This window comes from Ensifer adhaerens, assembly GCF_028993555.1.
Lineage (GTDB): Bacteria > Pseudomonadota > Alphaproteobacteria > Rhizobiales > Rhizobiaceae > Ensifer > Ensifer adhaerens_I.
Genome location: NZ_CP118611.1, coordinates 2,554,867 through 2,610,439, shown reverse-complemented (window position 1 = coordinate 2,610,439; position 55,573 = coordinate 2,554,867). Strand labels below are relative to the sequence as shown.

The following is a 55,573-nucleotide window of genomic DNA, read 5'->3' as shown; positions in this document are numbered from 1 at the left end:
GCCGACGACGCTAGTGATGGACGCACCGATCGCGCTTGCCGATGGTGCGGGGCGGACTTGGAAGCCGAAGAACTATGACGGCCGTTTCAGCGGCCCATCCACCTTGCGGGTCGGGCTGGAGAACAGCCGCAACTTGATGACCGTGCGCCTCGCCCGCCATCTCGGCATGGATCTCGTCGCCGACTACGGCAAGCGCTTCGGCATCTATGACGAACTCAAGCCCTATCTGCCCATGTCGCTCGGCGCCGGCGAAACCACACTCTTGCGGCTGGTCGCCGCCTACGCAGTCATTGCCAATGGCGGCAAGGCGGTGACGCCTTCGATGATCGACCGCATCCAGGACCGCTACGGCCGCACCATCTTCCGCCATGACCAGCGCGGTTGCGACGATTGCAATGCGTCCGAATGGAGCGGGCAGGAAGAGCCGGTTCCTACCGACAATCGCGACTATGTGCTCGATCCGATGACCGCCTATCAGGTCACCTCGATGCTGCGCGGCGTCGTCGAGCGCGGAACCGCACGGAATGTCGGCTCGCTTGGCGTGCCGATTGCCGGCAAGACCGGCACCACCAATGACGAGAAGGACGTGTGGTTCGTCGGTTTCACGCCGAACATCGTCACCGGCGTGTTCCTCGGCTACGACACGCCAAAGCCAATGGGCAATGGCGAAACCGGCGGCGGCCTGGCGGCACCCGTTTTCATCGACTTCATGAAGACAGCCCTTCAGGGACGCCCAGCGGCGGACTTCCATGCGCCATCGGGCATGACGGTCGAGGCGATCGACAGGAAGAGCGGTCAGCCGGTGCCGGAGGGCACGCCGGGGGCCATTCTCGAAGCCTTCAAGCCGGGAACGGCGCCGTGCGCTGCCGGTTGCCCCGTCATCGACGGCTTCGAGACGGCGAGCACATCGGCCACCGCTGACGCCGAGCTTTCGCCGGAACTGCGCGAAAAGCTTCTCACCAACGGCAACGGGCTCTATTGACATGGCACGCCAGGTTCAGTCCCGGCCGGATCCTCGCGGCCGCCTTCTCCTCGTCATTGGCGCCTTTGCGCTCGTCTTCGGGCTTATGCTCGCGCGCCTCGTCCAGCTTGGCGTCGACGACTATGAGCGGACCGGCTACATCCCGCCACCGCCGAGCCTCGGTCGTCCGTCGATCCTTGACCGAAACGGCAACCTGCTGGCGATCGACGTACCGAGTTCCGGGCTATATGCCGAACCACGGCTGATCGTCGACGTCGATGAAGCCGTCGAGAAACTGACCGCGATCTTTCCAGAACTCGATGGGCGTGACCTCCACCGGCGGCTGAAGAGTGGTGCTGCCTTTGCCTGGATCAAGCGCCAGGTGACGCCGGCGGAGGAGCAGGCCGTCTGGAACGCCGGCATTCCCGCCATAGGTTTTCAGCGCGAGAAGCAGCGCTTCTATCCGAACGGCGCGCTTGCCGCCCATGTGCTCGGCACCGTCGACATCGACAATATCGGCATTGCCGGCATCGAGAGATGGATCGAGGGGCAGGGGCTGGAAGTCCTGCGCCAAAGCGGCATGGATCTCTCCCACCGCAATCTCGAGCCGGTCAGCGTCACCCTCGACATCCGCATCCAGCATGCGCTCGAGACCGAGCTTCGCAAAGCGATCGCCAAGTTCAACGCCAAGGCGGGCGCCGGCCTGGTGCTCGATGTCACCAATGGCGAGATCCTGGCGCTGGTTTCCTATCCCGATTTCGACCCGAATCTTCCGGTCGACGCATCGAAGCCCGATCGCATCAACCGCATCGCGGCTGCCACCTTCGAGATGGGATCGACCTTCAAGGCATTGACGACGGCGATGGCGCTCGACTCCGGGCAATTCACCCTTCGCTCCGTCATCGACGCCAGCAGACCGCTCGCCTTCGGCCGCTTCCGCATCAACGACTATCGCGGCCAGTACCGGCCGCTGACCGTGCCCGAGGCCTTCATCTATTCCTCCAACATATCGATGGCGAAGATGGCGATCGCCGTAGGCCCGGAAAACCTCAAGGCCTTCCTTGGACGCTTCGGGCAGATGTCGCGGCTGACGACGGAACTGCCGGAAAGCGCTCACCCACAATTGCCGCGGCGGTGGGGCGAGATCGATACGGCGACCGCTTCCTATGGCCACGGCATCGCCGTGACGCCGCTGCAGGCGAGCATCGCGGTGGCAGCGCTCGTCAACGGCGGTCGGCTCATCCGGCCGACCCTGATCAAGGGCGCGCCGCTGGAGGATCGCATCATTGCGCGCGATCTGATCAAGCCGGAGACCGGCGAGGCACTTCGTTATCTCCTGCGCCTCAACGCCAAGACAGGATCGGCGAAACGGGCTGAGGTCAAAGGCTACTTCATCGGCGGCAAGACCGGCACGGCAGAGAAGGTTGTCGGCGGACGCTATTCCAAGGAGCTCAACATCACGTCCTTCATGGGCGTCGTTCCCGTGGACAATCCGCGCTACCTGCTGCTCACCCTGCTCGACGAACCCAAGGGCTTGCCGGAGACCTACGGCTTCCGAACGTCCGGCTGGAATGCGGCGCCGCTCGGCGGCGCAGTCTTCGAGCGTATCCTGCCGATGCTCCAGCTGATGCCCGATTTCGAGATCGCCGATGTCAGCTTCCCCGAGATCAGCGATCAGGGCGCCTTCGGCTCGCAGCTTTTTCCGTCCTCGACGAGCAAAGGCGAGCGCAACAGGGCCGCAATCAACGGCGCACTTTGATGCCGCCTGTCCCAAATGCGGCAACGCCCCCGTGTCTCCGCGGGGGCGTGCGCAAGTGCGACAAAAGGTTAGCTCAAGCTTACCTTTCGATCATGCGGTTCCAGCGCTTGTTCCATTCCTGGCGGTTCTGGTTGATCGCATCCCAATCGAGGACCTTGGCGGTCTGCATGTTGGTCTTGAACGTCGAAAGCTTCGCGTTCGCGGCATCCGTGCCGGCCTTGGCATTGACGTTCGACGGGATGATGTTGCCGTTGTCGAGCGCCAGGCTCTGTGCCTCGGCCGAAAGCAGGTAGTGGGCGAGCTTCTGGCTGAGTTCCGGTTCGCTGTTGTTGGCAATCACGCATTCGGTGACGGCAAGTACGACGGAACCTTCCTTCGGCTGGGCGTATTCGACCGGGATACCCTTGTCCTTCAGGTTGTTGACGGCCGTTGGGGTCAGCGGGAAGATCGCGGCCTCGCCGGTCTGCACCATCTCCGAGATCTTGGCTGAGCTCGGGATGAACTCGATGACGTTCTTGCCGATCGTGTCAGAGAACTTTTCGAAGCCCGGCTCGACATTGGTCTCGCTGCCGCCCTGAATGCGGTTGAACATCAGGAAGGCGTGCAGACCGAAGCTGGAGGCGGAAGCGGACTGGAAGACGACAGCGTTTTCGAACTTCGGATCGGCCATATCCATCCACGAGGTCGGCGCCGGCCAGCCCTTCTCGTCGAAGAGCTTCTTGTTATAGGCAAGGCCAGTCATACCCATGTCGACGCCGATTGCCATGTCGTCCTTCAGGCGGGCCGCCGGCTGGATCTGGTCAAGCACCGGATCGGCAGCGATCTTCTGGCAGAGGCCACCACCGATGGCGCGGACCATCACGCCATCATCGAGCAGCATGACATGCATCTGCGGATTGTCCTTGGCCGCGGTTGCCTTGGCGAGGATATCGGCCGAGGTGCCGGGCACGACGACGACCTTGACGTCGTTCGCCTTCTCGAAGGGCGGCAGCACGTGCTCGGTATAGGCCCGCTCGAAGTTGCCGCCGTTCATGCCGATATAGAGCGTCTTGGTTTCCGCCGACGCAGCATTCTGCTGCAGGACGAAGGTCAGCACTGCAAGGGCCGTGGTTTTCGTAAGCCGTTGGTCGATCATGGTATTCCCCTTTCTGTTTACAACGAGGCTGCAGTTTCGACCGCCACCTTGCGGAAGCGGCCAATGGAAAAGGCTTGAATGGGTGTGGTCGTGCGCCCGTCGGTGACGAGCTCCGACAGCACCTCGCCGACGGCGGGTGCGGTCTGAAAGCCGGCACCGCAGAAGCCGAAGGCATGGAAAAGCCCTGATGTCGTTTCGCTTGGGCCAATCACCGGGTTGCCATCGGGCATCTCCGCCTCGGTGCCGGACCAGAAGCGGATGACCTGGGCATCCGCCAGATGCGGAAAGAGCGCGATCGCACGCTGCATGACCGAGGAGGCAGCTGTCACCGACGGGCGCGAGTAGTCCGCGTTGGTAAGCGGCAGGCCGCGACCGCCACCCATGACATAGTTTCCGCGCGCCACCTGCCGGCCGTAGAAGCTGCCGCCTTGCTCGCCCATGCTGACCGGCAGGCGCAGTGGCAACGGTTCAGTGACGACCATCGACGGATAGATCCGTGTCAGCGGGACCGCCTCTCCAAACTGGGCGGCGAAGCGATCGGACCAGGCACCGGCAGAATTGACCAGTTGTCGACAGCGGATCTCGATACCGTCACCGGCGAGGATGGCAAAACCGTTGCCGGTTGCCGTGACCTCGCGCACCGGTGTCTGCTCCAGCACGGTAACACCGGCACGCTCGGCCGCTCTTGCGAATGCAGGTGCCACGAGGCGCGGATTGGCATGGCCGTCATCGGGGCAGAGCGAAGCGCCGACCGCCTTCGCCGAAAGCCAGGGAAACCGATCGGCCAACGCCGATCCGGCGACGAGTTCGAGCCCGAGACCATAATCTCTCACGGCCTCGGCATAGGCCTCGAGCTTGGCAAAATCCTTCTCGGTGCGGGCGAGCTTCAAATGGCCGGAGCGGACATATTCGGCATCGATGCCGATCATCGCCTTCAGCTGCGGCCAGAGCCGATGCGCCCTTTGTGACAGCGGCAGTTGCTCCGGCGATCGGCCTTGCCGGCGCACGCCGCCATAGTTCACGCCGCTCGCCTGCGCGCCGCAATAGCCCTTGTCCAGCAGAACAACCGAAAGTCCGGCCTTGCGCATGGCGAGTGCTGCGGAGCTGCCGACCAGCCCGCCGCCGATGATCGCGACGTCGACGGAGATGCGCCGGCTCATGAACGGACCTCCGCCTCGACACGTCCGCCAAAGCCGAGCGGGATCGGCTTCACCGGCGCCTGGGCACGCAGGCGGCCGACCTCACCCGCAGACGTAGCGCATGCGCCACTCAGCAGTTCGGTCGCGGCAGCAGAGCACATCCGTCCCTGACAGCGCCCCATGCCGACACGGCTCAGCGCCTTCAGGCGGTTGATTTCGGTGATCGATCCTGACGCAATGGCCCGACGCCCCTCAGCGATGGTGATTTCTTCGCAACGGCAAAGCGTCGTTTCGTCCGGAACTGTCTCGAACCAGTCATCCGGGAAGGGGAAGGCCTGTTCGAGGATGTCGCGCTGGCGCAGAATCGCCTCGCGTGCCGCCACCAGTCCCGCGGCATCCGCCAGTGCTCGCCCCGTATCCTCAAGCAGAGCCGCGGCTGCGAGTTCGCCCGAGATTTCCGCGGCATCCGCACCGGCAATACCGCTGCCATCACCGGCAACATAAACGTCCGATCGGCTCGTGCGTCCCAGGGCGTCGCGCTCCGGCAACCAGACACGGTCGCGCGCGTCGAAGCGGAACCGGCAGCCGGCAAGATCGGCAAGCTGTGTTTCCGGGCGAAGGGCAAAGCCATAGGCGAGCGCATCACAGGCAATCGACTCGACAGCTTCGCCTGTGAGCGTGCGTCGACGATAGCGAAGACCTTCGACCTGCGACGTGCCCAGGACCGCCTCGGGCCTCACGCCGTAGCGGATTTTTACACCGGCAAGCTGAAGCTGCAGCCCGTAGAACAGGCCAAGCGCGACGATCCGCGGCGCATGCGCGGCAAGCGACAGCAGGTACCGCTTCGATGTGACGGGTGCTGTGTCGAGCACCGCCTCCACGCGCGCGCCGGCTTTCATGTATTGCCAGGCGACGAGATAGAGCAGCGGCCCGGAGCCCATGAAAACGACGCGGTCGCCGATCGTGCAGCCTTGCGCCTTGAGTGCTGTCTGCGAGGCGCCAAGCGTATAGACGCCTGGCGTCGTCCATCCCGGGAACGGCAGGACACGATCGGTCGCGCCGGTGCACAGGATCAATTGCGAAAAGCCGATCTGCCTGTGAACACCTGATGAGAGAATGTCGAGCTGGTTGCCACGTTCGGGTGCCGAAATGTTCCAGACGAGCGTTTCTGGTCGGTAGTCGATGTCTGGCAACAGCGCCTCGAAGGCCTGGTGCAACCTTTGTGCCTTGCCCGCTTCCGAACCATAGCGGCTCCGGTAGGATCGTCCGTCCTCGATCAGCGGCCGGCGATAGATCTGGCCGCCAGCGCGTTGGCCTTCGTCGAGCACGATCGGTCTGAGACCGGCGCGGACGACGCGCTCGGCGGCGCGAATGCCCGCGGGTCCGGCGCCGACGATGACCGGCTGCAGAGGCTTACTCATGGATCGCCTCCGCCATCGCGCCGAGATCGGTGATGAAGGCCATGCCCGGCTCAAGCGCCGTGCTGCAGGCCCTGATGCGACTGCCGTTCGCCAACATCACGTAACAATCCTGGCAGGCGCCGATCAGGCAGAAGCCGGCGCGGTCCTCGCCAGTGAATTCGGTTTGCCGGAGGCGGCCGCTGACCGACAGGATCGCCGTCAGCACCGTATCGCCGCGGCGACCGGTTTCGGCCATGCCGTTCAGCGTGAAGGGCACGGGTGTCTCGTCCAGCCGGTAGCGCCGGCGAAATTGTGCATGCATCGTCATCGGACCTCAGCCCTTGCCCACCAGGAGCCGGTCGAGACCGAACAGGCGATCGAGAATGATCATGGTGACGGTTGCGAGCGCGATCATCAGCGTCGAAACGGCGGCCATCATCGGATCGATGGATTCGCTGGCATACATGTACATGCGCACTGGCAGGGTGACCGTCGACGGCGAGGTCACGAAGATCGACATGGTCAGTTCGTCGAAGCTGTTGATGAAGGCGAGCAGCCAGCCGCCGCTGATGCCCGGCAACATGAGCGGCATGGTGATCCGGCGAAACACCGTCCATTCGGCCGCTCCGAGCGTGCGCGCTGCATTCTCGGCGTTACGGTCCATGCTGGTGAGCGACGCAAGGATCAGCCGCAGCGTATAGGGGGTGACGACGATCGCATGGGTGGCGACCAACCAGCCGAAGGATCCGCCCATACCCATCAGCGAGAACAGCCGCAGGAAGGCAACGCCGAGAACCAGGTGCGGGATGATCAACGGCGACAGGAACAGGGCATTCAGCGCTTCGCGGCCGCGGAACTCGTAGCGGGTGATCGCCAGCGCCGCCGGCACCGCAAACACGGTGGAGATCGTCGCCGAAAGCAGCGCCAGCCGGACGCTGTTGCCGAAGGACGACATGAAGTCGGCGTGGTGGAAGACCGCCTCGAACCAGCGCAGCGAAAACCCGTTCCAGGGCATCGCCAGCGTGTTTTCCGGCGTGAAGGCAACGAGGCAGACGACGACCATCGGCGCCAGCATGAAGACGACGACGAGGCTGTGGAAGGCGAGAGCAATGGGTCCGTTTCTCTGCATGGCTTCAGCCCAGCTTGCGCTTTGCCTGCCGCTCGATGAGGCGGTTATAGGCAAGCATGATCACGAGATTGGCGACGAGGACGATGATCGCGATGGTGGCGCCAAGCGGCCAGTTCAGCTCGATCAGGAACTCGTCGTAGACGAGCGTTGCCGCCATTTTCAGCCGCCGGCCGCCGAGCAGCCCGGGGATGGCAAAGGAACTTGCCGAAAGCGCAAAGACGATCAAGCTGCCGGAGAGAATGCCGAGGGAAGCCTGCGGGAAGACGATGCGGCGTAGCGCCGTGAAGCGCGAGGCGCCAAGCGTGAGGGCTGCCGCCTCGACCGTCGGGTCGAGCTTCTGCAGCACGGTCCAGACCGGGATTACCATGAACGGCAGCATGATGTGCACGAGGCCGATGACGATCGCCGTCTCGGTGTAGAGAAGCTGCACCGGGTCGAGGCCGACAATGGCAAGTGCACTGTTCACGAAGCCGTTCTTGCCGAGCAGCATGCTCCAGCCGAAGGTTCGCACCACCACGGACACCAGCAGCGGGCCGATGATCACCAACAGGAAGATCGACCGCCAGGGCTTGCGCATGTTCGAGAGGACGTAGGCCTCCGGCACGCCGATCAGCACGGTAATGACCGTCGTCAGAAGCGCCAGACGCAGCGTGCGCCAGAAGGTCGAGAGATAGTATTCGTCCTGCAGCACCGTCAGGTAGTTGGCGAAGGTGAAATCGCCCTGGATGCCGGCCGTATAGTCATAACTGTTGAAGGACAGGATGACCGTCAGCAGCAGCGGCAACAGGACGAGACCGATGAAGAACAGGGTCGTCGGCCCGGAGAGGGCCAGGGGCGCGAGCAGTCGCGGCTTGATGGCGGAGGTCGCGGCGTCCATTACTTGGCCGCTCCCGCGAGAACACGACAATCGGCGCTTTGCCAGGCGAGGCCAACGGTTTCGCCCTCGACCGGCGGCGGCGCGCCGAGGTTGGGAACCGCAACGGCAAGAACGCCCGCCGGCGTCTCGGCGCTGACCAGCCACTGGCTGCCCATGAAATAGCGCGTCGTCACCTTGCCCTGGATCTGGCCTTCGGCCGGCGCCGTCAAACGCAGCTTCTCCGGACGGATGAAGACCGAGACCTTGCCATCCGGCTCGCGGTGATCGGTATTGAAGCGGATCTGTGTGTTGTCGATGCTGATTGACGCGCCCTTGCCGTTGAAAGCCGCGGTCGCGCGCAGGAAATTGGACTTGCCGACGAAGGACGAGATGAAGTCGTTGCGCGGATGCTCGTAGAGCTCGTAGGGCGTATCGACCTGGGTGATGCGCCCCTTTTCCATGACGACGACGCGATCGCTGATCGACAGCGCTTCGGCCTGATCATGGGTCACCATGATCGTGGTGATGCCGACGGTCTGCTGGATGCGGCGCAGCTCGAACTGCATCTCCTCGCGAAGCTGCGCATCGAGGTTCGACAGCGGCTCGTCGAGGAGCAGCACCGGCGGATTGATGACCAGCGCACGGGCAATCGCCACGCGCTGGCGCTGCCCGCCCGACATCTCGCGCGGGTATCGATCGGCAAGCGCCGAGAGATGGACGAGCGCAAGGATTTCCTTGATGCGCCTGTCGCGCTCCGCCTTTGGGATCTTGCGCATCTCCAAACCAAAGGAGACGTTCTGCGCAACGGTCATGTGTGGGAAAAGTGCGTAGCTCTGGAACACGACGCCGAGTTCCCGCTGCGGCGGCGGCAGGTGGGTGATGTCGCGCCCGCCCATGGTGATCGTACCGGCGGAGGGACGCACGAGCCCGGTGATCATCTGCAGGGTCGTCGTCTTGCCGCAACCGGACGGGCCGAGCAGCGAGATGAACTCGCCCTTTTCGACCGCCAGATCGAAATCATGAACGGCCGCAACCGACCCATAGAACTTGGAGACCTTCTCGAGGTTCAGGAAACTCATGCTCACTCTCCCGTGGGTCGCTACCCAGGGATCGCCTGCCCCGTTTTTCTTGTCGGCGATCCCGGCGGCTGCGACACGTCGTCAACCATTAAACCTTGTCTCGGGTGATGCGATTTCTACCGGCGCAACCGCGACGACAAAGGCGCGATTTTGCGATCGGGATAGCCGCCCGGCTACCCACGTTTTGGCGCATCCACCCTCAAGAAAGGCTTGTGAATTAACTCCAGGAAATTGACGAAAAACACAAACGCAATTTTCTATTTCGGAATTTTTTGTTAGAAAAGTCCGATATACGGAATCTTGTCATGTGAATTTTGAGAGATTTGCGCACATGTCGGAATTAGAGAATGCAGGAAGCTCCAGCCTCGGGAAGGCAATCCATATCCTGAAAGACCTCGCGGAGAACGCGACGGAGGGTGTGCGGGTGATCGATCTCGCGCGCAGGCTGAATCTCACCCAGCCGTCGGCGCACCGGCTGCTGAAGAGCCTGATCGCCGAAGGGCTGGTCGAGCAGATGCCGGACAGCAAATCCTATAGGCTGTCGCTGGAGTTCTTCTCGATCGCGTCGCAGGCGCGACGGCGCGACGGCATTCTCGACATCGCCCGGCCATCGCTTCTCAGGCTCTCGGCCACCTTCAACGACACCGTCTTCCTGCTGGTGCGCAGCAATTTCGATGCGATCTGCCTCGACCGCGTCGAAGGCCCCTTCCCGATCCGCTCCTTTACCGGTGACATCGGCGGCAAGGTGCCGCTCGGCATTGGCCAGGGCAGCATTGCCATCCTCGCCCATCTCCCCGAAGAAGAGCGTGAGGCGATCATCAAGTTCAACATGCCGCGCATCATGGATCGCGCCGCGATCGACGAGGTGGACCTGCGCATCAAGATCGAGGAGGTCAGGCGCATCGGCGCCGCGCAGATGAACTTCGAGATGATCGAGGGCATGGCCGGTCTCGGCGTGCCGGTGCTCGACCGCAACGGCATCGCAGTCGCCTCGTTGAGCATCGGCACGCTAGCGTCGCGGCTCACCGAAAACCGAAGCGGCACCATCACCGACCTCCTGAAGGCCGAGGCGCAGGCGATCAGCAGCAAGCTCAATCCCTTCGACCCGACACTGCGCTACCCGGCATCCGCCCTGCGTGCCGCCCAGAAGAGTTGAGAGGCACATTCGTCGCAGCTCAATGACAGCACACATCTCGATGAAGGCGCGGGCGAAGCACGGCCCGTCACCTCGATCGATCCATCGGGTAACTTCAGAGAACGCTTCATGGCGACACCGACGGCTCGCATCCAGCCGTCGGGCATCCGCCGGTGCTCCGTCGATGTCGTCGGCCTCGTGACGTTTGCAGGGCGTTGTAAATCACCTCGGCGGCGCTCAGTACCAGCGTCTGACGCCTTCGGCCGAAGCGTCGAAGCGGACCTCGAAGCCTGCTGCCGCGAGGATGGCCTGAAGATGGAGCGTCTCGCTGCCGCTATTGGTGAAGCCGTGGCGGCGGAGCGGCGGCACAACGAGAGACTGGCCGGGCAAGACGATCATGCGCTCCTCCTCGATCCACATCTCGGCTTTGCCGGCGATCACCGTCAGGACCTCCTCAACGGGATGATGATGCGTCGGAGCACCCGCGCCGGGCGCAACCCATTGCTCGAACAGGCACAATTGCGAGGCGCCGCTCGCTGCGGAGATCAACATCCGCGTTTCGACGCCGGGCCGCCATAGTTCAACCGGCCAATCCTTATGCACGATCGCTTTCATGCCGGCCTCCCCACGCCGAAGATTCCCGCCGCGTTTGCCGCTGCGATCTTATCAGCTCTGCCACTCCGCTACGATCGATGACTCTGAACGACCGCACCGATGGATCGGCATCACAGGTCCGCCCGCATTCGAGGGCCAGCGCGGCGGAGCCATGGCAGTCGGGCGGCAAGCAACAAAAGGGGCGGCGCTTGAACGCCGCCCCTCAGAGGAGAGAGCCCTGGGTCAGTTGATGACCTGAACCACCGTTCTCGACTGCGGCTCCACGATCACGCGCTGGTCGTTGACGACCGCGTATGCATAGCGCGGGTTGTCCGGGACAGGCGTCAGAACGACGGCTGTCGGGATCGGCTTGCCGACCACGACCCGCTCCTGGACGACGACAGACGCCGGAGCCGGCTGCTGCTCGACATAGGTGACCACTTCCGGCGGCGGAGGCGTCAGCGCTCCACCGAGCGCACCACCCACCACGGCGCCGACACCGGCACCGATCGGGCCGCCGACGACAGCACCCGCTGCCGCACCGCCGGCCATGCCTGCGGCCGTACCGGCTTCCTTGTTGGCGTCCTGAGCAAAGGCGGAGCCTGCCAGTAGAGCAGCAACTGCCGCCGTGATTACAAGCTTATTCATGATCTCATCCTTTCGTTCGATCGCAAACTCAACGAAAGGGATAATCATTTGTTCCGATATTTCCTTCCTGTTTTCGGATCACGCTTGATATATTCCGTTAATATTGGCCTACGTATTCGAGATGAACACCGAATATGCCTTACATGTTTCAGCAAATAACGATTGGATACTTTACGTTCCGCGACAATATTCCGAAGGATTGACCACTGAATCTTGAAATTGTCGGCTGATCTGCAAACTGTAGGCTTCCACCCGAGGCACACGATCACCACGCTAGTCGCGGGGCAACTTGCCAAGCAGCAGTTTGTTCCCCTCCCTGTTTCCGCAACGCGAACATTTGAGTGTTCGGTCGATCGAATTGAGGTGGATATCCCACCCGCGGGCGCTGGCTATCGCCCGACGGTCAATTCGCCCTTGATGCCGGCACAGCCCGCACTTCGCCACGAGCACATACCATTCCGGCAGCAGTTCCAGGGTCGCGCCGTAGCCGGCAGCATCTTCGCGCGGCATCAGATCGATGCTTCGACGATGCCTCATAGTCAGTCCTCTCGAAGCTTCGTCTCGACCCGCCCATCATCGCGCGCGGGCAGCCGCTGCTTCCGGGTGGATTGCAAAATCGGTGCCGCGCCAGGCGCCCCCGCAGCGGCACGCCGGTCCCGCTGTCGTCGTTACTTTATCACCGTGCTGAACCGTCGAGCCGAAGCGAAAGCTGCACGCCGCCGCGTTTCAGTCGCGGCAGCGGCGGCGTCATGTCGATGCGTCCGAAGGTCCGCTTACGCCATTCCGCTTCGTGTTCGCGTTTCTTCCGGGCGGCTGCAACGGCAGCCATGGCGCGTTCGATCACTTCTTCCGTATGGGTCATGGTTTCTCTCCGGTTCATGGGAAACCTCCATTTGTTCTTGTTATGTTCTTATTTTAGCACTCCAATGTCAACTCCCTTCGCGAGGCCCGGCGAATCGCATGCAACGGGATCGAAGAATCATCCTCTCGCCAGAGGGCAGCAGACGGTCAAATCCGCCGGCGCGACGGCAACAGTGGCCAAAAGATCGGTTTGGTCCGGCAACCAGATTCGCCTTGTTTTTCAGTGCCGGAAGACCAGCCGCGGGACCCGCCTCATTAACCTTCGCACTGCTGAATTAACCATTTGTTAACCATTTCCTCGATACACCGAGGCAACGGAAAATTTACCAAGATGAACGATGTGTTAACCGAATCCCGGCCGATCCGCCTCAAGGGGCGATCCTTCCTTGCGCTAGCGCTGACCCCCGAGCTTCCCCTCGAGGATTGGCTCACCCGGCTCGACGATCTGGCGTCCCGCTCCGCCGGCTTCTTTCTCCGGCGCCCCGTCGTGCTCGACGTCGATGGCCTCGAAATCGATCGTTCGCAACTGCGCGATCTCGTGGACCAGCTCGGCAAACGCAATGTCCGGATCATGGGCATTGAAGGCGCTCGCCAGTCGCTGCTCGGAGCCGACTTGCCGCCGGCCATGAACGACGGGCGTCCGGCAGCCGACTACGAAGCGAAGATGGCAGAGCAGGCCGAGAAGGCGGAGCCCCTGGAAGTCGCAGCGGAAACCGTCCTCACGGCCGAGCCGGCTGCTGCCAAGGCAACACCTTCGATGGTCGTGACCCAACCGGTGCGTTCCGGCCAGTCGCTGTTCTTCCCCGAGGGCGACGTGACGATCATCGGCTCGGTCGCTTCCGGTGCCGAAGTCGTCGCCGGCGGATCGATCCACATCTACGGCGCACTGCGCGGCCGGGCGATGGCCGGCACCACCGGCAATGCTTCGGCGCGGATCTTCTGCCGCAAGCTCGAAGCGGAACTGATTGCGATCGACGGCTTCTACAAGACCGCCGACGACATGGAGCAGAACCTGCGCGGCAAGGCCGTGCAGATCTGGCTCGACGGCGAAGCGCTCAAGGCGGGAACGCTCGGCTAGGGCGAGGCAAGGAAGAGTGCGGATGATTGCCGTCCGCACCGGATGATTCGGGTCGATTCGGCCGGGATCATGAGGATGTAGGCGAAGGCGAATTCTTAGATACTTGGAGAGACGTATGGGCAAGGTAGTCGTAGTTACATCGGGCAAGGGCGGCGTCGGCAAGACGACGTCCAGCGCCGCACTGGGCGCCGCACTCGCTCAGAATGGCGAGAAGGTCGTCGTCGTGGACTTTGACGTCGGTCTTCGCAATCTCGATCTCGTCATGGGCGCGGAACGCCGCGTCGTCTATGACCTGGTCAATGTGATCCAGGGTGAAGCCAAGCTGTCGCAGGCGCTGATCCGCGACAAGCGCCTGGAAACGCTCTACCTGCTGCCGGCCTCGCAGACCCGCGACAAGGACAACCTGACGCCGGAAGGTGTCGAGAAGGTCATCGCCGCCCTTCAGAACGCCTTCGACTGGGTCATCTGCGATAGCCCTGCCGGCATCGAGCGCGGCGCGACGCTGGCCATGCGCCACGCGGATATCGCTATCGTCGTGACCAACCCGGAAGTCTCGTCCGTGCGCGACTCCGACCGCATCATCGGCCTGCTCGATTCCAAGACGCTGAAGGCCGAAAACGGCGAGCGCATGGAAAAGCACCTGCTGCTCACCCGCTACGACCCGGTTCGCGCCGAGCGCGGCGACATGCTGAAGGTCGATGACGTGCTCGAGATCCTGTCGATCCCGCTGATGGGCATCATCCCGGAAAGCGCCGACGTGCTGCGCGCTTCCAACGTCGGCTCGCCGGTGACGCTCGCCGACAACCGCTCGGCCCCGGCGCTCGCCTATTTCGAGGCCGCCCGCCGGCTGAAGGGCGAAGCCCTGCCGATCACCATCCCGGGCGAGAAGCGCAGCTTCCTCGGCAAGATATTCGGAAGGAAAGCTGCATGAACCTGTTCCGTTTGTTCTCCCGCACCCAGTCAGCTCCGGCCGCCCGCGAACGGCTGCAGGTGCTGCTGGCCCATGAGCGCGCATCTGCCGGCGATTCTGATCTCGTCACCAAGCTGCGCGACGAAATCCTACAGGCGATCTCCAAGCACATGCAGATCGACGACGACAAGGTCCGCGTAACGATGGAGCGCGGCCCCCAGGTCTCGACGCTCGCCGTCGACATCGAGATTCCCTTCGACGCAAAAAAGGCGGCCTGACGGCCGCCAATTCGTTCCGGTCGACCTCAAAATCGTCTCCGGATGCCCTTAGCCGGACAACATCGACAGATGTTGTCCGGCTTTTTCGTATGAGGTCAGAACTCCGGCGCAACGCCGAAAGCCAACTCCACCTTCTCACCCGTCATGTTGAAATACTGGTGATCGAAACCCGCCGGAATGTAGAAGCCGTCACGCGGATTGAGCTCGAACCAGACCTGGCCTTCGGCGTCCGGCACCTGCGAAATGCGCGGGCGATCGGCGCCCCACGATAGGGCGCCGCGCTGACGCTCAGGCCGCCTGTTGCGGCAGCGGCCCGACATAGAGCGAACGCGGCCGGATAAGACGACCTTCCAGCGCCTGCTCGCGCGCGTGGGCGACCCAGCCGACCGTCCGGCCAATCGCGAACACGCCGGTAAAGGCGTCGCGCGGGAACTTCAGAGCGTCGAGCAGAAGCGCCGTATAGAACTCCACATTGACGTCGAGCGGACGGTCGGGCTTGCGCACCTTCAGGATGGCGAGTGCCGATTGCTCGACGGCTTCCGCCAGTTGAATGCGATCGCGGTTGACCGGGTCGGCGGCGGTCAGCTGCTTCAGTGCACCTTTCAGCGCGTCGGCGCGGGGATCGCGGACACGATAGACGCGATGACCGAAGCCCATCAGCCGTTCGCCGTGATCGAGCGCCTCGGAGAGCCAGACTTGCGCGTTCTGCGGTGTCCCGATCGCATCCAGCATGTCGAGCACGGGCCCTGGCGCACCGCCGTGAAGCGGCCCCTTGAGCGCGCTGATTGCAGCAAGCACCGAAGACGTGAGACCGGCTTTCGTGGACGCGACTACGCGGGAGGCAAAGGTCGAGGCATTGAGACCATGGTCCGAGATCGTCACCAGATAGGCGTCGAGCGCCACCACTTCCTCTTTGCTCGGCACGCTTGCACCGAGCATTGCGAGAATGTCTGCGGAATGGGACAGCGACGGTGTCGGCGCGACAGGGGTCTCGCCTCGCTTCAAGCGCAGCGCCGCAGGCAGGAAGACGGCTGGAGCGGCCAGCAGGCGCAGCGCCGTATCGAGATCGTCACCATCCGGGAGGCGGGCGATCAGCGCACGCATGATGTCGACTGGCGGCAATTCCAGCAACGCATCGTCGATGGCGTGAACGTGGCCGAACACTTCTGCCCGTTTCTGCCCGAGGCGCCTGGCGAGTTCGGCCCGATCCGGAGCCGGCCCCAGCAGCCCGTCAAACAGCAGAGCCACGACATCCTCGTAGCTGGCGTAGCTGACCAGGTGATCGAGCGATACGCCACGGATGATCAATTCGCCGGCCTCGCCGTTGACATGGGAGAGCTGCGTTTCGGCGGCCACGACGTCTTCAAGTCCGTTCTTCATCATCAAGTTTCTCCTTTACGCCAGGGATGATCCGACCTAGACCTATTGACGTCAATCTTGATGCAATCGATCAACATGAAGACACTCTGGATCACCGCCGAAGAGGCGCTCGCCCGGCTCGGCAGCAAGCGGCAGACGCTTTATGCCAATGTCAGCCGCGGGCGTATTCGCGCCAAGCCCGACCCAGCCGACCCGCGCCGCAGCCTGTATCAGGCCGACGACGTGCATCGGCTAGCCGAACGCCATGCCGGACGGCGGCAGGCGGCGGTCGTCGCCGCCGAAGCGATCCGCTGGGGTGAGCCGGTTCTGCAGACGACGATCTCCAATATTACCGGCGGGCGACTGTTCTATCGCGGTCGCGATGCGGTCGAACTCTCCGAGGACGCGACGCTGGAGCAGGTCGCAACGCTGCTCTGGCAAGCATCCGAGACAGTGATCATTCCCGCCGGCGATCACGGCGGCAGCCAATCGCGCCTGGCTACGACGTTCGCACGTCTGGCTGCTCGCATTGAAGGCGACCTGCCGGCGCTCGGCCGCCGTCCGGCGATATTGAAGACCGAGGCCGCCCATGTGCTTGCGAGTGTTGCGACGGGAATGGCGCCATCTCCAGAGCAGATGCCGCTGCACCAGCGGCTGGCGCTCGGCTGGGGGCGGCCGGAAGCGTCGGAGCCGATCCGCAAGTGCCTGGTGCTGACCGCGGAACACGAACTCAACGTGTCGGCCTTCGCAGCCCGGGTCACGGCGTCCTCTGGCGCGGCGCTTTCCGCCGCCACGCTCTCGGGACTTGCTGCGCTGACCGGGCCCAGACATGGCGGCGCCTGGCTCAGCGTCACGCGGCTGGCCGAACAGGCAGCGGCGAGTGGCGTGCGCGAAGCGATCCGGGGAATGCTTTCCTCAGACGGCGTGGTCAGAGCGTTTGGCCACCGGCTCTATCCCGATGGCGATCCGCGCGCCAAGGCGATCATGGCGAGCTTCGAGGTGCCTGCACTCTACACCACCTTGGCCGAAGCCGGCGAGGAGTTGCTCGGCGAACCGGCCAATCTCGACTTTTCGCTCGCCGCCCTGGCAGCGGCCTATGCTCTGCCTGAAGATGCGCCGCTCGCCATTTTCGCGCTTGCGCGCACCGTCGGCTGGCTCGCTCATGCGATGGAACAGATCGAAAGCGGCGAGTTGATCCGCCCTCGCGCGCACTATGCCGGTTCCTAGCTATGTCATCGATGCCGACGCAAACACGGAGTCCGCAGCCCCTTTCCGCGGCATGGCGAGAAGAATAGTCTCCAGGAGATAAACGCTGATAGCGTTTATTACATAATTTTAACAATTTGATTTTTCAAGAAAAAATCGAGAAATATTACATTATATTAACATGACTAGCGCGCATCGAAGTATTACCTTCGAACCGAGGCTGAATATTGCCGGCGACCGCTTCGGCCGCGACGCGACAATAGGAGACAGCCTTGCAGGGAAGCTCCTCCCGCTTCCCGCGTTGAAGGAGATGCAGATATGCGCTCGCCCCTCAAGACCACCACCATCGCAACCCTTGCCCTCGTCGCTTTCGCCGGCGGCGCCTTTGCGGCCGATCACCACGACTTCGGTCGCGACAGTGATAAGGGCGCCTACACGGGCGATTACTACCAGGGCATTTTCACCCAGGACGGTATGGCCGCGCCGGCCATGCCGGTCTACCGCGTCCCGGTTCACATGGCATCGTCGCGTCTCGACCACGTCCTGCATGAACTCCGGGTCGACAACCACCGGATCAATGCCGACCGCGAACAGGGCAAGCTGACCGCGGCAAACTATGCGAAGCTTGAACGCGAAGACGGCGCAGTGCGCGCCCAGGCGGTCAGGACCGCCGCCGCCCATAACGGCATGCTGCCGACGCAATCCTATGCGCGGCTGCAAAACGAAGTTCGACACCTCGACCGGGACATCGCCCGGATGGCGTGATCGCAAGGTAAATGCGGTTCACCCGGCTTCCGGGTGAACGTCACCGACGGCGCCGGGCTCGAGCTGGGCCCGGTCCCTCGGCAATCGGCACAAGCCCTCACACGAAGCCGACCGAAGCAATAAGCCGTGCTCGCCTCCCAGACCGGGGCGCACGCCTGAGGTTTCTCGGCGACCTGGCAGCGAAAGGAACAAGATCATGTCAAACATTCTCATGAGGTACCGTGCTGCCGCCCTCCTTGGCGCAGCGATCATCGTCGCGCCCTTTTCCATGGCAGCCTTTGCAGGCCATGAAGCGGCTGCGGCTGCCGGAGCCGGTCCAACTGTTGCGGTCCCGGCTGCGTCCGGCGCCTCCTTCGCTCCGATCGTATCGGCAGACAAGCCGGCGGTCGTCACCATCACCACCGTGATCAAGGCCGACAACGCCGGCGACGACGAAACCTCGCAACTCGGCGGAAACTCGCCCTTCGACGAACAGTTTCGTCAGTTCTTCCGCGATCAGGGCATTCCGCTGCCGGACCCGGCTCCGCAGCAGCGCCCCGCCCAACGGGCCGAAGCACTCGGCTCCGGCTTCGTCGTCACCGCGGACGGCTATATCGTCACCAACAACCACGTCATCGACAAGGCGTCGAGCATCACGGTAACCCTTGACGACGGCACGCAAATGCCCGCCAAGCTTGTCGGCGCCGATCCGAAGAACGATCTCGCCGTTCTGAAGATCAGGCCGGCGAAGCCGCTTGCCACGGTTGCCTGGGGTAATTCCGACGGCCTCAGGGTCGGCGACCAGGTGCTTGCGATCGGCAACCCGTTCGGCATCGGCACGACGGTGACCGCCGGCATCGTCTCGGCACGCGGGCGCGATCTGCACAGTGGTCCCTATGACGACTTCATCCAGATCGACGCACCGATCAATCGCGGCAACTCCGGCGGACCGCTGGTCGATGCTGCAGGCCGAGTGGTCGGCATCAATACCGCCATCTATTCGCCCAACGGCGGCAGTGTCGGCGTCGGCTTCGCCATTCCTTCGGATCAGGCGCAGAAGGTCGTCGCCGAGTTGATGAAGGACGGCTCGATCCAACACGGCTTCATCGGCGTGCAGATTCAACCGGTGACGGCTGACATTGCCGACGCGATCGGCCTCCGTCAGGCAGAAGGCGCGCTCGTCGCCGGCGTCAATGATGGAACACCGGCCGCCAAGGCAGGCCTCAAGGCGGGCGACATCATCACCGCCCTCGGCGGCAGCCCGATCAAGTCGCCGCGCGATCTCTCGCGCATGGTCGCCGACCTCTCGCCCGGCACGTCGAAGAGCTTGAGCGTCTGGCGGACCGGCAAGACCAAGGATCTTTCGATCACCGTAGGCCGCAACGCCGGTGATCAACAGTAGCCGGCGGGCCGCCTCGCGGCGGCCGACAGCCAGGTCCTGCCCATTACCTGTCCGGCCGCACGGCGGCCGGGCACAATTGTCAGCGATAGCCTGTGGCGTTGATCGCCCCGCCCTCTTGGCCAGGCTTTTCCTTCCGGTTTTGCTCGCGCCAGGATCCGGGACTCAAGGATGTCACCCGGCGGAATTCGCGATTGAAATTCGATTTCGTCTGAAAGCCGGATTCGAGCATGGCCGCGGTCACCGACATGTCGGTCTCGCACAAGAGACGGCAGGCGTCGGCAATTCGAAAATCGTTGATGTACTGCGAGACGTTCTTGCCCGCGAGCCGATTGACGGCGGTCGATATCTGCCGCGCCGGCAGGCCCGCGCGCCGCGCCAGACGTGACAAGGTGAGGTTGTCGTCGCGGGCCAGTTTCTGGCTGACCAGCAACTGTTCGATCCGGTCGAGGATCTCCCGGTCCTGCGGCACAGAAGAAGCTGGGTCCTCGTCAACGATCGTGCCGGTGACCGGAAGCGCTCGTGCACGGTCTGCGACCATCGCGGTCAGTCCGATGAAGAGCAATCCGAGCATATTCGCATTGCTGACGATGAGGCCGATATTCGCCCCCTTCGTCCATTCAAAGTCCAGAATGATCGCAAGATCGAAGAGGGCCGAAAGACAGAGCGAGAACGCGGCAATCACCAAAGCGCGGTGCGCCGCGACGGCACCTTCGAAACGCGCCTCGTCCAATGCGTCAGTGCCGGTACGCGCGAGGTTCAAGAGCGCCAGTGCATATCCGACATACTCGACGATCAGGGCGAAGTCGATGTATCCCGGAGCAAGCAGCACGAGCATGAGCATGCCGATCGTCGGCGTCGCGTGAATCCACCCGGCGCCGGGAACGCTTCGCTCCTGGCTGCGGATCAGGCTGTAGAAACTCGCGAGCACCAGTGGCGGCACACCGCTTGCGAGCACCGGCAGAGCAAATCGCAATGCTGCAAAGTCATAGCCCCAGCGCAGACCGACGACCACCGACTGAAGGGCGCAGAGTGCCACCAGGGCGAGAAACGCTCGATTGCGCTTCGCAGGCTCGTCGCCACGCAGCATGACAACCAGCAGGATCAGTAACAGCAAGGCGACGACGAACGGCAACGGCAGAAAGATCAAGAGCTGGTCCTTTGGTGGGCAAACAACCTGGGAAGTCTTGGCTCAGATCGCGATTCGGGACGACCTGAATCGTGATCAAGGACGCAGAGAGGCGTAAGGCCGGCGACGATGATGCCTCTTTTTCAACCCAGCGAGATGCCCATGCCCCTCTTCCAGTTCCTGCCCGCCGCCATCTTCATCCTGGCCGCTGCCACCCCCTCGCATGCCCATGAAATCGGCGTGCGCGAAATCAGCGTTCCGGCTCCCGAACGAGGGCGAGATCTCTCCGTCACCATCTGGTATCCGGCTGCGGCCAGCGGCGAAACCACCCTTGTCGGCGACAACCAGATCTTCAAGGGAACGGAGGCCGCAAGGAACGCCCCCGCCCTCTCGGGGGCGTTCCCCCTGGTCGTCGTTTCGCACGGTTCCGGGGGCCGCGTGCAAGCGATGAGCTGGCTGGCGACTGCGCTCGCAAAGGCGGGCTTCATTGTTGCCGGCCCCAACCATCCCGGCACGACCAGCGGCGATTCGACGCCCGCCAACACGCCGAAGCTCTGGGAACGCACGGCCGACCTTTCCGCCGTCATCGACAAGCTCACCGGCGCTGGCGAATGGAACAAGGTTATCGACGCCGACCGGATCGCCGTCCTCGGCTTCTCTCTTGGCGGCTCGACCGCCATGGAGATATCCGGCGCTGAGGCGAGCCTCGACGCCTATGCCCGCTATTGCGACAGCTACCGGAAATGGGATTGCGCCTGGTTTTCCGGCGGCAAGGGCTATGTCGACGACACGCCGGTCGCGGTCGACAAGCTCGATCTTCGCACCATCGACAAAGCCCGTTTCGAACAATCGAGCCTTGACCGGCGCGTCAAAGCAGCCGTGCTGGTCGATCCCGGTCTCGCCCAGGCCTATAGGGAAGAAAGCCTGAAGAAGATCGAGATACCGATGCACTTCATCAATCTCGGCAGCGCAGAAACCATCCCCCTGGCCGTCGCCTCCAAGCCTTTGGCGGCGCTGACGCCAAAGGGCTCCTATGCGGCAATTGCCGGCGCCGACCACTTCAGCTTCCTGCCGGAATGCAAGGACGGCGCCGCCGAAGCGCTGAAATCCTTCGGCGAAGTCGACCCCATCTGCGAGCCGACCGAGCGTTCCCGCGCCGACATCCATGCCGATATCATCAAGCTGGCGCGCGAAGCCCTGCAGCAGAGCCTTGGTGAATAGCGGCTGGTGAGAGCGCCGGGCTGGCGGCGATACGCACTCCGGATCGCCGTCCTGCCAAGGCCGGACCATGCTTTGCCGTCGCCGCGAAATACATAGGCTTACAAAAAGCGCGCCCGGCCGACATACGGCCCATACACGCCTCCGCTCGAATGAGGATGCTTCCAACGACGCGCACTCGATCAACGGAGAACCCCATGAAAACGACCCGCATCATTGCCGCAACCCTACTGATCGCCGGCAGCATGACGACGCTTCGCATGGCTGAAGCTCAGCAGATGCAGGGCATTCAGCGCACCGACCTGATCAAGAACGAGATCAGCGTGCCCGGGCACGAAGCCGTGCAGGTTCGCGTCGACATCGACCCGGGCACTGCGTCGATCAAGCATTCCCATCCGGGCGAAGAAATCGCCTATGTGCTCGAAGGTTCGCTGGAATACCAGCTCGAGGGCCGGGCGCCGGTGACGCTTCAGGCGGGCCAGGCGCTGTTCATTCCGGCTGGCGTTGCCCATGTGGCGAAGAATGTCGGCACCGCCAAGGCATCGGAACTCGCGACCTACATCGTCACCAGGAACGCGCCGCTCGTCGTTCCAGTCAAGTGAGGAATTCGAGCAGCGCCGCGTTGAATGCCGGCGCGGACTCGATGTTGACGATATGGCGCCCGGGCAGCGATAGATGCCGGCCTCGCTGCACGCGAGCGGCGATGTTTTCGAGGTCGGACGGCGGGCAAACCGGATCGTCGCTGCCGGAAATGGTGAGTACGGGATTGGGAATCTCTACGATTTCTTCTCGCAGATCCGCGCCCGCCAGCGCAGTGCAACCGCCGACATAGCCATCGGTCGAGGTGGTGCCGAAGCTTTCGAGGACGCGATCGACGGCATCACGATGGCTGGCTGCGAACTGCGGGCTGAACCAGCGTTCGGCCGTAGCAGCGGTCAAGGCTGCAAGACCACCGGTCCTGACGCTATCGATGCGCGCGGCCCAGCCCTCGGGTGTGCCGATCTGCGCCGCCGTTGCGCAGAGCACGATCTTGTCGAGACGCTTGCCAGCGTGCACGCCGAGCCATTGCCCGGTCAGGCCGCCGATCGAGAGGCCGCAAAAATGCGTCCGCTCGATCCGAAGCGCGTCCAGAAGCGCCAGCACATCATGGCCGAGATCGGCGAGCGCATAGGGCGGAGGCGGCGCCAAGGAGCGACCATGGCCGCGCCGATCATAACGCAGCACGCGGAAATGCGGTGAAAGCGCCCCGATCTGCGCGTCCCACATCGAAAGATCGGTGCCGAGCGAGTTGCAGAAGAGCAGCCAGGGCGCATTGCCACCGTAGTCGCCGTCGATGCTGTAGTGAAGCCGGTGCGTGGGAAGATCAAGATAAGCCATGAAACAGGAACTCCAATGGGGAAAGCCGCCAGCGATGGCGGCTTCGATGTTGCTGGCGCGGCGCCGCGGCCCTGGCGTCACGTGCGCTGCGATACGTAGATACCGACAGGGCGCGCTCAAGGGGGCGGTGACCGAATGCTCTTAAGATCCGGCCACCATCGCCATTCCCTAAGCTGTCGCCAGCCGCGCAACCTCGACGCGGCGGGCATTGCTGATCGCGAAAATGAGCATGGCGAGCGCAGAGACCGCCGCCGGTATGGCGAAGATCGCGAAGTTCTGCTGCAGCGGAAACTCCTGCGCCAGGAGCACGCCGCCGAGCGTCGGGCCGACGATCGCCCCGATGCGGCCGACGCCCGAGGCCCAACCCAGCCCGGTGGAGCGAACGGAGAGGTTATAAAGCTGCGCCACGCTGGCATAAAGCAGGATCTGCGTGCCGATGGTGGTGGCGCCGGCAATGAACACCATCAAGAACAGAAGGGCGGGTGGCAGGCTGAAGCCGATCAGCGCGATCGAGAACGCGGCCGCGACGAAGAAGCCGACCACCACCTTCGGCAGGCCGAACCGATCTCCGAGCCAGCCACCGGCAATCGCCCCGACCATGCCGCCGAAATTGAGCGAGAACAGGCTGAGCAGGCTCGCTTTTTCGGCATAGCCGGCCTCCTGCAGCACCTTCGGCAGCCAGGACGACAAGAGATAGACGAGCAGCAGGCAGCAGAAGAAGGCGACCCAGAGCATGAGGGTGCGAAGCGTGCGCTGATGGCGGAAGAGCTCGAGCACCGATGCCGAGGCGCCCTTCGTCTCGGAAAAAATCAGCCGGTCCGCCGGGCCGAGGTGGGTGCTGGGGTCGATCTTCGCGTAGATGCGCTTCGCCTCTTCCTGCTTGCCCTGACGGATGAGGAAGCCGAGGGACTCCGGCAGCTTCCACAGGATCACCGGCAGCATCAAAAGCGGCACCGCGGCGATGAAGAACATCGGCTTCCAGCCATAGGACGGAATGAGACCGATGCCGAGACCGGCCGCAACCATGCCGCCGACCGAATAGCCGGAGAACATCAGCGCGACCAACGTGCCGCGCAGCCGCTTCGGCGCATATTCGTTCATCAGCGCCACGGCATTCGGCATCAGCCCGCCGCAACCGAGACCGGCGAAGAACCGGAAGATCTTGAACTGCTCCGGCGAACTGGCAAGGCCGGTGAGGAGCGTCGAGACGGTAAAGAGCACGAAGCTGATGGCGATGCCCTTCTTGCGACCGATCCGGTCGGCGAGCGGGCCGAAGATCAGCGCCCCGAACATCATGCCGAACAGCGCCCAGGCCTGCAGCGCGCCTGCCTGCGGCTTGCTCAGGCCCCACTCGGCAATCAGCGTCGGCAACACGGTGCCGGCGACAAAAACGTCGTAACCATCAACGATCAGGAGCAACGCCGACAGCGCCACCACCATCCACTGGAAGCGCCCGAGCGGGCTCCTGTCAATTGCCTCATTCACATCGATAGAGCGCATCATCTCCTCCCCAGGTTATTGCGCGTTTCAATTCAAAGCCGTCAGCCGAGATCGCCGCCGGCGACCGGCAGCACGCTGCCGGTGATGTAGGAGGCCTCGTCCGAGGCCAGGAACAGAATGGGTGCCGCCTGCTCTTCGATGCTGCCGTAGCGCTTCATGAAGCTCGACTGCTTTACCTGGCTAACGACATCGCCCATCCAGGCCTTCTCGGCTTCATTGTCGCCTGCGGCATTGCGCGGAATACGGCGTGGCGGCGCATCGGTTCCGCCGGGTGCCGTGGCGACAACACGGATGTTGCGCTCGGCAAGCTCCATCGCCAGCGACTGGGTGATGGCGTTGACGCCGCCCTTGGCCGCAGAATAGGGCACGCGATGGATGCCGCGTGTGGCGTTCGAGGAGACATTGACGATGGTGCCGCACCCGCGGGCAAAGAGATGCGGCAACACGGCGTGGCAACAGTAAAGCGTCGGCATCAGCGAGCGGCGGATTTCCGCGTCGATCTGCGCCGGTTCGAACTCGGCGAAGGGCCGCATGCGGATCGCGCCGCCGACATTGTTGATCAGGATGTCGATGCCGCCGAATGTTTCCGCAGTGAAACGCATCGCTGCGGCGGCACCCTCGTGGGTTTCGAGATCGGCGGTGAAGGCCGCCGTCTCGGCACCCGTGGCCTCAGCCGCCACCTCTGCGACGAAGTCGGCGCGATCGACGAACACCACCTTGCCGCCTTCCGCCGCGGCACGCAGCGCGACCGCGCGGCCGATCCCTTGTGCCGCACCGGTGACGACCAGCACCTTGCCGGCAAAGCGCCCCTCGAAGCGAGCCGCGCTCATGCGGCCTCCTTCGCCACGACATTCGGCGTGAATTTCTCGTAGTGGAAGCTGTTGGGTTTCACGCCGGTGTCGTCGAAGTGCTTGCGTACTGCGTCCACCATCGGTGGCGGGCCGCAGAGATAGACATCGACGTCGCCGCCGTTCAGCAACTCCTGCGGCATATGCTGGGTGACCCAGCCCTTACGCGGATGGCTGGAGGCGGCATCCGCCACGACCGTTGAGAAGGTGAAGTTGGGAAGGCGCTTCGCATAGGCCTCGATGTGGTCGACCAATACCAGATCGAGATCGCGAGTGACGCCGTAAATCAGATGCACCTTCTGGTCACGGTTGGTCCTGGCGAGCTGTTCGAGCATCGACAGGAACGGCGCAAGACCGGTGCCGCCGGCCAGAAACAACAGCGGGCGCTGGACCTCCCGCAGATAGAAGCTGCCGAGCGGGCCGGTCAGTTCAAGCTTTGTCCCGGCTTCGGCGCGCTCAAGCCATGTGCTCATGAGCCCTCCTGGGATCTTCTTGATCAGGAAGCCGAGCCGCTCATCACCCGGAGCCGACGAGAAGGAATAGGAGCGGCTCTGGCCGCTACCGGGCACGTCGATATTGACGTATTGACCCGGCAGGAAGGCGGGTGCCGCGTCCGTGTCCAGTTCCAATACGATCGCCGCATCATTGTGCGGGATGACCCGCGCCACCGTGGCGGTGAACTTCTGCTGCCCGGTCTTGCAGGCGGCAGACGTCGTCGGCACGGCGATAACGCAGTCGCTCGAGGGCTTCATCTGGCAGGTGAGCACCAGGCCGTTTTCAGCCTCGTCCGAGGTCAGGGCATCGTCGATGAAGTCGTCGCCGAGGTCGTAGGTGCCGCTTTCGGCGCGGCACTTGCAGGTGCCGCACACCCCGTCGGAACAGTCCATCGGCAGGTTGATCTTGTTGCGGAAGGCGGCGTCGAGCACCTTCTCGTCGTCCCGGCATTCGACGAAGCGGGTCACCCCGTCCTCGAAATTCAAAGCGATCCTGTAGCTGGCCATGGGTGCTCCTCCCTTTCCTGTCTCATCAGGCAGCGGTCATCAGATGTGGTAGACGTCGATGACCTGGCGGATGTAGTCGTTCTTCAGCACGATCTTCTTGTGCGAGATCGTGAGCCCGTCGCCGCTCTTGCGCAGCGTGACGAACATGGTGCCGAAGAAATGGTCGGTGACCTTGTAGCGGTGGTTGAGCGTGTGGAAGTTGTAGCGGACGTCCACCTCCTCACCGCGATCGGCCACGAGCTCGACATTGCTGACGTTGTGGCTGGTACGCGGTTCCGGCGTGGAGGCGCCCGAGCGCTCGGTCTTGATGCGGAAGACGCGATCTTCGAGGCCATCGCGGCTCGGATAGAAGATCAGCGAGATCTCGGATTGCGGGTCTACCGTCAGCTGATCGTCGTCGTCCCAGGCCGGCATCCAGTAGGTGACGTCGGGCGCGTAGCAGGTCAGCCATTCGTCCCACTCACGGTCGTCGAGCAGGCGCGCTTCGCGATAGAGGAAGGCGCAGGCGGCTTGATAGGAGATGCTCATGCGACCGCTCCTTGTCTTTCAGAGGCAAGCGCTGCGCGCATCACCTTCGCCCAATATTCATGCTGGCGGACGAACAGGCCTTCATCCTCGCTGCGCTCGCCCGAGAGCAGTGGCTGAAGCCCCATGCGCTTGGCATTATCATCAGGTCCGTCGATCCAGAGCGGTGCCCCGCGCGACAGATCGTTCCAGAGTGCAGTGATGCCGGCGTAACCCTGCTGGCAGGCGCGGAATTCCTCGAGATCGTCCGCCGTGCCCATGCCCGACACGTTGAAGAAATCCTCGTATTGGCGGATACGGAGCGCCCGGTCGTGAGCGCTTTCGCCCTTCGGCGCGAAACAGAAGATGCTGATCTCGGTCTTGTCGACGCTGATCGGGCGGGTGACGCGGATCTGCGTGCTGAACTGGTCCATCAGGAAAACGTTCGGATAGAGGCAGAGGTTGCGGGTCTGGTTGACAATGAAATCCGCCTTCACATCACCAACGCGCGCCTTGATCTCGTCGCGGGCGTGGAAGACCGGCCGGACCTCGGGGTTCATGGTGGTGGTCCAGAGCAGGATATGGCCGTTGTCGAAACCGTAGACGCCGGCAATCGAGCGGCTCCAGCTCGAGGCGTCGACCGCCTTGGTGCCCTCCTCGTGACGTCGACCCATGGTGGCGGAATAGTTCCAGTGGACGGAGCTGACGTGATAGCCGTCGCAGCCGTTTTCCATCTGCAGTTTCCAATTGCCGTCATAGATGTAGGAGGAATTGCCGCGCAGCACTTCCAGGCCGTCAGGTGCCTGGTCGACGATCTGGTCGATGATGACCTTGGTTTCGCCGAGGTAGTCTTCGAGCGACGAAACGTCAGGGTTCAGGCTGCCGAACAGGAAGCCTCGATAGCTCTGAAACCGGGCAACACGCTTCAGGTCGTGCGAACCATCTTTCGCAAACTGCGGCGGATATTGCGTGGTCTTCTCGTCCTTCACTTTCAGCAGTTTGCCGGTGTTGGAGAAGGTCCAGCCATGGAAGGGACAGGTGAAGCTGCCCTTGTTGCCGTGCTTGCGCCGGCAGAGCATGGCGCCGCGATGGGCGCAGGCGTTGATGACCGCGTGCAGTTCGCCTGATTTGTCGCGGGTGACGACGACGGGCTGCCGGCCGATATAGGTGGTGTAGTAGTCGTTGTTCTCGGGGATCTGGCTCTCATGGGCGAGATAGACCCAGTTGCTTTCGAAGATGTGCTTCATCTCCAGTTCGAAGAGATCTTCGTTGGTGAAGATATCGCGGCGGCAACGGAACGTGCCTGCTTCGTGATCGTCCTCGACGGCGGTCGCGAGCAGATGGTCAAGGGCTTCGGCTTTGTCGATAACTGCAGACATGGTTCTTCTCCCGCAAACGGCGCGCCGCATTCGGCCTGGCGATTGCAACAATGTCGGTGGTCAGGGGGCGGCGGCTCACGTGGCCGCCGCAGAGGCGATCAGGCGGCGGCGCGCTTGCGCTGCTCGTTGATCTGGTTGTCGACGCCATTCACCAATGAGGTCAGATGGATGTCGAACTCGATCTCGGCGAAGGGGCCGGAAAGACCGTTCGCCTTGATGCTCGCCTCGTCGGTCCGCTCGGTGACATCGGGCACCAGGCCGTCACGGGTCGCATAGGCGAAGTCGTCGTTGACCAGCGGGTCCCCGGCGATGTTGATCTGGGTCGTCAGCTTGCGGTGGCCGTCGGCACTGATGAAGAAATGGATATGTGCCGGGCGCTGGCCGTGCCGGCCGAGCGCCGAAAGCAGCTGTTCGGTCGGGCTGCCCGGCGGCACGCCGTAGCCATGCGGCACGATGCTCTGGAACTTGTAACAGCCCTTGGCATCGGTGACGATCGTGCGGCGCATGTTGAACGGCGCCTGCACGCCCGTCGGGTCGAAATGCGAATAGAAGCCGCGGGTGTCACAGTGCCAGACTTCGACCGTCGCGCCTTTCAGCGGCTGGCCGTCGGCATCATAGACAGTGCCGTGCATGATCAGCGGCTGGCCGTTCTGGTCGCGGCCGTCGTCGAGACGGGCAAAACCTTCCGAGGCCGGCGCGCCGGCGACATAGAGCGGGCCTTCGATGGTGCGCGGCGTCGGGTTCTTGATGCCGAGTTCTTCGTCGATTGCGTCCAAGCGTTCATCGAGGAAGTGATCAAGACCAAGACCGGGCGAGATCAGACCGGCCTGACCGGCAGCACCGATCTCGTTCAGCCAGGCAATGCCGGTCCAGTACTCGTCCGGGGTGATGTCGAGATCGTCGATCGCCTTGAACAGGTCCGACATCAGCCGGTGGACGATCTGCTTGACGCGTGGATTGCCGCCGTCCTTGTCGAGGCCGCTCAAGACCTTCAGGAAGTCCTGGGTTTCCGGCTTGTCGAAAATCTTCACGCTCATGATAATTCCTCCACTTGGATAGCTTGAAAGCGGTTGCCGCCTGCCAACCTCCCGGCGGCGGCCGAACGAAATCTCAGGTGTCGTCCTCTCGGATCGACGACGGATGTCGAAGCAACGGCGTCACTTCGATCTGCATGAATTTGAACAGCGGCAGGCCAGCGAGGATCTCGTGCAGCTCGGCATTGTCCTTGACGTCGAAGACACTGTAGTTCGCGTACTGGCCGGCGATCCGCCAGATGTGCCGCCACCTGCCGCTTTGTTGCAGCGCCTGCGAATAGGCCTTTTCCCGGGCGATGATTTCCGCTGCCTGTTCGGCCGGAAAGTCATGGGGAATGCGAACATCCATCCTTACGTGAAACAGCACGGCCCCATCCTCACTTTGCAACGCTGATCGTCTTGCGCAGCCCATCGCGCGCAAAGAACTTCAGTCGGTCTTCGTCGAGTTCGATCCCGAGGCCCGGCCCGTCCGGCACCGTCAGCTCGAAATCACTGTAGTCGAGTGGCGTCGCCAGGATTTCCTCCGTCAAAAGCAGCGGACCAAAGAGCTCCGTGCCCCATTGCAGATTGGCGAAGGTCGAAAACACATGGGCTGACGCCACCGTGCCGATGCCACCTTCCAGCATCGTGCCGCCATAAAGCTCGATGCCGGCGGCATCGGCGATCGCGGCCACGCGCTGCGCATTGAAGAGCCCGCCGCTCTGCTCGATCTTGACCGCGAAGACGTCAGCGCCCTTGGTCTTGGCAATCTCGAAGGCCGATTCAGGCCCGGTGAGAGATTCATCTGCCATCAGCGCCACCGGGAAGCGGCGGACCAGACGGCCGAGCGCTGCGGTCGAGGCGACCGGCTGCTCGACCAGTTCACAACCGGCATCCGCAAGCGCCGCCATGCCATAGGCCGCCTCGAACTCGCTCCAGGCCATGTTGACGTCAACGCGAACCGCACCGCGGTCGCCCAGCGCCTTTTTGATCGCCGCCACATGGGCGATGTCGTCCTTCAGCGCCTTCGCGCCGATCTTCAGCTTGAAGATCCGGTGACGGCGGAGGTCGAGCATTGTCTCCGCCTCGGCGATGTCCTTGGCGGTATCGCCCGACGCGAGCGTCCATGCGACCGGTAGGCGCTTGCGCAGCGCGCCGCCGAGCAGCTCGCCGACCGACAGGCCCAGGCGCTTGCCGTGAGCGTCGAGCAACGCCGTTTCCACGGCACACTTGGCGAAGCGGTTTTCCTTCACCGCCTTGCCGATGCGCGCCATCAGGGCCCTCACGCGGGTCGCATCCTCACCGATCATGACCGGTGCGAAATAGGTATCGATCGCGAGCTTCATGCTTTCCGGGCTCTCGCCGCCATAGGCGAGCCCGCCGATCGTCGTGCCTTCGCCAATGCCGACCGTTCCATCGCTGCAATGGATCCTCACCAGCATCAGCGTCTGGCCGGTCATGGTCGCAACCGAAAGCTTGTGCGGCCGGATGGTCGGCAGATCGACCAGCACCGTCTCGATCCGTTCGACGACGGGGACGAAGGTTGCTGACGGAGCGATGGGTGCAAGGGTCGTGTTCATGGCGTGACTGTGCGCCGCTCACCCCGCAGCGTCCAACACCAAATAGGTTCGTTATCATACCTTTATGGTATAGTATGATAGAGAATCCGTGGATTCATGCGGTTACCGCACTGCAACATACCGCAATGATAGGCAAATGAGGGCTTGAAGATGGATCTGCGTCAGCTTCGCTACTTCGTCGCCGTCGCCCGCGAGCGCAACTTCACCCGTGCCGCCGAGCACCTGCACATCGCCCAGCCACCCTTGAGCCGACAGATCCAGTTGCTGGAGCAAGAGTTGGGCGTGCCGCTGATCATCCGGCAGAGCCGTCCCGTGCGGCTGACGGAGGCGGGTCGGTTGTTTTACGAACAGTCGCTGCAGGTTCTGGGGAGGGTCGAACAGATGGTGGAGGCCACGCGCCGCGTCGGGCTCAACCAGAACCGAGTTTTCTCCATCGGCTTTGTTGCCTCGACACTTTATGGCGGATTGCCGACGCTGGTGCGCAAGCTGCGGCAGAACGCGCCAGAACTCGATATCCGCTTGCTCGAGATGGTGTCGGTGCAGCAGATCGCGGCGCTCAAGGAAGGCCGCATCGACGTCGGCTTCGGTCGGCTTCACCACAGCGATCAAAATGTCGTCGGCATCCTCATGCGCGAGGAGCGCCTCGCCATCGCGATTCCGCAGGGCACGGCGTTGGCGGAAGAGACCTCTCCCCTGCCCTTAAGCGCGCTCAGCGGCCAGAAACTGATCGTCTACCCGAAGGAACCGCGCCCGAGTTATGCCGATCATGTGTTGAGCCTGCTTCACGCTGAGGACGTGCGCCCGGCCGAGGTGCATGAAGTGCGCGAAATCCAGAGCGCTCTCGGCCTCGTCGCCTCGGAAGCCGGCCTCTGTGTCGTCCCTTCTTCTGCACGCCAGGTCCGTTCGGACGTCCACTACCGCATGGTCGAGGGCGAACGCGCGACCTCGCCGGTCATTCTCAACCATCGGGCCGGCGACAGTTCGCGCTATATCGAGCTCATCAAGGACCTGATCGTCGAGATGTATGCGGAGAACCCGCCCTGGCTTGGCCTCGAGCACAATCTGCCGTTTCGTCCCTCCTTTGTTAAGTGACGAGGTCAGGCGCGCGCACCCTGCGGTTCGTCGCGGTAGGCCTCCGCGCTCTCGACCCAAAGGTCCCGCACCATCTGCCGAAGCAGGAGCGCCTCGGCCCACCGGTCCGTCGTGTCGTTGCCGTACCGATCCGTGATCGCATAGGGCCTGGGGCCGAGTTCGCAGGTGATGACCAGTTCGGCATCTTCAGCGGCGCGGTCGCGCCAGTTCCGGAAGCCATAACCCCACCAGCCGCGGAAGAGGTCGACCCAGGGTCGATGCTGCGGAAAGGACATCTCGATCTGGATCTGTTGGCACGAGCCGATGCGGCCGTGAAAGGCCTTGGCGTTGTCGAGGATACGCCGGATCTGCGCGTGGCTTTCCGCTTCGACCGGAAAGGCGAACTCGCGGCCGACGAGATAGTGCGAGAGATCGGCAAGCAGCGGCAGGTCCGGCCGCCGGTCGAGCAGGTCGAGCGTGAACAGCAGATCGCTGGTGATCCGGTGGCGATGGGTTTCGATATAGACGGGCACGCCGGCGCCCTCGGCAAGCCGCATCCAGCCGTCAAGAAGCGGCAGACAATCCTCGACCCGACGCGGACGGATATCCGCCTGCAGGTCGATATGGCTGACCGGAAACTCTGCGGCCAGCTCTAGTGTCAGGCTGAGGTCTTCAACAGTCCGAGGAAAACAGACGCCCTCGATCTTCAATCCACTGCCCCGGATCGCGTCGTTGAGACGGATAACGTCATTTCGGTTGGTATAGTGTGCGCTGATGCCGTCGAACCCCGCCTCGACGATATCGGCGATGTTTTCTTCGAGGCTGCGCTCAAAGCCGTCCGGATGCCGACGCTCCATCGCCCAAAGCGACTGAAAGACAAGCAGTGTCTGCATCAGGCGGCCCGGGCACTTTTCAGCAGCGCCTTGAGATTCACGCCGGGATCAGCGAGTGCTTGAGGCTCCGGGCTGATGCCCGCGGCAATCAGCATTTCTGCAAGCTTGATATCCTTGGCGATGCTGTTTCCAAGGCCGAGACCCGCCGCAGCAACAAGGCGTCCGCCGTCGAGATAAAACTCCAGTTCGCCGCCGTCGAGTGGACGGATCACGATCTGATGGTCCGGTTGTGGCAAGCCCGCGACCTGCAGGCCGAGATCATACTGGTCCGTCCAGAACCATGGGATGGCGCCAAAGATCTCCCTGCCGCCGGCCATGTTGCGGGCCGCGACCTCCGCCTGGTTGCGGGCATTGCGCCAGCTTTCAAACCGCATGTGGCCGCCGCCCGGCTGCGCAACCGCGGCGCAATCGCCGGCGGCGAAGATGTTCGGGTCGCCGGTGCGAAGGAAGCTGTCCGTAAGAATGCCGTTTCCGACGGCAAGGCCTGCCGCTTCGGCCAGAGCTGTATCCGGAACGACCCCGATGGCGGAGACGACGATGGCGGCAGGCACCGCGCTGCCATCGGCGAGCAGAACGGCATCATCAGTGATTTCACCGATCCCCTGCCCGAGATAGAAGACCACGCCTTCCTCCTCGTGCCGGGTATGAAGCTTTGCGGCAAAGCGCGGCGGAACGGCGCGGCCGAGCGGCTTCGGCGCCATTTCGATGACGCTGACGGTTATGCCCTTGCCGCGCAGCACCGCCGCAAGTTCCATGCCGATCAGCCCGCCGCCGATGATGGCAACGCTCTTGACGTTTTCGGCGCGAGAGAAAATCGCCGCCGCATCTGCATAAGTGCGAAAATCGAGTGCGCGTTCGGCCCCAGGGCAGGGGAGCCGTCTTGGGCGGGCACCCGTTGCCAGCAGCAACCTGTCGTAGGCGAGCGTCTGTCCATTGCTCAAGGCGACCGCGCGGGCATCCGGGTCAAGACTGAGCGCCGACACGCCCTGGCGATAGTCGATGCCGGCGGCCTGAAGCGCCTCGGCACCGCAGATCGGCTTCATCTGCACAGCACCATCAAGCGGTTTCGACAACGGCGGGCGCTCGTAGGGCAGATGCGGCTCGGTACCGACGAGCGCCACGTTGCCGGAAAAGCCCGCTTCGCGCAGCGCAAAGGCCGCCCTTGTGCCGGCTTCGCCGGCGCCGATGATGACGATGCCGTTCATGGCTTGCTCCGTAGACCAAAAGTTGGAGCGGGACGCGGGCGGAAGACCGCGCGCACTCATCCCGCTGGAAGAAAGATGGCCGGCGCAGGCAGGAGAAATGCGCCGGCCTGGGAGGATCAGTTGCGCGCCGCGTAGTCGGCCATGTTCTTGGGCGTGACCAGTTCGAAGGGAACCCAGACATTCTTGTCGACAGCTTCGCCGCGTACCAGCGAGACCGCGGCGTCGACGGCGCTGGCCGATTGCCCTTTGGCGTTCTGGAACACGGTGGCATCGAGGTCGCCGGCGGCCATGGCGGCAAGGCCATCCTGCGTCGCATCGATGCCGACGACGATCACGTCGTCCATCGAGACACCAGCGGCTTTGAGCGCCTGGATGGCGCCGATGGCCATTTCGTCGTTGTTGGCAAAGACCACGTCGATCGGCCGTCCAGCCGTGACCCAGTTGGTCGTCAGGTCCATCGCGTTGGTGCGTGTCCAGGCGGCTGACTGTTCGTCGGCGATGGTTGCACCTTTGCAGTCGCCGGCAGCGAGCGTCTCCTTGAACGACGAGGTCCGGTCACGCGAGGCCTGGTGGGCGAGATCTCCCATCAGGATATAGACCTGCGCATCGCCGGCCTTGCCCTTTTCCTTGAGCAGCGAACAGGCGGCTTCCGCCCCCAGCCGACCGGAGTCGGTTTCCTTGGAGCCGACATAGGCCTGTTTTGCTGGCAGCTTGCCGAGGTTTTCAGGCTCAAGGTTGAGGTAGACGAGCGGGATGCCGGCCTTTTCGGCAGCCTCGCTGATACCGGGGGCAGCCGAGGTATCGGTCAGCGTCATGATGATCGCATCGACGCCGGCGGCGATGAAGTTGTTGACCTGGTTGAGCTGCTTGGAGATGTCGGTCTGGGCGTCCTCGATCTGGACGCTGGCGCCGTTGACCTCTGCGGCGCGGGCATTGATGCCCTCGCGCAGAAGGGTCTGGAAGTTGTTGTCGAAGCTCTGCATCGAGACGCCGATCGTCTCTGCCGAGGCAGCACTTCCCATCAAGGCGGCAAGCGCTGCCGCCAGGTACATGGATTTCATGATTTCCTCCCAATGGGTGCCGGATCACCCGAGCGCGTTCCGGAGGCCCTGCGGGCCTGGTCAATGCTTGCGTGCTTGGCCTTAGCCGAGAGCCACGCGGACCTCGCCGTCGACGATCTCGGCGGGGTAGGTCTTGAGGTTCTCGCAGGCCGGAAGCCGGATCGCCTCGCCGGTGCGGTAGTCGAAGGCGCCGGAATGCTTGGGACATTCGACCTCGTAGTCCATGACCAGCCCATCGGCGAGATGGATGGCCTCATGGGTGCAGAGACCGGCGGTGCAATAGACGCTGTCGTCAGGGCCGCGATAGATCGCATAGGTGCGGCCGGCATGGTCGAAGCGGATTGCCCCTTCCTGTTCGATGTCGTCCAGTTTGCAGGCTGGAACCCAGGTGATCACGTTGCTCATTCTGCTGCCTCCCCGACTGTGTTGCGCGCCTTGCGGGCCGCGAGTTTTTCCTTGCGCTTGCGGTAGCGTTCCTGCATCCGCGCCTCGCCTTCCTTGGAGCCGTCGTGCCAGGTGCCGAACCAGCGATCGAGCGGGATCAGGGCGTCGCCATAATTCACCTCGAAATACTTGTGGTGCAGGTAATGCGCATAGGCGTGGCTATCGACGAGGGTCTCTTCGCCAACCTCGACCTTGTCGAAGCCGACATGGCCGGGAATGGCGCCGAAGCCCGCATAGTGAAGCTGGTAGAGCATCAGGATCGGATTCGATGGCAGGACCAGGTGATAGAACGCGGTGCCGAAATAGAGCAGGTGCTCGACCGGATGCATCGACAGCGACGACCAGGGCGACGGGTTCACCGAATTGTGGTGGACCGAATGCACCCACTTGTAGAGCAGCGGCGTGTGGATGAGCCGGTGAATGCAGAAGAAGTGGAACTCGTGGATGACAGGCACGACCAGCGCGACAAGTGCGAGCGTCCAGGGATTGTCTGCAAAGGTCAGCCAGGGCGCATAGCCATTGGCATAGGCAAAGAGCATGCCGACTTCGACGGCGGTCCAGATGGTCACGCCTGACAGGAACGTGCGCAGGATGTTGTCGAGGTTCTGACTCTCGAACCAGAAGGCCTTGCTCTTCTGCTCGGCCGGGAACTTGCCGTTATACTTGAAGCGGGTTTCCTGCCGCTTCAGCACATAGAGGTGCAGTTCGAAGGCACCGTAGAACAGGAAGACGCAGACGGCGTTGACGACATAGAGCCGGGCGATCCAACCGAAGCTTAGGCTCTGCATCGTCTCGATCGGTGGGATCACCCAGGCCCAATAGGCAACCGCCGAGGCGGCGAAGATCGCGTTCCACGGAAAGAAGTAGTGTGGCAGCCACTTGACGAGCGCCATCAGCTTCGGCGGAAAGGCAAACAGCGGCGCCGTCTCGATCGGCTCGTTCGGCGCCCAGTCGCCACGCTTGTTGCGCGTCCCATACTTCAGATCATCCATGACGCTCTCCTCCCAGCGGACCGCCGTGCGGTCAGCACAATCATTGAGGAAGGAGAGCGCTTTTGACGCCGCTTTCCGGTCCGGCTCCTCCAAAGAACCCCGGCCTCCTTCTTGATAAAAATCTAGCAGGAGGCGTTCTGAACGGCGAAAGCTTCCTTGATCAAATTAGATCAAATGCTCTCGGCGGTGATGGTGACGAAGCGAATGGGCGCCTTGTCCGGCTCCATCTCCGAAAGACCGATGCGGCGCAGGATGAGGTCGAGCGCGCGACGGGCCTGCGCCTCGGGCGCCTGATCGAGCACCACGTCCATGATGCCGTCACCAAGCGCCTTGCGCGTATAGTCGGTCAGCTCGTGGCCGACGAAGAAGATCTCACTTCCGCGCGGATGCCGACGAAGAACGTCGATCAAAGCCGCATTGGCGCCGCCGGCATTGTAGAGCCCGGCCATATCGGGATACATCTCAAGCGCCGAACGCAACGCTTCGGCACCGTAGTGTTCCTCATCGCGGGTGAAACCCAGCCATTCGAACCGGCGCTCTCCGGGATGCGCTTCGAAATAGTCCGAAAAGCCGGCGAGGCGATCACGATGAACCTGATAGATCGGGTGGCATAGCGCGACGACAGGGCCGATTTGGCGCGCCATGCGCGCGATAAAGAGCGCAGCCGTGCGCCCCGCCGCGTGATTGTCGATGCCGACGAACTCGCCCAACTTATCCGAGGCCCGCGTCACGACATGAACCACCGGCACGCCACGCGCGACCACTGCCTCGACAGCGGCAGTGATCAAGGGGTGGTTGGGTACAGCAAGGATCAGCCCCGCGCGCGGCACGTCGGACGAGTGAATTCGCTTGGCAATCTCCTCCGGCTTCATCTCCTCGGTAAAGCTGCGATGCACGACGACGAGCGGGTCGAGCGTCTCGGCGATCCGCTGGAACGCCTGCGACAAGCGGCGATAGAAGGTCGTCTCCGGACGCACCATCAGTACGTCGATGCGCAGCAGTCCGCGATGAGCATCGGGCAGAGTGCGCGGATAGTTCAGTGCGCGCGCCGCAACCACCACCTTCTCGACCAGTTCCGGGCGAACACCGCCGCGGCCGTTCAGCACCCGCTCGACCGTCGCGGTTCCGACGCCCGCAAGCTTGGCAATGTCGCGATAGTTCGGTTTGCTCACGAGGGCTTCCTTGGCACAGGCCGACGACACAACTGCGTAGCGCCATAGCATGGGACGGGGCTTGCTCGACAGAGTGCGCATCCATGTTTGGCTCCGCCCTCGTCCTCGCTCCGCAGCCGCCTATATCAGCCTGGTATCGAGAACGTCACGAGGCATCCATGACCTATGAATTGTATTACTGGGATGGCATTCAGGGCCGCGGCGAATTCGTGCGCCTGGCGCTCGAAGACGCCGACACGGACTACATCGACGTCACCCGCGAACCGGGCCGCGGCACCGGCGAAATGCTGAAGCTGATGGAAAGCACCAGCGAGGCGCACGTTCCTTTCGCGCCGCCTTTCCTGCAGGACGGCGGCCAGATCATCTCGCATGTGGCGAACATCCTCTTCTACCTCGGTCCCAGGCTGAAACTCCTGCCAAAGGACGAGACGCTGCGCTGGTTTGCCAATGGCCTGCAACTCACCATCACCGACTTCATCGCCGAGGTGCACGACACGCACCATCCGATCGCCACCTCGAAATACTACGAGGAGCAGAAGGAGGAGGCGAAGGCGCGCGCGTTCGAATTCGTTACCAACCGCGTCCCGAAATTTCTCGGGTACTTCGAGCGCGTTCTGACGCACAACCCTGAGGGCAGCGGCCATTCGGTCGGCAACGCCACGACCTATGTCGATCTCTCGCTGTTCCAGGTGATCGAGGGGCTCCGTTATGCGTTCCCAAGAGCGATGCGCCACTATGAGCCGCGATACCTCGAGCTTTTGAAGCTGCATGCCTCGGTAAAAGCGCGACCTAACATCGCCGCTTACCTCGCTTCACCGCGGCGGCTGGCCTTCAACGAGAACGGCATCTTCCGCCGCTACCCGGAACTGGATATCGGGCCCTGATGGGAACTCCCCTCAAGCCGCGGCTACCCGTTGCTCCCACAGGAACTCGGAGACGCGCCTCAAGCCTTCGCGCAAGATGCCTGCATTGTTGGCGTAGCCGATCCGGAGATAGCCCTCCATATCCATCGCGCTGCCCGGCGTGAACATCACACCGGTTCGCTGAAGCAGCTGCAGGCACAACGCTTCGGAGGTCATCGGCAGGTCGTACTTCAGAAGCGCTGTCGTGCCCGACTGCGGCTTGACCCAGGAGATCAGCGGCTCGCTCTCCACCCAGTCCGAGAGAATGGCGAGGTTGGTGCGGGTGATGCTTTGGCTGCGCGCAAGGATCTTGTCCTTGTTTTCCAGAGCGATGGCCGCGAAGTGGTCGTCGAGCATGCCGACGCTGATGGTGTTGTAGTCGCGATGAACAGAAACGGCCTGGATCACTTCTGAGGGCGCAACGATCCAGCCGAGCCTGAGCCCGGCGAGCGAAAAGGTCTTCGACATGCTGCCGGTGCTGATGCCCTTTTCGTAGAGGTCGGCGATCGATATCGTCAGACCGTCGCCCTCCTGATCGGTCCCACGATAGACCTCGTCGCAGAGGATCCAGGCTCCTGCGGCGCGCGCGATCGCGACGATCTTTTCGAGATAGGCGCGATCCATCAGCGCGCCGGTCGGGTTGTTGGGATTGTTGATGGCGATCAGCTTCGTGCCCGGGATTGCCAGGCGCTGCAACTGTTCGAGATCGGGCAGGAATCCCGTCTCTTCGGTCAGCTTCAGGATCTGTATGTCAGCGCCGTAGCATTCCGGGATCGAATAGTGCTGCTGGTAGGTCGGCAGCACCGAAATAACGCGGTCGCCCGGTTCGACCAGCGTCTCATGCACCAGAGCATTGGCACCGATCGCGCCATGGGTGGTGACGACGTTGTCGGTCCGCTGTTTCGCATAGAGGCCTGTGATCAGGCCGCGCAGCCGCTCGGAGCCCTCGATCGCGCCATAGGTCAGCTTCAGCGGCAGCAGTTCGGTGAGGATCGTGTCCGTCTTGCCTGCCATCTCCAGGAGTTCCGCCACGGTCAGGGACTCGACGCAGGTTTCGGCAAGGTTCCATTCGCAATGGTTCTCGTAGCGGTTCATCCAGATTTCGACGCCAAAGTCGCGAATTTTCATGCCAGGTCCCCTCGAAAGCGCGGAGTGAGTTTTCAGACTGCGACCATGCGACTGCCACGGCGGGCAAAGCCCCGTCGAGCTCGCGTTGAGAATTGTCGCCGCCTGTGACATGACACCCCTCGTGTAGGCACAGCTTCGCACGGGCGGCCCATCATCGTCGGAAGCACCTTGTGATACCGGTGGCAGTTGATGGTCGATCAGTGTAGAAAGACACTATGAGCAATATATTGCACAGTCAAGATCGATCGGATGTTTTGACCCACGTCGCGGACAACCTGCGGCGGATCCGGCTGGCAAACGAGCTGAGCCAGACGGCGCTGGCAAAAGCATCCGGCATCAGCCGCCGGATGATCGTCGCCGTCGAGGGGGGCGATGCCAATATCAGCCTCTCCAGCCTCGACAAGCTCGCGGCCGCAATGAACGTCGGCTTCGTCGATCTCGTCAGGGATCCCGCGCGCCAGTCCCACGACAACATCAACGAAGTGACATGGCGCGGCCGGGACGTTCGCAGCGAAGCGCGGCTGCTTGCCTCCGCCCCCGCAGCAAACGAGGTCCAGATGTGGCTCTGGTCGCTCGCGCCGGGTGAGCGCTATGACGCCGAACCCGACCCGCAGGGCTGGCACGAGATGCTGTTCGTGACAGCGGGCACCTTGACGCTCGAACTTTCCGGCGAGGAAAAGTACTACACCAGCGGTTCCTTCACGATCTTCAGCTCGGCCCAATCCTATGCCTACATCAATGGCGGCGAAGACGTGGTGACTTTTATCCGCAACGTCAGTTCGTGACCCGATGATGTCGGCGGAGGCCAAGCATACCCGACCGGCAAGCCTTGTGCGTCATTCGACGTAGTTCCAGGGGACGAAGCGATAGAGCGTCTCGTCGCGGGCGACGTGACCGACACCGGGGAACGGCAAGTGCGCGCCGGCAACGAGGTAACGGTCGTCGGCCGCATCCGCCAGTGCCACCGCACGGGTCGCAGCCGCCGCCGTTCCGTCGACATCGAAGCTGACGAAGACGTCGGGGGCGTCGAACTGGACATGGTCGCCATGGATCACGTCACCCCAGAAAACCAGGCGCTGGCTGTCATCGGCTTGAAGCACGATCGAGGAATGCCCGGGCGTATGCCCCGCCCGCAGGATCGATCCAAGGTTCGGAAGCACATTCGCATTGTCGGCGAAACGCGTCACCCTTCCGGCGGCGATGTAGGGGGCGAGAGCATCCTTTGCACGCTGGAAGTCAGTCTTCTGTGCCTCCGTCATCGTCGTCACGCCCTCGCGCTCGATCCAGTAACGATACTCGCGGTCGGCGAGATGGATCTCGGCATTCGGAAACTGGGGCTTTCCGTCTACGATAAGGCCGCCGGAGTGATCGGCATGCACATGGGTCAGAATAACGGCATCGACCTGATCGGCTTGATAGCCGGAGGCCATGAGATGCCGCATGAGCTTGCCGGCTGCGGCGCCGAGCAGGGCGCCCGATCCCGCATCGATCAGCACCAGGCGCTCGCCATCGTTTACCAGATAGGCGTTGATCGACAGATGCGGTTCCTTGCCGAGGAAATTGTCGTCGAGCTTGCGCTGCAGTTCGCCCTCCGGTTCGTTCTGATAGATCTTCGCCATCGGCAGCGCCAGCGTTCCGTCCGATAGTGCGGTGACTTCAAACTTTCCGAAGCGGAAGCGGTAGTAACCGGCATTGGCAACGGTCGAAAACGGCGCGGCGGAAAAGGCAAAGCGCGGGGCGAGCGGCAACAGCGCCGTGGCGGCGAGAAGGCCCAAGGCTTGTCTGCGAGTGGTCATGATTGGCTCCTTCGATTGGATGCGACGAAGCTATCAATTCAACTGTCAGTCGATTATCCTGCGATCATGGAAGTGATTGTTCCGGAAACGCATGAAATCCCCCCAGTCGCCCGATCTCAACAGCCTCAGGATCTTTCTCGAGGTCGCTCGCACCGAGAGTTTCTCAGCCGCAGCACTTCGCCTGCACCTTCCGCCGAGCACGGTCAGCCGTCGCCTGGCTGAGCTCGAGACCGCGCTTGGCGTCGCGCTGCTGCTGCGCTCCACGCGTCGGGTTTCCCTGACTGAATCGGGCAAGCACCTGCTCGAGTCGGTCGGCGGCGCCGTAGAGCTCATCGATCGCGGCATCGCCGGCTTCGGGCCTGCCGATGGCACCGCCCGTGGGCGACTGCGGGTGGCCACATCCGTCGCCTTTGCCCGCACCTTCCTGCCGCCGATCCTGAAGCGCTATGCGGAGCTTTGCCCGGAGGTTCAGGTCGATCTGCAGACGACACACAACAATGTCGATCTGATCGGCGAAAGCGTCGACGTCGCGCTCCGAATGGGCGAGCCGGTCGACAGCGAGATGATCTATCGCAAGATCGGATCGATCGAACAACGCCTTTACGCCGCGCCAGCCTACTGCGACGGAAAATCCCTCTCGTCACCTGAAGACCTGATGCATGTCGCCCTGGTGTCACATAGGACCCGCATGCGGCGGGAACTCGCCCACTGGGTGCTCTCGGACGGCAGCCGGATTTTCACGCTTGAGCGCCCACCGGCGATCGTCGTCGACGATCCGGCCATTGGGGAACGGCTGATCGCCGAGGGCCTCGGCATCGGCATGCTCAGCGATGCGCTTGCTGCCGACGGTCTTGCCGCGGGACGGCTGGTTCCGGTTCTTGCCGAATGGTCCGGGCCGGCTACACACCTCTACTATCTCTATCATCAGCAACTGGGTGATCTGCCGAAAGTGGCAGGATTCCTGAGGGCGGTGCGCGAAACGTTCCGGATTCGGAGCGAGTGAGGCCACGCCACTCAACGCAGCGATCCTCACGCTGCGAGCAACCGACCACCCCGCGCCCTTTCCCGCCTAGGGCCGAGACTCTTCGATCGAATCCACCCGGTCCGGATAGAAGGCCAGCCGGTTTCTGATGTCGGCAACCGCAGCATGCGGGTCTTCATAGGTCCAGACGGCGTTCTTCGACAGCTGGTCGCCGATCGCGATGCTGTAAAAGGAAGCGTCACCTTTGTAAGGGCAGTGGGAGGTGTGATCGCTGCGCTCGAGCAGCGACATGTCGACATCCTCACGCGGAATGTATTGCACCGACGGATAGGACGCCTCGCGCAATATCAGGGCATTGCGCGTGTCGGCGACGACGCGACCGCCGAGCTTGACGACGACGCGCTCCGGATTTCGGTCGATGGTGATCGGATGGTCGGGACCGGGGAACTTGATCGACTTATCAGACATGACTGTTCCCCTTCGGACGTTTCAAGACTCTCTAGATGGTATCGCGCTGGTCGCTTGCCAACCGGTTCCTTTTGCAAGGCGGGCGCTGTGCGAAGCAGTGCCCACGGCAGCAGGCCCGGTCGGGCGGAGGGTCAGTTCTCGCCGGCCGTCAGGGAGCGGGCCGCCACCTGGGCCTCTGCTTCGCCCGCGCGAACCGCCAGATGCCCCTCATCCAGCAGCTTGCGCACCTCCATCACGCCCTTTGCCGTATCCGACCAGCTGTGTCTCCAGACGAGAAGTCCCACCGAGCCGACGATAGCGACGAGAAACGCGATCGGGCCCAAGAACCAGAGAGCCGCAGCAACGGTGAAGTAGTAGGAGCGAACACCCTGGCTGAAAGAGCGAAGGGCCGGATTGATCATCAGCGACAAGGCGTGGGTCCAGGCGGCGATGTCCCGGGCTTCGTCCCGCGACGGGCTGGCTCCGATTGCCGCAAGGCAATAGTTGATCTGCCGGACCGCCCAGATGAATTCGGAAAGCCCTCGCAGCAATGTGGCCATGACGAGGAGAACCTTGCATTGGAACAGCCACAGCGGTTCGATCGGCGCGAACATCGCGATGATCCCCGACTGAAGGCCGATCGTCGGCTGAATGAAAAGCGCACTGCTCATGGCGACGATGACGATGAGATTGGCCGAACCGAAAAACGAGGCCGAGTTGATCGTGTGACCGAGGATGGCGGCATCGCCGATGAAATTGGTGTCCCGTGTCAGGACCTCGCGCATCCAGGCCTGCCTGATACGCACCATGTCCAGCATCAGGCTGTCTGTCCGGCGCGGCCAGCCAAGCGCCATCATCGGCTCCAATGCCACCCAGGTTACGGAAAATAGGATAATCGCAATCCAATCAAGCATCTGCACGGCCAGCCTCCCACCACAGCTGCTCCTAATAGAAGCCGCGACGAGCCACTCGTCAACGCGCCCGCGTCGGTCGCGATTGGCCGAGGCCTGCATCCTGGCCCTCGCTGATTGAAAATCCGTGGGGCTTATGCCTCATCGCCGGATTGACACGGCCTGTATCCTGGATACAATTTGCCTCGATCTTGGGAGGGATCGATGAACCAATCTTTCGAATGGCGAAGCCAGTCACGCCTTCTCGACGAAGTGGCACAGGCGCTTCGCGAACGCATCTATGCCGGCGTCTATGCGCCGGGCGCGACGCTGCGCCAGGAGCGGATCGCCGCCGAGTTCGGCATCAGCCGCACGCCGCTGCGCGAAGCCTTGCGGGTGCTGGAGCGCGATGGCCTTGTCGTCAACAAGCCGGGCAGCGGTGTGAGGGTCGCAACGGCCGACCTGCCGAAGCTGCTCGACGCCTACGCGGTGCGTGAGGCGATGGACGGGGTTGCTGCGCGCAACGCCGCCGAGCGTGCGACATCGGCCGAAATCAAGGACCTCGCCAAACAGGTCGAACGGCAGCGCAAGGTCGTCGAAAGCTGGGATCCGGGCGCCTATACCCAGTCCAACGTCGACTTTCACGAGGCAATCGTTTCCGCCTCGCGTAACATGTCACTGGCGCCGCTCGGACCGCTGCTACGCATGACTTCGCAGGTCTTTGCGCCGGCCTTCTCGCTGTCCAGCGAGCGCGCCAGCGCCGCCGTCGCCGAACACGCGCTGATCGTCGAGGCAATTGCAGCGCGCAACCTCGACGAGGCCGAGAAACTGGCACGCGCCCATATCAACGCGACAGCAACGAGATTGAAAGCGCTCCTTGAGGCGCGCGAGACTGATAAAGAGGCATGACGTGAAGACCTACGGCAATTTCATCGCAAACACTTGGCAGGATGCATCGAGCGGCGAGTTCATCCCCGTGCGGGATCCCTCCAACGGCCAGGAGTTCGCACGCATTGCCCGGGGAACCCGGGAGGACATCGATCTGGCCGTGCGCTCCGCGCGCGCTGCCCTTGCAGGTGACTGGGGTCGCATGACCCCGACCGAGCGCGGGCGGGTGCTGACCCGGATATCGGCGGCGGTCTTGCGCAACATCGATCTCCTGACCGACCTCGAGGCCCGCGATGTTGGCAAGCCCGTGACGCAGGCGCGCGCAGATGTGGTGGCGCTTGCCCGCTATCTCGAATTCTATGGCGGTGCGGCCGACAAGGTGCATGGCGATACCATTCCCTATCAGAACGGCTTCACGGTGCTGACCGTCTACGAACCGCATGGGGTCACGGGGCACATCGTCCCCTGGAACTACCCGATGCAGATCCTCGGCCGCAGCCTTGGTGCGGCACTTGCCATGGGCAATGCGGCGGTGGTCAAGCCGGCCGAAGAGGCTTGCCTGACGATCCTGGAATTCGCACGCATCGCCGAAGAGGAAGGCCTGCCGTCGGGTGCGTTGAATGTTGTGACCGGCTTCGGTTCTGAGGCGGGCGCCGCCCTTTCCGAACACCCTGACGTCAACCACATCTCCTTTACCGGTTCGGTCCGCACTGGCGAAACGGTCCAGGCGGCGGCAGCCAAGAACGCTGTGCCGGTGACGCTCGAACTCGGCGGCAAGTCGGCGCAGATCGTCTTTGCCGATGCCGACCTCGACCGCGCCGTTCCCTTCCTCGTCAACGCCGGCATTCAGAACGCCGGCCAGACCTGCTCGGCCTCGTCGCGCATCCTGGTCGAGCGCGCCGTCTATGAGGACGTCGTCGCACGCATGAGCGAGCGCTACCGCGCCCTCAAGGTCGGCCCGGCAGGCGCCGATCTCTCCGTCGGGCCTGTGGTCTCGCAACGGCAGAAGGCGATCATCGAGGACTTCCTCGCCGGTGCCGCCAAGGACGGCCTGAAGGTTGCAGCCCAGGGTGCGATCGTCGCCGATGCGCCGGCCGAAGGCGCCTATGTCGCGCCGACGCTTTTGCGCGACGTGCCGCATGAACACCGCACCGTGCAGGAAGAGATCTTCGGCCCAGTGCAAGTGATCATGCCGTTCGACGGCGAGGAAGAAGCGATCCGCCTTGCCAACGGCACCGCCTACGGGCTCGTCTGCGGCGTCTGGACCAATGACGGTGGCAGACAACTGCGGCTGGCGCGCGCCGTTCACGCCGGCCAGGTGTTCATCAACAATTATGGCGCCGGCGGCGGCGTCGAACTGCCCTTCGGCGGTGTCAAGAAATCTGGCCATGGCCGCGAGAAGGGTTTTGAGGCCCTCTACGGCTTCGCCAGCATGAAAACCATTTCTGTCTACCACGGCTAGAGCGGGAAGAAGAGTGTGCGCGGTTTTCCGCCCGCATCCCGCTCTATACATGATGCAAATTGCCTTAGGAGGAACACGTGTCACTAGAAGGTAAAGTCGCTCTCATCACCGGCGCGGGTTCCGGCTTCGGCGAGGGCATTGCCAAACGCTTCGTCGAAGGCGGCGCCAAGGTCATCGTCGTCGATCGCGATGCCAAGGGTGCTGAGCGGGTGGCAAGCGAACTCGGCGGAAATGCCATCGCGGTCGTCGCCGATATCGCCAAGGAAGCAGATGTCGAAGCCGCTGTTGCAGCGGGCCTCCACAAATTCGGTCGTATCGATATCCTGATCAACAATGCCGGCATCGGCCACAAGCCACAGAACGCCGAACTGGTCGAGCCGGATGAGTTCGACCGGATCCTCGGCGTCAATGTCCGCGGCGTCTACCTGATGACGCGGGCGCTGTTGCCGCACATGAAGGAAAACAAGGCGGGCGTCATCGTCAACATCGCGTCCACCGGCGCAAACCGGCCGCGGCCAAACCTTGCCTGGTACAATGCTACCAAGGGCTGGGTGGTTTCCGCCACCAAGGCGCTGGCGATCGAGCTTGCGCCTTTCAACATTCGTGTCGTCGCGCTCAATCCCGTTGCCGGAGAAACGCCGTTGCTCACCACTTTCATGGGCGAGGACAGCGAAGAAATCCGCAAGAAGTTCCGCGACTCCATTCCGCTCGGACGCCTGCTGAAGCCTGAAGATCTTGCTGAAGCCGCAGCCTTCGTCGCCTCGCCGCAGGCATCGATGATCACCGGCGTCGCGCTCGATGTCGACGGCGGTCGGTCGATCTAAGTAACTGGGACCACCAACAACCAAACCGCAAAGCGGGGGAACCATGATGAACTTGACGAAATGGGCACTTGCCTCGTGCTTCATCGCCGCGTCGCTGACGACGGCGATGGCGAAGGACACGATCACCGTCGGCCAGGTGCTGGAGCCGCCGGGCCTCGACCCCACCGCCGGTGCCGCAGCCCCGATCCGCTACATCACCTACGGCAACCTCTTCGAAGGTCTGGTGCGCGTGATCGAGGATGGCAGCGTCAAGCCGCTGCTTGCCGAGAGCTGGACGGTCTCCGACGACCAGAAGACCTATAGCTTCAAGCTTCGCCAGGGCGTCAAGTTCCACGACGGCACCGCCTTCGACTGCTCGGTCGTCAAGTTCTCCTATGAGCGTGCTGTTTCCGCCGATTCCACCAACGCGCAGAAGGGCCTGTTCGAGCCGATCGAAAAGACCGAGTGCCCAGATCCGGTAACCGCCGTCGTGACGCTGAAGCGCCCGGCTTCCAACTTCCTCTTCAACATGGCCTGGGGCGACGCGGTGATGATCGCGCCGTCATCGGCCGCCGACAACAAGACCAAGCCGGTCGGCACCGGCCCGTTCAAGTTCAAGGAGTGGGCGAAGGGCGACAAGGTGGTGCTTGAAAAGAACGCCGACTATTGGGGCGAACCGGCCAAGCTCAGCGAAGTCACCTTCAAGTTCATCAGCGATCCGTCGGCCGCCGCTGCCGCCGTTCTTGCCGGCAATGTCGATGCCTTCCCGATGTTCCAGGCAGCCGAACTCGTCAGCCAGTTCCAGAGTGACCCGAACCTGCAGGTCGAGGTCGGCAGCACATCCGGCAAGGTTGTGCTCGCGCTCAACAACGCGAGGAAGCCGTTCGACGACGTCCGCGTCCGTCAGGCGCTCGCTTACGCGATCGACCGCAAGTCGCTGGTCGAAGGCACTTACTCGGGCTTCGGCACGACCATCGGCTCGCACTATTCGCCGGTCGAGCCCGGTTACATCGATCTGAACGACACCTATGCTTACGACCCCGGCAAGGCGCAGCAACTGCTTCAGGAAGCGGGCGTTCAGAACCTCGAGATCACCATCATGCTGCCGCCGCCGGCCTATGCCCGTCGTGGCGGCGAGATCATCGCGGCGATGCTCAGCGAAGTCGGCGTCAAGGTGAACCTCGTTCCGATCGAGTTCGCGCAATGGCTCGATCAGGTGTTCAAGAACTCGGACTTCGACGCGACGATCATTGCCCATGCCGAGGCACGCGACCTCGATATCTATGCCCGCGACAAATACTACTTCAACTACCAGAACCCGGAATACAAGGCGCTCTACAAGTCCTTCACGCAGGCCTCGACCGAAGCCGAGCAGATGGATCTCGCCGGCCAGCTTCAGCGCAAGCTCGCAGCCGACGAGCCGAACGTTTTCCTCTACGCGCTGCCGAAGATCGGTGTCTGGAACAAGAAGGTGAAGGGCCTCTGGAAGAACATGCCGGTGCCGGCCGACGACCAGACCCAGACCTATTGGGAAAATTGAGGAATGGCACCGGCCCCTTCAACGTGGGGCCGGTGTAGACCTGACGTTGACCGGCACACCCGGCGCCGGTCAGCGCTCGCTCTTTCCGGGAGGTTGATGTGATTTCCTTTATCGGCGGTCGCCTCGTGTCGCTCATCCTGACGACACTCGCCGCCTCAGTTATCGTCTTTCTGCTGATGCAAGTTCTGCCGGGCGACCCGGCGGTGCTGATGCTCGGCATGAATGCCGACGCCGACGCGATCGCGGCACTGCACCGGCAGCTCGGCCTCGATCAGCCGATCTGGATCCGCTATCTCCACTGGATCGGCGGCTTTGTCGTCGGCGATTTCGGCACGAGCCTCACCTACTCGGTGCCGATCCGCGAGTTGCTTGGCCCCCGTATTCTCGTGACGCTGCCGCTCGCCCTCCTTTCCATGGCGATCTCGGTCGTTGTCGCCATCACCATTGGCGTCTATGCCGCCGCCAACCGCGGCAAGGCCGGCGACACCGTCGTGATGGGCATCGCCCAGGTCGGCGTCGCCATTCCGAACTTCTGGCTGGCGCTGCTGTTTATCCTGCTGTTCGCATTGAAACTCGCCTGGTTCCCGGCCTCCGGCTTTGCCGGCTGGGAAGGCGGCATCTGGAACGGTCTGAAGTCTCTGATCCTGCCAGCCTTCGCGCTCGGCCTGCCGCTTGCCGCCATTCTCGCACGCGTGACCCGCTCCGCGGTCATCGAAACGCTCGGCGAGGATTTTATCCGCACCGCCCGCGCCAAGGGGCTTTCTCGCTCCGGTGCGCTCTGGAAACATGCGGTGCCGAACGCGCTGATCCCGGTCGTCACCATCATCGGTCTGCAGTTCTCCTTCCTGCTTGCCGGCACGATCATCATCGAGAACGTCTTCAACCTGCCGGGCATCGGCCGCCTGGTGTTCCAGGCGATCGCTCAGCGCGATCTCGTCACCGTTCAGACGCTGGTAACGCTGCTCGCGGCCTTCGTCATCACCATCAATTTCCTCGTCGATCTGGTCTATGGCTACCTGGATCCGCGGCTGTCGCGGGGAGGCCACTGATGTCCACGTCCGCAGCCGCATCTGAACCTCGCCTCATCTCCAAGCTCATCGGCAGCCGCAGCCTGACGATCGGCGCCACGGTGACCCTGATCCTCGTGGCGATGGCGCTCGTCTCCTTTGTCTGGACGCCCTATTCGCCGACCGCGATGAACTTCCGTGACAAGCTGCAGGGGCCGAGCCTTGCCCATTGGTTCGGCACCGACAATTTCGGCCGCGACATCCTGTCGATGATCATGGTCGGCGCCCGCAACTCGATCTCGGTTTCGATCGTCGCGGTGCTTGTCGGCGCCGGTATCGGCGTGCCGCTCGGCGCATGGGCGGCCGCGCGCGGCGGCTGGGTCGACGGCCTCGTCATGCGCATGAGCGACCTTGCCTTCGCCTTCCCGGCGCTTCTGACTGCCGTCATCATCACCGCCATCTTCGGTCCCGGTGCGACTAACGCGATGATCGCGATCGGCATCTTCAACATCCCGGTTTTTGCCCGCGTCACCCGCGGCGCCTCGATGGGTCTCTGGAAGCGCGAATATGTGCAGGCCGCCCGCTGCGCCGGGCGCGGCGACGTCGCGATCACCGCTCTTCACATCCTGCCCAACATCAACCATGTGCTGCTCGTCCAGGTGACGATCCAGTTCGCGCTCGCAATCGTCGCCGAAGCGGGCCTTTCCTATGTCGGCCTCGGCACCCAACCGCCGATGCCGAGTTGGGGCAAGATGCTGAACGACGCCCAGACCTTCATCTACCAGGCGCCGTGGCTCGCGATCTTTCCGGGGCTTGCGATCACCTTCGCCGTGCTCGGCCTCAATCTGCTCGGTGACGGCCTGCGCGACATTCTCGATCCGCGCGTGAGGCGGCAACGATGACGAAACCTTTGCTCCACATGGCCGGCATGTCGGTCGAACTCTCGGCAGGCAAAAGCCAGGTCGATATCGTCTGCGACATCGATCTCGAGCTCAATCGCGGCGAGCGCCTCGGCATCGTCGGCGAATCCGGCAGCGGCAAGTCGATGACCGCCCTTGCCGTCATGGGCCTGTTGCCGCAGCGCATGCGGGTGCGCGGCGAGCTTCTGTTCGACGGTCGCAATCTCGCGGGCATGCCGGAGGCCGAATATTGCGGCTATCGCGGCCGGCGCGTCGCGATGATCTTCCAGGAACCGATGACCGCGCTGAACCCGGTCAAGTCGATTGGTGCGCAGATCGCCGAGGGGCGGCGGCTGCATCTTGGGGAAAGCAAGGCGGATGCCGAAAAGAAGGCGCGCGCGCTGCTCGACCGGGTCGGCCTGCCGGCGCCGCGCTTCGATCTCGACCTCTACCCGCACCAACTCTCCGGCGGCCAGCGGCAACGCGTGATGATCGCCATGGCGATCGCCTGCGAACCGGATCTGCTGATCGCCGACGAGCCGACGACGGCGCTCGACGTCACTGTGCAGGCGCAGATCCTCGACCTGCTCGACGAACTGATCGAAGATACCGGCACGGCGCTGATGCTGATCACCCACGATCTCGGCGTCGTCTCCGAAATGACCGACCGCATCGCCGTCATGTATGCCGGGCGCATCATCGAGACAGGGCGCACGGACGATGTGTTTGCCCGCATGGCGCATCCCTATGCCCGCGGCCTGTTTGCCGCCTCGCCGCACGGCGCGGCCCTTGGCTCCCGCCATCAAGGCGAAGGGCGACCGCGGCTGAACGCCATCCCCGGCATCGTTCCGGATCCCTTCGGTCGTCCGCCCTACTGTTCCTTTGCCGAGCGCTGTTCCTTCGCTGAGGCCGATTGCCGCCAGGCGATCCCGACGCTGGACCTGATCAATACCGATGGACATGTGCCGCATCGCGCTGCCTGCTTTCATCCGCGCGAAAGGATGGTGGCACCATGAGCGAGGTCATCCTCAAAACCACCGATCTCGTGCGCGAATACGACCTGCCGCGCCCGTCGATCTTCTCGAAGCAGAGCCGGCTGCGCGTGCTGCATGGCGTCAGCATCGAGCTGGCCGCCGGCCAGAGCCTTGGCATCGTCGGCGAGAGCGGTTCCGGCAAATCGACGCTGGCGCGCGCGGTGATGGGACTCGAACGGCCGCAATCGGGCGAGGTCAATATTGGCGGCAACAACATCTACGCGCTCGACCGCACAGGCCTGCGCGACGCACGAAAAGGTTTCCAGGCGATCTTCCAGGATCCCTACGGCTCGCTCGACCCACGCCACACGGTCCGCACGATCATCTCCGAGCCGATCGTTTCGCTGGAACGCGGCACCGGTGCGGCCGAGCGGAACAGGCGCATCGCGGAGGTGCTGGAGGCGGTCGGCCTGCCGCTCGCATCCGCCGACAAGTACCCGCACGAATTCTCCGGCGGCCAGCGCCAGCGCATCGCCATTGCCCGCGCCCTGATCACGAGGCCGGCGCTGATCGTCGCCGACGAGCCGGTCTCGGCGCTCGATGTCTCGATCCAGGCACAGGTCCTGAACCTGATGATGGACCTGCAGGAAAAGCTCGGTCTATCCTATCTGTTCATCAGCCATGATCTCGGCGTGGTGCGCGCCATCACCGACCGGGTCGCCGTCATGCATCTCGGCCGCATCGTCGAGGAAGGACCGACGGCTGAAGTCTTCGACAATCCGCGCCATCCCTATACCCAGGCGCTCGTTGCCGCCGTGCCGAAGCCCTTCTCCGGGCGGCGCAAGCGCGTACGTTCCGATGGGCCGCCGCAAACGCCTGTCCATACAGCAACAACCGCAGCCGGCTGCGCCTATGCCGCCGTCTGTCCGGTGAGGCAGGATATCTGTCTGACCCGCACGCCCGAGGCCAAGCCGGTGACGCCGGCCTGGTCCGCCCGCTGTCATTTTGCCTAGGAATAACCCTATGTCCGAACTCGCCGATCTCTCCGCCGTCGATCTTGTCGAGGCCTACCGCTCGAAAAAGCTATCTCCCGTCGAGGTGACCGACGCCGTCATCGCGCGCATCGACGGTTCCGAGCCGAAGCTGAATGCGCTTTGGGCCTATGACCCGGCCGAAGCCCGTAGGGCCGCCAAGGCATCAGAAGCGCGCTGGGCAAAGGGCGAGCCGCTCGGCGCGATCGACGGCGTGCCGGTGACGATCAAGGAGAACATCGCAACGAAGGGCACGGCCGTGCCGCTCGGTTGCGCCGCCGTGTCGCTGACGCCGGCCGCAGCCGATGCACCGCCCGCAGCGCGCACCCGCGAGGCTGGCGGCATCCTTCTTGCCAAGACCACCATGCCGGACTACGGCATGCTCTCCTCGGGCCTTTCCAGCTTCCACAAGCTTGCCCGCAACCCTTGGGACCTCTCTGCCAATCCCGGTGGCTCAAGCGCCGGTGCGGGCGCGGCGGCAGCCGCCGGTTATGGCCCCCTTCATATCGGTACGGATATCGGCGGCTCGGTCCGCCTGCCTGCCGGCTGGTGCGGCGTCGTCGGCCTCAAGCCTTCGGCGGGACGCGTGCCGATCAACCCGCCGTTCATCGGTCGCGTCGCCGGGCCGATGACCCGGACGGTCGCCGATACCGCGCTCTACATGTCAGTGCTCTCCAAGCCCGACGCCCGCGACACCATGGCCCTGCCCTACGCCGATATTCCCTGGCTCGATCTCGACCGTGACTTGAAGGGCCTGAAGATCGGCTTCTGGCTCGACGCCGGTTTCGGCCAGGCGGTCTCGAAGGAAACGGAACTTGCGGTCAAGCGGGCGGCAGGTCTCTTTGCCGATGCCGGCGCCATCATCGAGCCGGTCGGCCCGTTCCTGACGCGCGAGATGATCGACGGTCTCGACCGCTTCTGGCGAGCCCGCGGCTGGGAGGACGTGTCGCGGCTTTCGCCGGAAAAACAGGCGCAGATCCTGCCCTACATCTTCGACTGGATCAAAACGGCCGAGAACTTCTCAGGCCGCGAGGTCTATACGGGCTTTGCCCAGATCGAGGCGATGCGCAATGCGCTGCACACGGCCCTTTCCGGCTACGACTTCATCCTTTCGCCGACCGCTCCGACCGCATCCTACCCGGCCGAGTGGGCCTCGCCGGTCAACGATCCGCAGAAGCCGTTCGAGCACATCGCCTTTACCGTCGCCGTCAACATGGGCGGACAGCCGGCGGTCTCGCTCAATTGCGGCTATACGGAGCGCGGCCTGCCGATCGGCCTGCAGATCATCGGCCAGTCCTTCGACGATATCGGGGTGCTTCGCCTGGCGCGCGCCTACGAGACCATGCGCCCCGAACAGCGCCCCTGGCCAAAGGTGGCGGCATGACCGACACGATGCGCTACACAGTCGAAAGCGGCGATCTCGAAAACATCGTTTCGCGGCTGCTCGACATCGTTCGCCGGCTTGGCGTCAGCGTCTCGAAGCTTGCGGTTGAGGTCGACGGTGGCAAGGCCAACCTCGAGATCGCCGTCGGCCCTAGCTCCCAGAGCATTGCCAACACGCTGCGTGAGCGCATCAGCCAGATTGAAGGCGCAAAGCCTGCGGCTTAGCCCCGCCCGCATCATCATCATCATCAACGCGGCGACGCCGCTTTACATCAGACCAGACACAGGAGTGCCGAAATGGCCCGCAAGCTTTTTATCCTTCCCGGCGACGGCATCGGCCCGGAAGCCATGGCGGAAGTCCACAAGATCATCGCCTACATGAACGCCGAGCTTGGCTCCGGCTTCGTGACCGACGAGGGCCTGGTCGGCGGTTCGGCCTATGACGCCCACGGCCAGGCGATCTCGGAAGAGGACATGAAGAAGGCGCTTGCCGCCGATGCGGTGCTGTTTGGCGCCGTCGGCGGTCCGAAGTGGGATGCGGTGCCCTACGAGGTGCGCCCGGAAGCGGGTCTCCTTCGCCTGCGCAAGGACCTGCAGCTCTTTGCCAACCTGCGTCCGGCGATCTGCTATCCGGCGCTATCGGCCGCCTCGTCGCTGAAGCCGGAGCTGGTCGAGGGCCTCGACATCCTGATCGTGCGCGAACTCACCGGCGGCGTCTATTTCGGCGAACCGAAGGAGATCATCGATCTCGGCAACGGCCAGAAGCGCGGCATCGACACCCAGGTCTATGACACCTACGAGATCGAACGCATCGCCGGCGTCGCCTTCGAGCTGGCCCGCACCCGTAACAACCGCGTCTGCTCGATGGAAAAGCGCAACGTCATGAAGTCGGGCGTCTTGTGGAACCAGGTGGTGACCGAGACGCACAAGGCGAAATACGCCGACGTCCAGCTCGAGCACATGCTGGCCGATGCCGGCGGCATGCAGCTGGTGCGCCAGCCCAAGCAGTTCGACGTCATCGTCACCGACAACCTGTTCGGCGACATGCTGTCGGACGTGGCCGCGATGCTCACCGGTTCGCTCGGCATGCTGCCGTCGGCCTCGCTCGGTGCGCCGGACGGTGTCAGCGGCAAGCGCAAGGCGCTCTACGAGCCGGTGCATGGCTCGGCACCCGACATTGCCGGCAAGGGCATTGCCAACCCGATCGCCATGATCGCGTCGTTTGCCATGTGCCTGCGTTACTCCTTCAACCTCACGAAGGAAGCCGACAATCTGGAAAAGGCGATCGCCAACGTGCTCGACCAGGGCATCCGCACCGGCGACATCATGGCCGAAGGCGCACGCCAGGTCGGCACCACGGAAATGGGCGACGCCATTCTCGCCG

Annotated in this window: 56 protein-coding genes and 2 pseudogenes (2 of these 58 running past the window's edge); 26 read left to right on the top strand and 32 right to left on the bottom strand. The window is 63.2% G+C overall.

Annotation, left to right across the window (positions count from 1 at the left end):
- Both PWG15_RS31965 and PWG15_RS31960 read left to right on the top strand, forming a co-directional pair.
- Window positions 1-982, top strand: partial view of a penicillin-binding protein 1A gene (locus PWG15_RS31965; protein WP_275025634.1) — the 3' portion only. Its footprint begins 1,472 nt before the window's first position; only the last 982 of its 2,454 coding nucleotides appear in the window; the start codon falls outside the window, past its left edge; the stop codon is at window positions 980-982.
- Window position 983: 1 nt separating this feature from the next.
- On the top strand, window positions 984-2,720 hold the full coding sequence (locus PWG15_RS31960; protein ID WP_275025633.1) for a peptidoglycan D,D-transpeptidase FtsI family protein: 1,737 nt from the start codon (window positions 984-986) through the stop codon (window positions 2,718-2,720).
- A 79-nt stretch (window positions 2,721-2,799) separates the two neighbouring features.
- Here PWG15_RS31960 and PWG15_RS31955 read toward each other — a convergent pair whose 3' ends face one another.
- Genes PWG15_RS31955 through PWG15_RS31925 form a run of 7 tightly spaced genes read right to left on the bottom strand, consistent with a single transcriptional unit; the run spans window position 2,800 to window position 9,458 of the window.
- Window positions 2,800-3,855, bottom strand: coding sequence for an ABC transporter substrate-binding protein (locus PWG15_RS31955; protein ID WP_275025632.1), 1,056 nt, complete (start codon window positions 3,853-3,855; stop codon window positions 2,800-2,802).
- A 17-nt stretch (window positions 3,856-3,872) separates the two neighbouring features.
- The gene (locus PWG15_RS31950; RefSeq protein ID WP_275025631.1) at window positions 3,873-5,015 is read right to left on the bottom strand and encodes an NAD(P)/FAD-dependent oxidoreductase; all 1,143 of its coding nucleotides are present in this window, start codon (window positions 5,013-5,015) and stop codon (window positions 3,873-3,875) included.
- Window positions 5,012-6,415: an FAD/NAD(P)-dependent oxidoreductase gene (locus PWG15_RS31945; RefSeq protein WP_275025630.1), complete on the bottom strand. Its 1,404-nt coding sequence runs from the start codon at window positions 6,413-6,415 to the stop codon at window positions 5,012-5,014. The genes PWG15_RS31950 and PWG15_RS31945 overlap by 4 nt, the downstream gene beginning before the upstream one ends.
- Entirely contained in the window at window positions 6,408-6,722 is a 315-nt protein-coding gene (locus PWG15_RS31940) for a (2Fe-2S)-binding protein (protein ID WP_275025629.1), read from the bottom strand. Before PWG15_RS31940 ends, PWG15_RS31945 begins: the two co-directional genes overlap by 8 nt.
- Window positions 6,723-6,728: 6 nt before the next feature.
- A complete protein-coding gene (locus PWG15_RS31935; protein WP_275025628.1) occupies window positions 6,729-7,523 on the bottom strand; it encodes an ABC transporter permease in 795 nt (264 codons plus the stop codon).
- Window positions 7,524-7,527: 4 nt separating this feature from the next.
- Window positions 7,528-8,400 carry an ABC transporter permease gene (locus tag PWG15_RS31930; protein ID WP_275025626.1) on the bottom strand — a complete coding sequence of 291 codons (873 nt, stop codon included), beginning with the start codon at window positions 8,398-8,400 and terminating at the stop codon, window positions 7,528-7,530.
- Window positions 8,400-9,458: an ABC transporter ATP-binding protein gene (locus tag PWG15_RS31925; protein WP_275025625.1), complete on the bottom strand. Its 1,059-nt coding sequence runs from the start codon at window positions 9,456-9,458 to the stop codon at window positions 8,400-8,402. Before PWG15_RS31925 ends, PWG15_RS31930 begins: the two co-directional genes overlap by 1 nt.
- Before the next feature lie 331 nt (window positions 9,459-9,789).
- On the opposite strand from PWG15_RS31925, the gene PWG15_RS31920 reads away from it, so the two are divergent.
- The gene (locus PWG15_RS31920; RefSeq protein ID WP_275025623.1) at window positions 9,790-10,614 is read left to right on the top strand and encodes an IclR family transcriptional regulator; all 825 of its coding nucleotides are present in this window, start codon (window positions 9,790-9,792) and stop codon (window positions 10,612-10,614) included.
- Window positions 10,615-10,830: 216 nt separating this feature from the next.
- Here the strand turns inward: PWG15_RS31920 and PWG15_RS31915 are convergent, their stop codons facing one another.
- From PWG15_RS31915 to PWG15_RS31905, 3 genes are all read right to left on the bottom strand, one after another.
- The gene (locus tag PWG15_RS31915; protein WP_275025621.1) at window positions 10,831-11,208 is read right to left on the bottom strand and encodes a cupin domain-containing protein; all 378 of its coding nucleotides are present in this window, start codon (window positions 11,206-11,208) and stop codon (window positions 10,831-10,833) included.
- Window positions 11,209-11,430: 222 nt separating this feature from the next.
- Window positions 11,431-11,835, bottom strand: coding sequence for a DUF1236 domain-containing protein (locus PWG15_RS31910; protein ID WP_275025619.1), 405 nt, complete (start codon window positions 11,833-11,835; stop codon window positions 11,431-11,433).
- Between the two features lie 676 nt (window positions 11,836-12,511).
- Complete coding sequence (locus PWG15_RS31905) at window positions 12,512-12,697, bottom strand: hypothetical protein (protein ID WP_275027288.1); 186 nt, start codon at window positions 12,695-12,697, stop codon at window positions 12,512-12,514.
- Between the two features lie 330 nt (window positions 12,698-13,027).
- On the opposite strand from PWG15_RS31905, the gene minC reads away from it, so the two are divergent.
- The 3 genes from minC to minE all read left to right on the top strand — a co-directional run bounded on the left by minC (window position 13,028) and on the right by minE (window position 14,962).
- Window positions 13,028-13,774, top strand: coding sequence for a septum site-determining protein MinC (gene minC / locus PWG15_RS31900; RefSeq protein ID WP_275025617.1), 747 nt, complete (start codon window positions 13,028-13,030; stop codon window positions 13,772-13,774).
- A gap of 115 nt (window positions 13,775-13,889) precedes the next feature.
- Window positions 13,890-14,705: a septum site-determining protein MinD gene (minD, locus tag PWG15_RS31895; protein WP_275025615.1), complete on the top strand. Its 816-nt coding sequence runs from the start codon at window positions 13,890-13,892 to the stop codon at window positions 14,703-14,705.
- Window positions 14,702-14,962, top strand: coding sequence for a cell division topological specificity factor MinE (gene minE, locus PWG15_RS31890; protein WP_077963279.1), 261 nt, complete (start codon window positions 14,702-14,704; stop codon window positions 14,960-14,962). Before minD ends, minE begins: the two co-directional genes overlap by 4 nt.
- A 95-nt stretch (window positions 14,963-15,057) precedes the next feature.
- On the opposite strand, the gene PWG15_RS31885 is transcribed toward minE, so the two are convergent.
- Entirely contained in the window at window positions 15,058-15,198 is a 141-nt protein-coding gene (locus PWG15_RS31885) for a cupin domain-containing protein (RefSeq protein ID WP_275025614.1), read from the bottom strand.
- A 52-nt stretch (window positions 15,199-15,250) separates the two neighbouring features.
- Window positions 15,251-16,342, bottom strand: a complete 1,092-nt coding sequence (locus tag PWG15_RS31880) for a citrate synthase/methylcitrate synthase (RefSeq protein WP_275027286.1) — start codon at window positions 16,340-16,342, stop codon at window positions 15,251-15,253.
- A 60-nt stretch (window positions 16,343-16,402) separates the two neighbouring features.
- Here PWG15_RS31880 and PWG15_RS31875 point away from each other — a divergent pair, with 60 nt between their 5' ends.
- From PWG15_RS31875 to PWG15_RS31865, 3 genes and pseudogenes are all read left to right on the top strand, one after another.
- Window positions 16,403-17,548, top strand: coding sequence for a citrate synthase (locus PWG15_RS31875; RefSeq protein WP_275025612.1), 1,146 nt, complete (start codon window positions 16,403-16,405; stop codon window positions 17,546-17,548).
- Between the two features lie 297 nt (window positions 17,549-17,845).
- Complete coding sequence (locus tag PWG15_RS31870; protein ID WP_275025610.1) at window positions 17,846-18,292, top strand: hypothetical protein; 447 nt, start codon at window positions 17,846-17,848, stop codon at window positions 18,290-18,292.
- 196 nt (window positions 18,293-18,488) lie between these two features.
- Window positions 18,489-19,670 (top strand): annotated as a pseudogene (locus tag PWG15_RS31865) (Do family serine endopeptidase); the annotation flags it as partial.
- Window positions 19,671-19,752: 82 nt separating this feature from the next.
- Here the strand turns inward: PWG15_RS31865 and PWG15_RS31860 are convergent.
- Window positions 19,753-20,820 (bottom strand): helix-turn-helix domain-containing protein, encoded by a 1,068-nt coding sequence (locus tag PWG15_RS31860; RefSeq protein ID WP_275025609.1) that lies wholly within the window; start codon window positions 20,818-20,820, stop codon window positions 19,753-19,755.
- A gap of 141 nt (window positions 20,821-20,961) precedes the next feature.
- Between PWG15_RS31860 and PWG15_RS31855 the strand changes: the two genes are divergently transcribed.
- Both PWG15_RS31855 and PWG15_RS31850 read left to right on the top strand, forming a co-directional pair.
- A complete protein-coding gene (locus tag PWG15_RS31855) occupies window positions 20,962-22,020 on the top strand; it encodes an alpha/beta hydrolase family protein (RefSeq protein ID WP_275025608.1) in 1,059 nt (352 codons plus the stop codon).
- A 194-nt stretch (window positions 22,021-22,214) separates the two neighbouring features.
- Complete coding sequence (locus PWG15_RS31850) at window positions 22,215-22,619, top strand: cupin domain-containing protein (protein WP_275025606.1); 405 nt, start codon at window positions 22,215-22,217, stop codon at window positions 22,617-22,619.
- On the opposite strand, the gene pcaD is transcribed toward PWG15_RS31850, so the two are convergent.
- The 9 genes from pcaD to PWG15_RS31805 form a co-directional block, all read right to left on the bottom strand.
- Entirely contained in the window at window positions 22,612-23,394 is a 783-nt protein-coding gene (pcaD, locus tag PWG15_RS31845; protein ID WP_275025604.1) for a 3-oxoadipate enol-lactonase, read from the bottom strand. The two genes, PWG15_RS31850 and pcaD, sit on opposite strands and share 8 nt — an antisense overlap.
- Before the next feature lie 168 nt (window positions 23,395-23,562).
- A complete protein-coding gene (locus tag PWG15_RS31840) occupies window positions 23,563-24,894 on the bottom strand; it encodes an MFS transporter (protein WP_275025603.1) in 1,332 nt (443 codons plus the stop codon).
- Window positions 24,895-24,935: 41 nt separating this feature from the next.
- Window positions 24,936-25,724: a benzoate diol dehydrogenase BenD gene (gene benD, locus PWG15_RS31835; RefSeq protein WP_275025602.1), complete on the bottom strand. Its 789-nt coding sequence runs from the start codon at window positions 25,722-25,724 to the stop codon at window positions 24,936-24,938.
- Window positions 25,721-26,743 carry a benzoate 1,2-dioxygenase electron transfer component BenC gene (benC, locus tag PWG15_RS31830; RefSeq protein WP_275025600.1) on the bottom strand — a complete coding sequence of 341 codons (1,023 nt, stop codon included), beginning with the start codon at window positions 26,741-26,743 and terminating at the stop codon, window positions 25,721-25,723. The genes benD and benC overlap by 4 nt, the downstream gene beginning before the upstream one ends.
- A 39-nt stretch (window positions 26,744-26,782) precedes the next feature.
- Window positions 26,783-27,271 carry a benzoate 1,2-dioxygenase small subunit gene (benB, locus tag PWG15_RS31825; RefSeq protein WP_275025598.1) on the bottom strand — a complete coding sequence of 163 codons (489 nt, stop codon included), beginning with the start codon at window positions 27,269-27,271 and terminating at the stop codon, window positions 26,783-26,785.
- Window positions 27,268-28,626 (bottom strand): Rieske 2Fe-2S domain-containing protein, encoded by a 1,359-nt coding sequence (locus PWG15_RS31820; protein ID WP_275025597.1) that lies wholly within the window; start codon window positions 28,624-28,626, stop codon window positions 27,268-27,270. The genes benB and PWG15_RS31820 overlap by 4 nt, the downstream gene beginning before the upstream one ends.
- A gap of 98 nt (window positions 28,627-28,724) precedes the next feature.
- Window positions 28,725-29,663 (bottom strand): catechol 1,2-dioxygenase, encoded by a 939-nt coding sequence (gene catA, locus PWG15_RS31815; protein WP_275025596.1) that lies wholly within the window; start codon window positions 29,661-29,663, stop codon window positions 28,725-28,727.
- A gap of 73 nt (window positions 29,664-29,736) precedes the next feature.
- Window positions 29,737-30,027, bottom strand: coding sequence for a muconolactone Delta-isomerase (catC, locus tag PWG15_RS31810; protein WP_275025595.1), 291 nt, complete (start codon window positions 30,025-30,027; stop codon window positions 29,737-29,739).
- A gap of 10 nt (window positions 30,028-30,037) precedes the next feature.
- On the bottom strand, window positions 30,038-31,219 hold the full coding sequence (locus tag PWG15_RS31805; protein WP_275025594.1) for a muconate/chloromuconate family cycloisomerase: 1,182 nt from the start codon (window positions 31,217-31,219) through the stop codon (window positions 30,038-30,040).
- 150 nt (window positions 31,220-31,369) lie between these two features.
- On the opposite strand from PWG15_RS31805, the gene PWG15_RS31800 reads away from it, so the two are divergent.
- Window positions 31,370-32,311 carry a LysR family transcriptional regulator gene (locus PWG15_RS31800; RefSeq protein WP_275025592.1) on the top strand — a complete coding sequence of 314 codons (942 nt, stop codon included), beginning with the start codon at window positions 31,370-31,372 and terminating at the stop codon, window positions 32,309-32,311.
- 5 nt (window positions 32,312-32,316) lie between these two features.
- On the opposite strand, the gene PWG15_RS31795 is transcribed toward PWG15_RS31800, so the two are convergent.
- From PWG15_RS31795 to PWG15_RS31770, 6 genes are all read right to left on the bottom strand, one after another.
- Entirely contained in the window at window positions 32,317-33,183 is an 867-nt protein-coding gene (locus tag PWG15_RS31795; RefSeq protein ID WP_275025591.1) for an IolE/MocC family protein, read from the bottom strand.
- Window positions 33,183-34,388 (bottom strand): NAD(P)/FAD-dependent oxidoreductase, encoded by a 1,206-nt coding sequence (locus tag PWG15_RS31790; protein WP_275025590.1) that lies wholly within the window; start codon window positions 34,386-34,388, stop codon window positions 33,183-33,185. Before PWG15_RS31790 ends, PWG15_RS31795 begins: the two co-directional genes overlap by 1 nt.
- Before the next feature lie 116 nt (window positions 34,389-34,504).
- Entirely contained in the window at window positions 34,505-35,449 is a 945-nt protein-coding gene (locus tag PWG15_RS31785) for a substrate-binding domain-containing protein (RefSeq protein WP_275025589.1), read from the bottom strand.
- 81 nt (window positions 35,450-35,530) lie between these two features.
- On the bottom strand, window positions 35,531-35,842 hold the full coding sequence (locus PWG15_RS31780) for a MocE family 2Fe-2S type ferredoxin (protein ID WP_275027285.1): 312 nt from the start codon (window positions 35,840-35,842) through the stop codon (window positions 35,531-35,533).
- An 8-nt stretch (window positions 35,843-35,850) separates the two neighbouring features.
- Entirely contained in the window at window positions 35,851-36,885 is a 1,035-nt protein-coding gene (locus PWG15_RS31775) for a sterol desaturase family protein (protein ID WP_275025588.1), read from the bottom strand.
- A gap of 170 nt (window positions 36,886-37,055) precedes the next feature.
- Window positions 37,056-38,057, bottom strand: coding sequence for a LacI family DNA-binding transcriptional regulator (locus tag PWG15_RS31770; RefSeq protein WP_275025587.1), 1,002 nt, complete (start codon window positions 38,055-38,057; stop codon window positions 37,056-37,058).
- A 158-nt stretch (window positions 38,058-38,215) separates the two neighbouring features.
- Here PWG15_RS31770 and PWG15_RS31765 point away from each other — a divergent pair, with 158 nt between their 5' ends.
- The gene (locus PWG15_RS31765) at window positions 38,216-38,941 is read left to right on the top strand and encodes a glutathione S-transferase (protein ID WP_275025586.1); all 726 of its coding nucleotides are present in this window, start codon (window positions 38,216-38,218) and stop codon (window positions 38,939-38,941) included.
- A 12-nt stretch (window positions 38,942-38,953) separates the two neighbouring features.
- On the opposite strand, the gene PWG15_RS31760 is transcribed toward PWG15_RS31765, so the two are convergent.
- Complete coding sequence (locus PWG15_RS31760) at window positions 38,954-40,087, bottom strand: aminotransferase (RefSeq protein WP_275025584.1); 1,134 nt, start codon at window positions 40,085-40,087, stop codon at window positions 38,954-38,956.
- A gap of 215 nt (window positions 40,088-40,302) precedes the next feature.
- Between PWG15_RS31760 and PWG15_RS31755 the strand changes: the two genes are divergently transcribed.
- Window positions 40,303-40,872, top strand: a complete 570-nt coding sequence (locus PWG15_RS31755) for a helix-turn-helix domain-containing protein (RefSeq protein WP_275025583.1) — start codon at window positions 40,303-40,305, stop codon at window positions 40,870-40,872.
- Window positions 40,873-40,923: 51 nt separating this feature from the next.
- On the opposite strand, the gene PWG15_RS31750 is transcribed toward PWG15_RS31755, so the two are convergent.
- Window positions 40,924-41,883: an MBL fold metallo-hydrolase gene (locus PWG15_RS31750; protein ID WP_275025582.1), complete on the bottom strand. Its 960-nt coding sequence runs from the start codon at window positions 41,881-41,883 to the stop codon at window positions 40,924-40,926.
- A 91-nt stretch (window positions 41,884-41,974) separates the two neighbouring features.
- Between PWG15_RS31750 and PWG15_RS31745 the strand changes: the two genes are divergently transcribed.
- A complete protein-coding gene (locus PWG15_RS31745; protein WP_275025580.1) occupies window positions 41,975-42,886 on the top strand; it encodes a LysR family transcriptional regulator in 912 nt (303 codons plus the stop codon).
- Window positions 42,887-42,952: 66 nt separating this feature from the next.
- Here the strand turns inward: PWG15_RS31745 and PWG15_RS31740 are convergent, their stop codons facing one another.
- Together PWG15_RS31740 and PWG15_RS31735 are read right to left on the bottom strand one after the other, a co-directional pair.
- A complete protein-coding gene (locus PWG15_RS31740; RefSeq protein ID WP_275025578.1) occupies window positions 42,953-43,333 on the bottom strand; it encodes a DUF427 domain-containing protein in 381 nt (126 codons plus the stop codon).
- A gap of 209 nt (window positions 43,334-43,542) precedes the next feature.
- Window positions 43,543-44,226, bottom strand: a pseudogene (locus tag PWG15_RS31735) (DUF599 domain-containing protein); the annotation flags it as partial.
- Between the two features lie 201 nt (window positions 44,227-44,427).
- Between PWG15_RS31735 and PWG15_RS31730 the strand changes: the two are divergent.
- The 11 genes from PWG15_RS31730 to leuB form a co-directional block, all read left to right on the top strand.
- Window positions 44,428-45,111, top strand: a complete 684-nt coding sequence (locus tag PWG15_RS31730) for a GntR family transcriptional regulator (RefSeq protein ID WP_275025575.1) — start codon at window positions 44,428-44,430, stop codon at window positions 45,109-45,111.
- A gap of 1 nt (window position 45,112) precedes the next feature.
- The gene (locus tag PWG15_RS31725) at window positions 45,113-46,552 is read left to right on the top strand and encodes an aldehyde dehydrogenase family protein (RefSeq protein ID WP_275025573.1); all 1,440 of its coding nucleotides are present in this window, start codon (window positions 45,113-45,115) and stop codon (window positions 46,550-46,552) included.
- Window positions 46,553-46,629: 77 nt separating this feature from the next.
- Window positions 46,630-47,376: a glucose 1-dehydrogenase gene (locus PWG15_RS31720; RefSeq protein WP_275025572.1), complete on the top strand. Its 747-nt coding sequence runs from the start codon at window positions 46,630-46,632 to the stop codon at window positions 47,374-47,376.
- Window positions 47,377-47,419: 43 nt separating this feature from the next.
- A complete protein-coding gene (locus PWG15_RS31715) occupies window positions 47,420-48,895 on the top strand; it encodes an ABC transporter substrate-binding protein (RefSeq protein ID WP_275025571.1) in 1,476 nt (491 codons plus the stop codon).
- Between the two features lie 98 nt (window positions 48,896-48,993).
- Complete coding sequence (locus PWG15_RS31710; protein ID WP_275025569.1) at window positions 48,994-49,944, top strand: ABC transporter permease; 951 nt, start codon at window positions 48,994-48,996, stop codon at window positions 49,942-49,944.
- On the top strand, window positions 49,944-50,804 hold the full coding sequence (locus tag PWG15_RS31705) for an ABC transporter permease (protein ID WP_275025568.1): 861 nt from the start codon (window positions 49,944-49,946) through the stop codon (window positions 50,802-50,804). Before PWG15_RS31710 ends, PWG15_RS31705 begins: the two co-directional genes overlap by 1 nt.
- Complete coding sequence (locus PWG15_RS31700) at window positions 50,801-51,817, top strand: ABC transporter ATP-binding protein (protein ID WP_275025567.1); 1,017 nt, start codon at window positions 50,801-50,803, stop codon at window positions 51,815-51,817. The genes PWG15_RS31705 and PWG15_RS31700 overlap by 4 nt, the downstream gene beginning before the upstream one ends.
- Window positions 51,814-52,788, top strand: a complete 975-nt coding sequence (locus PWG15_RS31695; RefSeq protein ID WP_275025566.1) for an ABC transporter ATP-binding protein — start codon at window positions 51,814-51,816, stop codon at window positions 52,786-52,788. Before PWG15_RS31700 ends, PWG15_RS31695 begins: the two co-directional genes overlap by 4 nt.
- A gap of 10 nt (window positions 52,789-52,798) precedes the next feature.
- A complete protein-coding gene (locus tag PWG15_RS31690; protein WP_275025565.1) occupies window positions 52,799-54,190 on the top strand; it encodes an amidase in 1,392 nt (463 codons plus the stop codon).
- Complete coding sequence (locus tag PWG15_RS31685; protein WP_275025564.1) at window positions 54,187-54,414, top strand: hypothetical protein; 228 nt, start codon at window positions 54,187-54,189, stop codon at window positions 54,412-54,414. The genes PWG15_RS31690 and PWG15_RS31685 overlap by 4 nt, the downstream gene beginning before the upstream one ends.
- A 72-nt stretch (window positions 54,415-54,486) precedes the next feature.
- Window positions 54,487-55,573, top strand: the 5' portion of a protein-coding gene (gene leuB / locus PWG15_RS31680) for a 3-isopropylmalate dehydrogenase (RefSeq protein WP_275025563.1). 23 nt of this gene lie beyond the right edge of the window; 1,087 of the gene's 1,110 nt are visible here — the first part of the coding sequence; the start codon lies at window positions 54,487-54,489; its stop codon lies off the right edge, out of view.

Excerpts from the sequence above, each read along its gene's own strand:
- PWG15_RS31960 (WP_275025633.1), top strand. The coding sequence starts at position 984 with ATGGCACGCCAGGTTCAGTCCCGGCCGGATCCTCGCGGCCGCCTTCTC.
- PWG15_RS31955 (WP_275025632.1), bottom strand. The coding sequence starts at position 3,855 with ATGATCGACCAACGGCTTACGAAAACCACGGCCCTTGCAGTGCTGACC.
- PWG15_RS31950 (WP_275025631.1), bottom strand. The coding sequence starts at position 5,015 with ATGAGCCGGCGCATCTCCGTCGACGTCGCGATCATCGGCGGCGGGCTG.
- PWG15_RS31945 (WP_275025630.1), bottom strand. The coding sequence starts at position 6,415 with ATGAGTAAGCCTCTGCAGCCGGTCATCGTCGGCGCCGGACCCGCGGGC.
- PWG15_RS31940 (WP_275025629.1), bottom strand. The coding sequence starts at position 6,722 with ATGACGATGCATGCACAATTTCGCCGGCGCTACCGGCTGGACGAGACA.
- PWG15_RS31935 (WP_275025628.1), bottom strand. The coding sequence starts at position 7,523 with ATGCAGAGAAACGGACCCATTGCTCTCGCCTTCCACAGCCTCGTCGTC.
- PWG15_RS31930 (WP_275025626.1), bottom strand. The coding sequence starts at position 8,400 with ATGGACGCCGCGACCTCCGCCATCAAGCCGCGACTGCTCGCGCCCCTG.
- PWG15_RS31925 (WP_275025625.1), bottom strand. The coding sequence starts at position 9,458 with ATGAGTTTCCTGAACCTCGAGAAGGTCTCCAAGTTCTATGGGTCGGTT.
- PWG15_RS31920 (WP_275025623.1), top strand. The coding sequence starts at position 9,790 with ATGTCGGAATTAGAGAATGCAGGAAGCTCCAGCCTCGGGAAGGCAATC.
- PWG15_RS31915 (WP_275025621.1), bottom strand. The coding sequence starts at position 11,208 with ATGAAAGCGATCGTGCATAAGGATTGGCCGGTTGAACTATGGCGGCCC.
- PWG15_RS31910 (WP_275025619.1), bottom strand. The coding sequence starts at position 11,835 with ATGAATAAGCTTGTAATCACGGCGGCAGTTGCTGCTCTACTGGCAGGC.
- PWG15_RS31905 (WP_275027288.1), bottom strand. The coding sequence starts at position 12,697 with ATGACCCATACGGAAGAAGTGATCGAACGCGCCATGGCTGCCGTTGCA.
- minC (WP_275025617.1), top strand. The coding sequence starts at position 13,028 with ATGAACGATGTGTTAACCGAATCCCGGCCGATCCGCCTCAAGGGGCGA.
- minD (WP_275025615.1), top strand. The coding sequence starts at position 13,890 with ATGGGCAAGGTAGTCGTAGTTACATCGGGCAAGGGCGGCGTCGGCAAG.
- minE (WP_077963279.1), top strand. The coding sequence starts at position 14,702 with ATGAACCTGTTCCGTTTGTTCTCCCGCACCCAGTCAGCTCCGGCCGCC.
- PWG15_RS31880 (WP_275027286.1), bottom strand. The coding sequence starts at position 16,342 with ATGAAGAACGGACTTGAAGACGTCGTGGCCGCCGAAACGCAGCTCTCC.
- PWG15_RS31875 (WP_275025612.1), top strand. The coding sequence starts at position 16,403 with ATGCAATCGATCAACATGAAGACACTCTGGATCACCGCCGAAGAGGCG.
- PWG15_RS31870 (WP_275025610.1), top strand. The coding sequence starts at position 17,846 with ATGCGCTCGCCCCTCAAGACCACCACCATCGCAACCCTTGCCCTCGTC.
- PWG15_RS31855 (WP_275025608.1), top strand. The coding sequence starts at position 20,962 with ATGCCCCTCTTCCAGTTCCTGCCCGCCGCCATCTTCATCCTGGCCGCT.
- PWG15_RS31850 (WP_275025606.1), top strand. The coding sequence starts at position 22,215 with ATGAAAACGACCCGCATCATTGCCGCAACCCTACTGATCGCCGGCAGC.
- pcaD (WP_275025604.1), bottom strand. The coding sequence starts at position 23,394 with ATGGCTTATCTTGATCTTCCCACGCACCGGCTTCACTACAGCATCGAC.
- PWG15_RS31840 (WP_275025603.1), bottom strand. The coding sequence starts at position 24,894 with ATGCGCTCTATCGATGTGAATGAGGCAATTGACAGGAGCCCGCTCGGG.
- benD (WP_275025602.1), bottom strand. The coding sequence starts at position 25,724 with ATGAGCGCGGCTCGCTTCGAGGGGCGCTTTGCCGGCAAGGTGCTGGTC.
- benC (WP_275025600.1), bottom strand. The coding sequence starts at position 26,743 with ATGGCCAGCTACAGGATCGCTTTGAATTTCGAGGACGGGGTGACCCGC.
- benB (WP_275025598.1), bottom strand. The coding sequence starts at position 27,271 with ATGAGCATCTCCTATCAAGCCGCCTGCGCCTTCCTCTATCGCGAAGCG.
- PWG15_RS31820 (WP_275025597.1), bottom strand. The coding sequence starts at position 28,626 with ATGTCTGCAGTTATCGACAAAGCCGAAGCCCTTGACCATCTGCTCGCG.
- catA (WP_275025596.1), bottom strand. The coding sequence starts at position 29,663 with ATGAGCGTGAAGATTTTCGACAAGCCGGAAACCCAGGACTTCCTGAAG.
- PWG15_RS31805 (WP_275025594.1), bottom strand. The coding sequence starts at position 31,219 with ATGAACACGACCCTTGCACCCATCGCTCCGTCAGCAACCTTCGTCCCC.
- PWG15_RS31800 (WP_275025592.1), top strand. The coding sequence starts at position 31,370 with ATGGATCTGCGTCAGCTTCGCTACTTCGTCGCCGTCGCCCGCGAGCGC.
- PWG15_RS31795 (WP_275025591.1), bottom strand. The coding sequence starts at position 33,183 with ATGCAGACACTGCTTGTCTTTCAGTCGCTTTGGGCGATGGAGCGTCGG.
- PWG15_RS31790 (WP_275025590.1), bottom strand. The coding sequence starts at position 34,388 with ATGAACGGCATCGTCATCATCGGCGCCGGCGAAGCCGGCACAAGGGCG.
- PWG15_RS31785 (WP_275025589.1), bottom strand. The coding sequence starts at position 35,449 with ATGAAATCCATGTACCTGGCGGCAGCGCTTGCCGCCTTGATGGGAAGT.
- PWG15_RS31775 (WP_275025588.1), bottom strand. The coding sequence starts at position 36,885 with ATGGATGATCTGAAGTATGGGACGCGCAACAAGCGTGGCGACTGGGCG.
- PWG15_RS31765 (WP_275025586.1), top strand. The coding sequence starts at position 38,216 with ATGACCTATGAATTGTATTACTGGGATGGCATTCAGGGCCGCGGCGAA.
- PWG15_RS31760 (WP_275025584.1), bottom strand. The coding sequence starts at position 40,087 with ATGAAAATTCGCGACTTTGGCGTCGAAATCTGGATGAACCGCTACGAG.
- PWG15_RS31755 (WP_275025583.1), top strand. The coding sequence starts at position 40,303 with ATGAGCAATATATTGCACAGTCAAGATCGATCGGATGTTTTGACCCAC.
- PWG15_RS31750 (WP_275025582.1), bottom strand. The coding sequence starts at position 41,883 with ATGACCACTCGCAGACAAGCCTTGGGCCTTCTCGCCGCCACGGCGCTG.
- PWG15_RS31745 (WP_275025580.1), top strand. The coding sequence starts at position 41,975 with ATGAAATCCCCCCAGTCGCCCGATCTCAACAGCCTCAGGATCTTTCTC.
- PWG15_RS31740 (WP_275025578.1), bottom strand. The coding sequence starts at position 43,333 with ATGTCTGATAAGTCGATCAAGTTCCCCGGTCCCGACCATCCGATCACC.
- PWG15_RS31730 (WP_275025575.1), top strand. The coding sequence starts at position 44,428 with ATGAACCAATCTTTCGAATGGCGAAGCCAGTCACGCCTTCTCGACGAA.
- PWG15_RS31715 (WP_275025571.1), top strand. The coding sequence starts at position 47,420 with ATGATGAACTTGACGAAATGGGCACTTGCCTCGTGCTTCATCGCCGCG.
- PWG15_RS31705 (WP_275025568.1), top strand. The coding sequence starts at position 49,944 with ATGTCCACGTCCGCAGCCGCATCTGAACCTCGCCTCATCTCCAAGCTC.
- PWG15_RS31700 (WP_275025567.1), top strand. The coding sequence starts at position 50,801 with ATGACGAAACCTTTGCTCCACATGGCCGGCATGTCGGTCGAACTCTCG.
- PWG15_RS31695 (WP_275025566.1), top strand. The coding sequence starts at position 51,814 with ATGAGCGAGGTCATCCTCAAAACCACCGATCTCGTGCGCGAATACGAC.
- PWG15_RS31690 (WP_275025565.1), top strand. The coding sequence starts at position 52,799 with ATGTCCGAACTCGCCGATCTCTCCGCCGTCGATCTTGTCGAGGCCTAC.
- PWG15_RS31685 (WP_275025564.1), top strand. The coding sequence starts at position 54,187 with ATGACCGACACGATGCGCTACACAGTCGAAAGCGGCGATCTCGAAAAC.